The sequence below is a fragment of the Vagococcus vulneris genome (assembly GCF_003950515.1).
Classification (GTDB): Bacteria; Bacillota; Bacilli; order Lactobacillales; family Vagococcaceae; genus Vagococcus; species Vagococcus vulneris.
In genome coordinates this window covers 1-57671 of the sequence record NZ_NGJS01000004.1, presented here as the reverse complement: position 1 = coordinate 57671, position 57671 = coordinate 1, and the positions used below count along the sequence as shown (strand labels likewise).

Genomic DNA, 57671 nt, shown 5'->3' with positions numbered 1-57671 from the left:
ATGTAGTTCTCTAGTATTTCCTGCATCATCTTTTCGGTCATAATCATAGACACGGTACGTTGTATCACTACTTTGCTGTGTTTCTAAAATCATGATACCTTTACCGATAGCATGGATTGTTCCGCTTGGGACAAAATAGAAGTCACCACGTTTCACTGGTATCCGACGTAGTAAACCATCCCATTCTCCAGCCTCAATCATCTCTGCTAATTGTTCTTTTGTTTGTGCGTGATGACCATAAATAATTTCTGCTCCTGGTTCCGCATCAATAATGTACCAACACTCTGTTTTACCTAATTCACCTTCATGTGTTTTTCCATAATCATCATCCGGATGAACTTGAACAGATAAATCTTCTTCTGCATCAAGAATTTTGGTTAACAAAGGAAAAACTGGTTCACTCGGGAAACCGAAAAGCTGTTTTTGTTCGTTCCACAATGTATCAAGACGCTCGCCTTTGAATTCTCCATTTAATACAGTGCATACGCCATGAGGATGGGCGCTAATAGCCCAACACTCTCCAATTGGTCCACCGGGTATTTGATAATGAAATTCCGTTTCTAATTTTCTGCCGCCCCAAATCTTTTCTTGAAAAACAGGTTTTAAAAATAATGGTTCTTTCATACTGTCACCTCTTAGTTTTCTGATATATTAAGTATATCACGCTTTTATTCTTGCGTCTTTAATTTATTGTATAGACCAATCAATTCATCTCGACGTTTCAGATACTCATCACGATTATCTCGAGGGTGAACACGATTTGATAAAAATACAAAAGCTTCCTGCATAACGACATCAATAATTAGCCATGTTCCAGTATAGCCCGTATGATACAACATCCAGTGACCATCATTAGCTTGTAGTAAGTCCCATCCCAGCGACCTCTTACCAAATTTACCCAGTGTCCAATCGTCAAACAGTGCATCTACAGTTGCTTTTTGAAGTATTTGTGTACCATTTACAGCACATCCTTGCTGTAGCATCATCTGTGCGAATAAGGTAGTGTCATCAAGAGTACTAAATAATCCTGCACTACCGCAATGCTCCTTTAATACACTAGCTTTTGGATCGTGAACAACACCTTGAATCAAACCTCGTTTTTGTGAATATTCAGTTGGTGCCACATCTTTTAAATTATTAGGATGAAATGTACTACGTGTCATACCTAATGGCGATAAGACATTATCTTCAAAGACCTTTTGAACAGATTTTTGATAGAAATGTTCAATTATAAAGCCTATCAAAATAGTCCCAGTATCTGTATAAGTCACTTTCCTACCGATATCCATTCCTGGTTTTAATGATAAAAGTGCTGCTTTTAATTCTTGTTGATCTAGTTGATTGCGATTTAATATAAATGGATTAATACTTGACGTATGAGTTAACAAATGACGCAACGTAACGTATGTATCATGCCACTCTGGTAAATACGTCGTTATAGGTGTATCTAAAGCTACTTTTCCTTGTTCCCAGAGATGTAAAATAACGGTATTTGTACATATTACTTTAGTTAACGATGCCATGTCATATAAAATACCAGGCGAAATTTGTTCGATAACGGGAACCAATTGTTTTGCTCCAACATAATACTTTTCAATTTTATTGTTTTTTATAAAAGCATACGATGCTCCCGGAAAAACACCTAATTCGCAGTATAATTTTATTTTTGACTGCAATTCTGAATACATAATAACCTCCTTTTGTTTTTAAGGTAATAATATTTTTAGTATAAATCCAAAAATTGAAAAACGTCAAAAAATACTTGGCCAGAAAATCCACCAAGTATTTATATGAATTGGCTATTCTTGATATGCAGATGCAATCTTTTCTAGTACAACTTTCTTTGTTTCTTCATCTGCAAATGAATACATTATCGCATCCCGATTAATTTTACCCATTTCTTGACTAGTCAGCTTGAATGCCTCTGACAACAATAAGTATTCATCTGAGAGAGTCGTATTCGACACTGTACGATTATCCGTACTAATCATAAAAGGTACCGATTTTTCTAAAAAAAGACGTAAGGGGAACTCATTTATTGATTGAATTGCTTTTGTTTGAATGTTGCTGGTTGGACACATTTCCAAAAGGATACCTTCTTCGGCACAAATAGTCATTGCCTCCTCGCTATCTTTAATGGCGATACCATGCCCAATTCTTTTTGCACCCGATTTAACTGCATCAATCACGTTTTGATAACAGCCACATTCACCTGCATGAAGTGTCAGTTTTAATCCAGTGGCCGTTGTCACAAATGCAATACTTTCTGAAATCATCTCAGTTGAATATGCTGCTTCATCACCTGCAAAATCAAAACCGACGATTGTACTATTTTGATTATCAGAAAGATACTCAGCCAAACGCACATGCTCTGCATGTTCATGGTGTCTCATTCCAATAATCAATAGATTAGCAAAACAGCCATACTCTTTTTCTGCTTCTGCCACACCTGAGATAACTGCTTTGACTACCTCATCTATTTTCAAGCCGTTCTGCTGATGAAGCAGTGGGGCAACACGTATCTCGATATAAGCAACATTTTCTTCAGCAGCTTGTCTAATCACATCTTTCGCTGCTGCTTTAATATTTTCTGAAGATTGTAACAAAGGCAAAATCATATCAAAACAATCTAAGTAATCTTTCAAACTCTCGACAGAGGTTCCAGCACTGATTTTATCCGGATCAAAAGAAGTGATAGAATCTTTTTCAGCTAATTGAATCAATAATTCACGACTAACAGATCCATCCAAATGACAATGCAATTCTACTTTGGGCAACTCTCTGATTTGATTGATATTCATATCCGACTCCTCTTTCTTTTGAATAAAAGTAAATGTAACCGTTAATAATTTTAATTAGTATAACACTGCGCTGTCTAAGAAACAACTATAAAAAATAGACACACCTATTATTAAACAGATATGTCTATACTCGTGATTATTTTTGATCTGATTTTAAGCCGCTTTCTAAATCAATAGTTAATTCAATTGAGTCCAGATCTTTACTGATCATTAAAACACCATCGCCTAATGGTAAAATAGTTACGGTCAAATCGGGATGCTGCAAAACTGTATCATATAATAAATTGAGTTTTCGATGAATGGTTCGCTGTCCACGAGGTATGTCTTCACGCTTATGCATAACTGTCCCAGCTTGAAAAACATCGTCAATCATGAGAACTCCATCTTTTCTAAGCAAACGAAGACATTCTGGTAAAAATTCAATATATTTTGACTTCGCACTGTCCATAAAGATAAAGTCATACGGTCCTGTCAATGTTGGCAAAATATCTTTCGCATCACCTTCTAATAAGGTAACCCGATCAGCAACACCTAGTTCAGAAAAATTATGTTTGGCTTTTTTTATCATCACATCAAAACGATCAATTGTGTCCACTGTACCGCCATCTTCCATAGCTAAAGCCATCAGACTTCCAGAGAAGCCAACAGCTGTCCCTATTTCTAAAATTTGTTTTGCTTTTATCTGTTTAATAAAAAAACTTAAAAAAGATGCTGTCTCATTCGGAATAATCGGTACACCGGCTGTAGTTGCTTCCTCTTGTAATTTACCAAGTTTGCCTTTCATTCCGGGTTGTCGATGTCTTATTAAATTTAAAACATCTTCCTGAATAACAGGTCGATGCATCATTTCATTTCTCATTATTTTCTTTCTTCCTTTCTCATTCTCCTAGTCGATTATACAAATTTTTGATTTGTTATTCAAACTTTTTAAATAAAAAATTGGTATATTCGTAAAACATGTTGTATTATTTATATTGTACATAAATAAATGAAAGAGGTATAGTTGTAATATGAAAAAGGATAAGTATTACGAATTACTGCGCAAACAATATCCTACTACGAGTGATATTGTAAGCGAAATCATTAATTTGAAAGCGATTTTAAACTTACCAAAAGGAACAGAACACTTTGTTAGCGACATTCATGGAGAGTATCATGCCTTTCAGCATATTTTGCGCAATGGTTCAGGAAATATAAAAACCAAAATTCATGATATTTTTAAAAATGACTTAACCAAACAAGAACAAGCTGAACTGGCAACACTTGTCTACTATCCAATTGAATCTCTTGAAAAATCAACACATACAGATGAGTGGTATAAAGTTAAACTTGATCAATTAGTCAAGTTAACTCATTTTTCTGCCTCAAAATACACACGTTCAAAGCTTCGTAAAGCTATTCCTGAAAGATTTTCTTATATTATCCAAGAACTTTTGTACCAAAGTGAAAGTTCAAAAGATAAAGAAGACTACTACAACCAAGTCATTCAAACAATTATTGACTTGGGACAAGCTGATGCTATTATCTGTGATCTTAGTTTTGCTATTCAAAAATTAGTGGTAGATCATTTGCATGTAGTCGGCGATATTTATGATCGTGGGCCTGCTCCTGATAAAATTATTGAAAAATTAATTAAACATCATTCAGTGGATATTCAATGGGGAAATCACGACATTATTTGGATGGGTGCTGCTGCCGGATCACCCATTTGTATGATGAATACTATTCGTATTTCAGCACGCTATAATAACCTTAATATCATTGAAGATATCTATGGAATTAATTTACGTCCTCTTTTAACGTATGCTGAAAAATATTACGATGATAACTCAGCTTTTAGACCTAAGTTAAGCGAAGAAGATGAATGTAGTTGTGAAGAGTTATTAGAAACAACAAAAATTCATCAAGCAGCAGCTATTCTTCAATTTAAACTCGAAGAACGTTTAGTAGAACGACGTCCTGAATTTAAGATGGAACATCGTAAATTATTAAGTGCAACGAATTTTGATACTGAAGAAGTTCAGATCAAAGGACAGCTATATCCTCTGGAAAACACTTGTTTCACTACAGTTAATCCAGATAACCCACAAGAACTAACAGATGAAGAAATGGATGTCATCAATCGATTGTTGACAAATTTCATCAATTCAGAAAAATTAAAACGGCACATTGATTTTCTCTATGAGAAGGGTCGCATGTATTTAGTCTATAATGAAAACTTACTCATTCATGGTTGTGTTCCCTTAAACGAAGATGGGTCCTTCATGTCTTTTCCGCTTAATGGTAAACATTATTATGGAAAAGAGTTACTTGATTTATTTGAAATATCTCTTAGAAATGCTTATAAGCAGCCTGAAGTTATCAATGATTTTGACACTGACTTGATTTGGTATTTATGGTCGGGCGAATGTTCGTCACTTTTTGGAAAAAAAGAAATGACCACATTTGAGCGCTATTTTATTGCTGATAAAGCAACCCATGAAGAACCAAAAAACTCATATTACGTTTTACGTGAACGACCTGAAATTATTCATAACATCCTTCAAGAATTTGGCTTGTCTAGTCACGACAGTCATTTAATCAATGGTCACACGCCGGTCAAAGAAGTAAAGGGAGAAAACCCAATTAAAGCTGATGGAAAAATGCTGGTCATTGACGGCGGATTCTCCAAACCCTATCAAAAAACGACGGGATTAGCAGGTTATACACTGCTTTATAATTCATATGGTATGCAATTAGTTGCTCATAAGTCTTTTTCATCGATAGATGATATTTTAACAAATCATGATGATATTATTTCTTTACGTCGAGTTGTTGATAAACCACTCTCAAGAAAGAAAGTAAAAGATACAACAGTCGGCAGACAATTACAAGAAGAGATGCGGGACTTAGAACAACTATTAATCTATGTAAAACAATAAAAAGGCTTATCCTTAAAAGATAAGCCTTTTTTTAACTGATGTTTTTATTTCTTCGATTGTTGCCATTTTGTGCTGCCAGCATTTCGTTGACAAATCAACTGGATATTTCTGAGGATTCAAATTCCGTTTATATTCTTCCCAAAGAGATTCTTGATTTTTTGTTGCACGTGTTTTTATCTCTTCAATACTTGGTGAGTTATAAACACGATTTCCTTTAAGATAAATATCTTGCAAAATTGGACGCGCATCAAAATCAGTTACTGTTTTATTAATAAATGTATGTACCGGATGAAACATATACAGCTCTTTTTCGCTTCTAGGATCTTCTTCCCAAAGAGTCACGTAATCACCTTCAGATTTACCGTCTTTTTTTCCGGTAATTCGCCAGACTTGTTTTTTTCCCGGTGTCGATACTTTTTCAGCGTTACTGGATAATTTAATTGTATCCACCATATTTCCATTGTCATCTTCGATAGAAACTAATTTATAGACAGCTCCTAATGCTGGTTGGTCATACGCTGTTATCAATTTAGTTCCTACACCCCATACATCGATTTTAGCACGCTGCATTTTTAAATTTAAAATTGTTGATTCGTCTAAGTCATTCGATGCAAAAATTTTTGCATCAGTATACCCTGCTTCATCCAATTGTTTACGCACTTTTTTCGAAATATAAGCCATGTCACCACTATCAATACGAACACCAACAAAATTAATTCTATCACCCATCTCATTGGCTACACGAATAGCATTTGGAACACCAGACTTTAATGTATCATATGTATCAACTAGAAAGACACAGTTCTTATGTGTTTTTGCGTATGCCATGAAACCTTCGTAATCATCTCGATAAGCTTGTATAAGACTATGTGCATGAGTTCCAGAAACTGGAATCCCAAATAATTTGCCTGCACGAACGTTGCTCGTCGCATCAAATCCACCAATGTAGGCGGCACGAGTACCCCAGATAGCAGCATCCATTTCTTGTGCACGCCTCGTTCCGAATTCCATCAAAGCATCGTCTTCACAAACCGCTCGTATTCTAGCCGCTTTGGTTGCAATTAATGTCTGGTAATTGATAATATTCAAAAGTGCCGTCTCTACCAATTGACATTGTACCAAAGGACCCTCAACTTGTAGGATAGGCTCATCAGCAAAAACCATTTCTCCTTCTAATGCGGAACGGACTGTACAAGAAAACTTAAAATTTTTTAAATAAGTTAAAAAATTTTCAGGATAATCCGTAGCTTCTCTAAGATAATCTATATCGCTATCAGTAAATATTAGATTATCTAAATAGTCAATAACTCTTTCTAGACCTGCGTATATTACATATCCGTGTTTAAAAGGCATTTTACGAAAATAACACTCAAATACTGAATTTGTTTGATCTTGTCCAAGTTCCCAGTATGTTTTCATCATATTTAATTGGTAAAAATCTGTATGTAAAGCTAGACTATCATCTTTATACGTTTTAGTCATAATTTCTCCAACCTTCATTTTTCTTATAGTTACTATTTTACGTGTCTTTTACAATATTCTCAACTTTTTCATCATAGTTTTTTAGATTTGTTTGTTTTTTTAATATGATTCTAAGGAGAGTTGACCAAGTCTTATCATTTTTGTTAGATCTGTTAATCAGCACAATGATAACAGTGGTTGAATTTAAACTTAGCACTGTATCAAAATCAGATGATTTTAATACAATAATCATTAGTACACTGTTTCACGTAATAGAAGCCACGTTTTAACCAATAAATTCATTGCTACTTTTGTACTCTCTTTATTTTTCACTAATAATTTACTCTTTTTTACAAATTATGCCGCAATTATATCTGATGTCATATTAGATAATCTAGGTTAGAAATCGGAAGTCAGCTAAGAGGTAAACTTGTTTCAGTCACTACTTTTAGACGTGTGTTTCAAGACGTGTCTAGCGCTATCAGTTTAGTAAAACTATTGACTCTATTTTTAAAAGTTCTCTAATTACAAATTATAGTTATCTACTATTAGCTATCAATGAATCAAGTATTTCCTATCATTATTTATGTGATTATTTTTATCTGGTTATTCAACATCTCTTATTAGTAATTATCTAGGTGCTACGTATCAAGCATTATATGTACTATCTTAATTTTTTTATATCACTACTATCATTTCATTTTTTTACTTAATAGAAATAAGACCGATTCTGTCTGAATCGGCCTTATTCTTAATGACTAGTATTTTTAAATTTAGTTGAATTGGTTAATCAGTGCATCAAATAACAATGCGCTAGAAGCTGCACCAGGATCAATATGTCCAATCGCACGCTCACCAAGGTAAGATGCACGACCTTTTTTGGCTACCATGTCTTTAGTACTACTTTTTGCATCTTCAACAACTTGTTTAGTTAAGGTATCAGTCATTAATGCACTCGCAACTGGTAACCAAACATCAACCATTGTCTTATCACCTAACTCCGCTTTCCCACGCGCTTGAATCCCCTTTAAACCTTCAGTAATAATCTCACCTAATTGCTTAGAAGATGTAATAACTTCAACATCTTTAGTCGCTTTAGTCATAGACATAAAAGCAGATCCATACAACGGTCCAGATGCACCACCAACTTTTGAAATTAACGCCATTGATATAACTCTAAACGTATCAGTGATTGTTTCAGGCTTTTTCTTTTCTATATCTTCCTGATAGGCTTTCATTCCCCTTGCCATATTATTTCCATGATCACCATCACCAATAGGAGTATCTAAGTCACTCAAATAAGCTTTATTTTCATCTATTTTTTCTGTAAACTCATTCAACCAATTTTGAATATCTTTTGCTTCTAAATTCATTAAAAATTCTCCTTACCATGAAATAGTTTTAACTTCACTATTAAGAGCATCTAGCCAATTGCTATCTGTTAAATTAATTATTGTCAATGATAACCCTTCCATATCAAGTGATGTCATATAATTACCAACTTTATAAAATTCAACAGTTATTCCTTGGTCTGACATAATTTTTTGAACATCATTCATGTAAACAAATTGTTCCATCAACGGTGTACCACCCATGCCATTAACTAAGATACCTATTCTTTCCGGACGACTATGATAATTAGCTAATAATTTTTCAACCATATGTTGTGCAAGCACTGCCGAAGGTTGAATTTTTTCTCTATGATATCCTGGTTCACCATGAATACCGACTCCATACTCAATTTCATCTTCTGGAAGATCAAATCCTGGTTTTCCAACTTCTGGTACTGTTGCAGCTCTCAATGCAATACCAATTGTTTTTATTTGCTTAACTAAATTTTCACCAATTTCTTTTAATTCATTCAGTGATTTCCCCTGAGCTGCATAATAACCCAAAATTTTATGCACCAATATTGTTCCTGCAACACCACGTCTACCTGCTGTATATGTACTGTCTTCAACTGCAACATCATCATCAACAACCACAATTTCTACTTTTATATCATCCATATCAGCCATGTCTTTTGCCATTTCAAAATTTAAGATATCACCTGTATAATTTTTGACTATTAGGAGAACTCCTTCTCCTTCATCTGCCGCGTTAATCCCCGTTAGAATTTGATCTGGTGTTGGCGATGTGAAAACATCTCCTAAAACTGCAGCACTCAACATACCATTGCCAACAAAACCTGCATGTGCTGGCTCATGGCCACTACCACCACCAGAAACCAAACCCACTTGTTTATTAATTTGATTTTTAGCGATAACTCTTGAATCATCCACACGATGAATCAATGATGCATAGCTTTTTACCATACCTTCTAGCATTTCTTCAATAATTTGACTAGGATCATTCAATATTTTTTTCATTATTAAGACCATCCTTTTTTACCGGATATTTTGGCTTCGCTAATTATTTTATCAATATCGTCTGTAACACTTGCGGTAATTGCTGCAGCAAATGCACCTTCCACTAGTGGAGCATCCACAAGATAATAACGTGCCTGCTGTGATTCTTCAATCATATCTTTTGCCATTTCAGCACTCATAACTGCACTACCCAAATCAGCAAAAACTAAGAATGCATCAGACTCAGAAGAAGAGTTAATTGCGTCAATTAGCTGCATTGGATCTGAACCAAGCTCACCCGTTGATGTACCACCTAGTGACAAGACTTCGACCTGTTCTGATTGATTCATTTGATCTATCATTTCTTTTAGTCCATCTGTAATAAGTTTACTATGTGACAATAAAACTATTTTTTTATGCATACAGTTCTCTCCTAATTTAAACTATTTTATCTTATTCCGCTCCTTGTAATCAGCACCAATTTTATCAGCTACAATAATTGCATTTGCCACTTCTTCCTCTACGATTGGGAATGGCATAGAATGAATTGATTCTTCAGCAATACATGCAATTTTAGAAACAGCAAGTGCCTCTTCATAAGAAATAGAATCCACTCCTAAATCTGACAATGTCATCGGTAGACCTACTGATGCACAAAATGCTAACACAGCTTCCAACTCACAAGTATCTGCGTCTTCCAATACTAGTTGAGCAATAGTCGCAAAAGCCACTTTCTCCCCATGTAACGCGCCATGAGCGCCTTCTAACACTGTCATTCCATTATGGATGGCATGTGCAGCAGCTAAACCACCACTTTCAAAACCAAGACCTGATAATAGGATATTTGTTTCGATGATTTTATTAAATGCTTCAGTTACTAAGTTAGCATCACATGCAATTTTTGCTTGTAATCCGTCTTCTTGTAAGTATTTCCAACATAAATGTGCCATTTCTAATGCAGCATAAGTACCACTTGCATTTGGTGTTAATCCTTCACGTGATCCCATCGGTAAACTAGCATTAACACGTGAATATGAGTTATGTGTTGCACGTGCCTCAAAATAAGTTGACATCGCATCACCCATACCAGCAACTAAGAATCGTGTTGGTGCCTTTGCAACAACTTTAGTATCAACTAGGACAACACTGGGACTTTGTTTAAAATAAGCGTAATCATCAAATGAACCATCCGCATGATACAATACTGCAGAATGTGATGTCGGAGCATCTTGTGCTGCAATCGTAGGTACAACAATTAAATTTTCACCTTCAGCAACCACTTTAGAAGCATCAATTGCTTTCCCACCACCTAAACCAATAACACAATCTGTTTGCTCTTTTTTAGCAATATCTTGCAATCGTTTTGTTTCTTCTCTTGTCACTTCACCACTGAAACCGCCTTCTATAAATTTCACATCAAATTTCTTAGCAGTTTCATTCAATTGAGGGCGAACTCGTTCGACATCTGACGGATTACCAATCAATAATGCAGATTTTCCAAAAGTAGTAATAAAATATCCTAAATTCAACAGTTCATCTTCGCCTTGTACATATTTTGTTGGTAAAATCAATGCTTTTCTCATGTTATCTCTTCCTTTCTTCTTTACATATCCATAATAAAACGTTTTCACAAAGAAATCATTAGCTTTTTCGACTACTTTCTATTAAAATTAAATTGACTTATTATGTTATATATCACTTTGTTGATTATTGTAAAAAAATAAAAAAGCTAGCAGGAGGTCTATTTATGAGAATGACTTATGAATTAGAAAGTGTTTTAGACATTGAAAAATGGGAGAAAGTACAAGAATCGATTGCACTTGCAACTAAACTTGCGATTATTTTAGTAGATTACAGAGGGCGACCTGTTACTAGTCACAGTAAAGTTCAACCATTTTGTCATTTAGCTAGAAGTACACCAAAACTAGCTGAACTTTGTGAAAAGTGTGATGCACGAGGTGGTTTGGAAGCTGTCAGAACTGGTGAACCATTTATTTATCGGTGTCATTTTGATATTATAGACCTTGCTGTTCCAATCATGCTTGACGGTAACTATGTTGGTGCAATAATGGCTGGTGAAATCAAATTAGTAGATGGTCATGACAAACTAGAACAAATACTAAATTTACCAGATAATCCGCTAATTGAAGAATTTAAAAAAAAGCATAGTACAGCATATAATAACTATCCTCAACTTACTCTAGAAGAATTAAAGAAAAATGCACGCATGATAGAAATGATTAGTGAATACGTGATTTCTGAAGCTATCAAAAAAGATTATTTAGTTAAATCTTACAAACATAGTTTACAGTTAATAAATAGTAATAAAATTGACAATACACATTATGAAAAAATACCTACCGATTCTTTATCTTCTATCAGGAAAGATATCGATGCTACAATTATTGATCAAAAGATAAATTCTACTGATGATGGATTTACTGCAAAGAACCAACAGCTACAACCAGCAATTGATTTTATCTATACTAATAAGTCGGATATTGTCTCTTTAAAAGATTTAGCAAAATTAACAAATTTGAGTTCAAGCCACCTTAGTCGTTTACTTAAAGAGGAGTTTGGAGAATCATTTCAATCAGTATATATACGTCTTAAGATAAATTGGGCAAAAGATTTACTTGACAATAGTTCATTATCCATAGGTACTATAAGTGAACGTTTAGGATATACTGATGTTAGTTACTTTGTTCGATTATTTAAACGACAAACCGGTTTTACCCCTTTAAAATACCGTCAATTACAACAAAAAAAGGACTAACTGAGAAACAGTTAGTCCTAAATTTTTTAAAAGAATTATTTTAATGTGATAGAAGCGCCAACTTCTTCTAATGAAGCTTTTAGTGCTTCTGCTTCTTCTTTAGAGATACCTTCTTTTAATGGTGCAGGAGCGCCATCAACTAATGCTTTAGCTTCTTTCAATCCTAAACCAGTAGCTTCACGTACAGCTTTAATAACTTTAACTTTGCTTTCTCCAGCTGCAGTTAATTCTACAGTAAATTCAGTTTGTTCAGCAGCACCTGCATCAGCAGCTCCACCAGCAACAGCTACAGGAGCAGCTGCAGAAACGCCAAATTCTTCTTCAATAGCTTTAACTAAGTCATTTAATTCTAAAATAGTTGATTCTTTTAAATCAGCAATAATTTGTTCAATGTTTAATGCCATTATGTTTTCCTCCGTTAATAATCATCATGATTATTGTTTATTTTATTTGTTTTAGGCAGCGATTAAGCTACGTCTTCTTCTTTTGCTTCTGCAACAGCGTTGACAGCATAAGCCACGTTGCGTACAGGCGCTTGTAATACAGATAGTAACATAGAAAGTAAACCTTCGCGGTTTGGTAGTTTTGCCAAAGCAACGATTTCTTCAACTGAAGAAATATTTCCTTCGATCACGCCACCTTTAATTTCTAATGCTTCTGCATCTTTAGCAAAATCGTTTATGATTTTTGCTGGTGCAACTACATCATCATTACTGATAGCTACGGCAGTTGGTCCAACGAAAGTATCGTTTAGTCCAGCTAAACCAGCTTCTTCAGCAGCACGACGTAAGATACCATTTTTGATAACTTTCATCTCAACGTTTGAGTCACGTAATTGTTTACGTAAGCTTGTTACTTCTTCAACTGTTAAACCACGGTAGTCAACCACCACGATTGATGCAGCTTCTTTTAACTTAGCGGCAACAACTTCAACTTCTTGAGCTTTTTTTGCGATTGATGCTTCACTCATTATATTTTCACCTCCTGAATTAATAGATGGTGGAATTTTTTACGAAAAAAAACTCCATGCCACCGTTGACATAGAGGGACTATTGATAAATTCAATATGGTCCTCGGTAGGAAATTAAGACTTTCGTCACCTACTGTCTTCGGCTAGTTATTAAGTTTAACCTAGGTAACTATACCATAGCTAGTTACCTAAGTCAAATTATTTTTTTAATTCTTAGAAAGAAAATTTATCTACTTTGATACCAGGTCCAAAAGTAGTTGTAACAGTTAAGCTTGTGATATATTGACCTTTTGTTGCAGCAGGTTTAGCTTTAGAAATAACATCGTTAATTGTGTTAAAGTTTTCAACTAATTTAGCATCATCAAAAGATACTTTTCCGATTGGCACATGGATAATACCTTGTTTGTCAACACGGTAAGTTACTTTACCAGCTTTAACTTCTTCAACAGCTTTAGTAACGTCCATTGTTACAGTGCCAGTTTTAGGGTTAGGCATTAAACCTTTTGGACCTAAGACACGTCCTAATTGACCAACTTGAGCCATCATGTCTGGAGTCGCAACAACTACATCAAATCCAAACCATCCGCCTTTAATTTTGTCAACCATGTCAGCATCGCCAACGAAATCTGCTCCAGCAGCTTCAGCTTCTTTAGCTTTTTCGCCCTTAGCAAAAACTAAAACTGTTTGAGTTTTACCAGTACCGTTTGGTAATACAACAGCACCACGAATTTGTTGGTCAGCTTTCTTAGGATCTACATTTAAGTTATAAGCAACTTCAACAGTTGCGTCAAATTTTGCAAAATTTGTTTCTTTAGCTAAAGCTACTGCTTCTGCTACCGGGTATTCTTTTGTTACATCTACTTTTTTTAATGCGTCTTGCATTTTTTTACTCTTTTTAGCCATTTTTGTGTTTCCTCCTTGATTGTGGTTATAGCGGCTTAACCTCCCACGCATTTATACCTTTCAATATAAATCGACTGAGAAGCTACTTCTAGGTTTGATTGAGAATATTATTCTACAACGATACCCATGCTTCGTGCAGTACCTTCTACCATGCGCATTGCTGCTTCAACGTCAGCTGCGTTTAGGTCTTGCATCTTAGATTCAGCAATTTCTTTTACTTGATCTTTAGTTACAGTTGCAACTTTTTTAGAGTTTGGCTCACCAGAACCTTTTTCGATTTTAGCTGCTTTCTTTAATAATACAGCTGCTGGTGGAGTTTTTGTAATAAATGTAAATGAACGGTCTTCATATACAGAGATTACAACTGGAATAATTAAACCAGCTTGATCTGCAGTACGAGCATTGAATTCTTTAGTGAATCCCATAATGTTGATACCCGCTTGACCTAATGCTGGACCTACTGGTGGAGCTGGAGTTGCTTTTCCTGCAGGAATTTGTAATTTAACTAATTTTTCTACTTTCTTTGCCACGAGACATACCTCCTTGAGTCCGTGATGTGGTTTAATGGAGATGAAAATTTCTCCTCCCACGCTTCTTTTTATAAAAAAGAAGCACGTGTCTTCACACGTACTTCATTATTATACATAAATACTTTATAAAAGACAATACTTTTATTAATTTGTTTTTACTTCAGCAATGACTGCTTGTTCGATGGTCAATTTACCGTTACTTGTCACCTGGATATTTTGACCGTCTCTCTTTTGATAAAAAGTAAAGGTCATCGTATCACGTTGATTAATAAAAATTTCAATGGAAGATTGGTCACGAATAAACTCTAATTCTAACTGGCCGTTTATCAACGGCGCATTCATTGAACGCTCAACTAGATGTTTTTTTTCAACACCTTTAAGTGGATACCCCAGATTACCACGATTAACTGTTAAAATCTCACTCTCTAAGTCATAGCTTAAGAATAAATCTTCCTGTTCAATCTCAAACAATCTCAAATTAAATGCGGTCGCTTCGACAGGGGTAATAACTAATCTTGCATAACTCTGTGAACCCATCAGAGGTTCGCTAACCCAGCTGTTTTCATCCGTTACTGCTACTTGATATTGTTCAAACTGCATATCTAATGCTTCGTACAGTCCTTTAACCGGTCTTTGACACAAACGGTTATCAGTTACTGATAATTCTCTGACAAAAGTCATCGAACCTGACCAACCATGACCTAATTCATGCGTCGGAATATTGCGTTTCCACATTTGCATCCAAGCAATCATAAGGCGCTGTCCTTGATCATTTTCACACGTTTGCGGCGCATAAAAATCAAGTCCTCCATCGATTTCATGATAATTTTCGACGGTCAGCTTACCATTAACCCAATCCATCTCGCCGATAAAGGCAACTGTTGAACTCATATTATGGTAGCTGTGCCCTTCTGCATCCATCTCAATCGGTGACATGATAAGTACATCTTTACCGTCCAATTCAAATAGATCAGGACACTCCCACATAATTCCTTGATGCTGTTGCCCTTCTAACAAGACTGAATAAAATGACCAATTAATCAAATCCTTCGATTGAAACATCAAAATCCGGCCTAAATAATTTTCAGTTTTTGTTGCAACAACAGTGTAATAAAACCCGTCATGTTCGAATACCTTTGGATCGCGAAAGTCTGCAATGTCACCATGTGTTTGCAGCTGTCGCTCATCAATTATAGGGTTGTCCGCTAATTTATTAAAGTGGATGCCGTCTTCAGAAACTGCCAAACACTGTACTTCACGTCGTCTATCATCACGGTCACAATGACCCGTATACATCAAGTATAATTTGTCATCTTTAACAATCGCGCTGCCAGAAAAGCAACCGTCTAATTCGTAGTCAAATTCTGGTGCTAAAGCAACCGGAAGTTCTACCCAGTTGACTAGGTCTTTTGACTTAACATGTCCCCAATGCATTGGACCCCATTCACTGGCATAAGGATAAAATTGATAAAACAAATGGTATTCACCACGGAAAAACACAAAACCATTAGGATCATTTAACCAACCAATCGGCGGCATAACGTGAAAAGCATGACGGTAGGTATCAACCACTTGCTTCCGTTCATCTTTAATATATTGATTTGCTTTTTCTAATATATTCATTAAGTCCTCTCCTTTATCAATATTATTCAGCCCTTAATAAAATTCCTACATTTTAATAATAACATACTGTATTTTTATTTTCTTTTTTAATAATCGCTATTTACACAAATATGACAACTTGCGCTTTAAATCGCTTCATGATAGAGTGCCTATAATGATTAATTTACTTATGGGGGCATAAATATGATTCGAAATGCAGAAAAAAAAGATGCAAAAGAAGTAATTCCTTTAATTATGATTGTTTTACGAGATATGGAACTCAACATATTTCAAAAATTGTCTGAAGAAGAAATTATCAGCCTTTTAGAAATAGCCTATGTTGAATTTCCAAATTATCGTTATGGTTATAATCGTGCAATTGTTAAAGAAATTGATAGTCAAATTGCCGGGATTGCCTTCGGATATCCTGATGAAATAGAAGATACCATCGACGATGACTTTATTCAATTATTAATCAGTCAAGGGCTATCTGAAGATTATCGTTTCTTTAACGAAAAGGAATGCTTTGCTGACGAATGGTACTTAGATACTTTGGTAACCTCACCGCATTTTAGAAAACAAGGAGTAGCTGCCGAGCTGCTTTCAGCATTGCCCAAAGTTGCTGTCAACAGCGGTCGAAAAATTATTGGTCTAAATTGTGACACAGTAAATGATAAAGCTAAAAGTGTTTATTTGAAACAGGGTTTCAAAAAAGTCGGTGAAATGATTCTAGCCGACCATCATTACAACCATTTACAATTAAATATAGACTAAAAAACCCACTCTGTTCGATATAACAGAGTGGCTTTTTTTAAAAATTTAATAGTTATACAATTTATAAAAATGTTAATAGAAGATAATTCTATATTACATAGGTAAATTTATTACATCAAAATACACTAATAGTAAAGCAATTGTCGGAAAAATATTATTTAAAAAATGAAACAACATTGAATCAACAATTTTTCCTCGTCGTTGAAAAACATAGTACATCAGTAAACCTAAAATAAAATACATAAAGAATGAAATAATATTTTCACTTAGATGGACCGATGCAAATGCAAGAGATGTCAACAGCCATAACAGCCAGTTGGGCACCACTGAGCCAAACATGGCTTTAGGCAGCCCTCTAAACATTATTTCTTCAAAAAGTGGAGCACCAATTGCAATTGATATACTCAAAAGAATAACAATTGTTGAGGAACTATCTTTTCCAAATAAACTTTGAATTGCTGTATCATTGGCTGTGGTACTTACACCATATATTTTTTCCATCAGAATCGTTCCAAATGTTACAAAAATTCGACCAATTAAAAAAGTACCGATGATAATACCGACAGTTTTAAAATCAATTGACCAAGATGTATCATTTGATAGTTTTCGGTACAACCAAATAAAAAGCCAAGCACAGAGAATAAATACTATAAGAAATACAATACTTACTATCATATTGCCAAACGATGAAGTTTTTTTAAATTGCGCCATCATCGAGGGAATCATAACTATTGTCATCGGTATCTGAGAGACAATAAACAAACCGATCAAAATCAGTATATTTAAAATCACTTTCCAAAACTTCATAATATCTTCCTTCCTCTTTATAGTGTTTTAATAAAAGTTTCTAAAATTCCAGTAGAAATATGGTTAGGATTTTCAACATCTATAATTGTTGTACTGTCTGCCTCATCGTCTAGTGTATAAGTACCTAATGCATCAAAACAATTAATTGTCTGATTAAATCCTTGCTTTATCATTCCGATTGTCTCATACAAGCGATAGTCCATAAAAATAATATAACACGTATACAGATCAGCATTTTTACGCATAGCAACAGCGATAGGCGTATCCCTATTGTTCTCAGAAATCCATTTCGAGATAAAATAATCTACTGCATTCAATAAGTCCATCGGCTGCGCACTAGTTAAAGAAACTGAAGAATGATTCCAGTTTAATAGTCTGCCTTTAACTGTAGGAAAAATTATTATATCAAATAAATTTATGTTTTTTGCAGATTCGATGGGAAATAATTGATTAGCACCTTCTAAATAACTATGCTCAAGCGCTGTGTGTGCATTATCAATAAAACCAATCATGTAAGATGAAAACACGTCAACAAGTTGAATAGCTCGGCTTAACAGCTGTCGTCGATTTAAATGTTCATGTTTTTCTGGTATAAATATACCTTGCTGACGCTGAAAACTAATCGGATTAAATCTGAAAAACCAGCTGTCTCCTAATAAATTCATTCTGATTAAACGCATATTTCTGTCAAAAACCTGTTGTTCTCTATTAATATAGCCTTCATTCGCTGAACATACTGGACAATATCTATGACCTTCCACAAATGGTACATCTGTAATTGATGACATCGCAATTTTTTTTACATTCAATGGGTAGGGAACAGTCAAATTTTCTGTACGAGTTGTTTTAGGTACTCTCACCTGTTGATTTTGCAAACAAATATTGTAAAAATAATCAAGCGCTACTTGCGGATCATCATTGAAATGTTGTGAAAACATCGCATTTATAACTGCTGGTGGCGGTGTTAAAAAATCTAAGAGCTTTGTCTTATAGTTCTCCAATGATTCAGATGACGTCATCGCACCATTTGAACAGGCAACCTTTACCAATTCTTCAATTAAAACACTTGCTTCACTAGGAATATTTTTTACAAGGGTTTCCCGATTAAACGCCGTTTCATGCAAGAGATCTGCTAATTGATTTTGCAAATATACTCGATCCATTTCCATCCAACCGCCTGATTGAATAGCTAACGTTGCAAAATCATTAATTAATTGGCTTTTATCCATATTACTTTACCACCTTTACTTCTTAATATCCTGTTGGATGAGATTGATGCCAAGCCCAGGCCGTCTTGAATATATCATTTAAATTTGTATACTGCGGGTCCCACTTCAAAATACGTTGTGCTTTTTCTGAAGTTGCCACTAGAACGGCAGGATCACCAGCACGTCTCGGCCCAATTTTTGATGGTATTTCTTTTTCCGTCAAGTATCTCGCTTCTTCGACCATTTCTTTCACTGAAAAGCCTTGACTGCTGCCCAAATTGAAAATATTGCTATCGCTACCAGCTTCTAGATAATCTAACGCTAGAACATGTGCCTGACACAAATCAACAACATGAACATAATCTCTCACACAAGAGCCGTCTGCAGTTGGATAATCATCACCAAAAATTGTAATCTCTTTTCTTTGTCCAAGTGCAGTCTGCAGTATAATGGGTACTAAGTGAGTCTCAGGTTGGTGGTCCTCACCAATTGAACCGTTAATACTTGCACCGGCCACATTAAAATAGCGCAGTGCAACATATTTGATTCCATATGCCTCATCACACCAGTGCATCATTTTTTCCATCATCAACTTACTTTCACCATAAGGATTTTTAGGGTTTGTTGGTGTTGCCTCATCAATTGGGACGCGTTCTGGTTCTCCATATGTGGCAGCAGTAGAAGAAAAGACAATATGATTAATGTCTTGTTCTTTCATTACTTCTAAAACAATTTGCGTCCCGTGGACATTGTTATTAAAATATTCCAGTGGTTTCTCAACAGATTCACCGACTAAGGAACTAGCCGCAAAATGAACAATACCTGTGACAGTTTCTTTTTTTAATACTTCAGTTAAAAATGCTTTATCACGGATATCACCTTTATAGAAACGTGCATCAGGATGAATAGCTTCCTTGTGTCCTGTTAAAAGATTGTCGATAACTATAATATCCCTACCTGATTTAATTAATTCTTGAACAGCATGTGACCCAATGTATCCCGCACCGCCTAAGACTGCAATTGTCATTATTTATCCTCCTATGTATAAACACATTTAAACTTACAATTTATTATTTTACACTATCTGTTCTTATTTCTCTATGAGAAACAAAAAAAGACATCTAGGAAATTCCTAGATGTCTTTAACAAGTTAAAATTAAGCTTTAACGATGTTTGTTGCTTGAGGTCCACGTTGACCTTCTTCAACATCAAAAGTCACTGTTTGACCTTCTTCTAAAGTTTTAAAACCTTCACCTTGGATAGCTGAGAAGTGTGCGAATACGTCTGATCCGTCTTCTTGAGTGATAAATCCAAAACCTTTGTCTGCGTTAAACCATTTTACTGTACCTTGTGCCATGTTGCTTCCTCCTATATGCATACCTTGTATGCGTGTATTGTTGCAATATATGTGATGCATAAAAAAGGAAACTATAAATCTTATATAATTATTCCTAATTTGTATCAAAAATACTACATAAATAAACTTAACACATAAACAAATTTTAAGCAACTCTTTTTATGAAATTTGTTAAATATATTTTTTCTTTTATGTCCTAAGCGTCAATTTTACTTGCCGCGGCTTGATCGACAATCAGTGTGACATCCGGATGAAGTTGTAAAACACTTGATGGAATATCTTCTGAAATTGGACCAGTAATCGTTTGTTTAACCGCCTCTGCTTTTTTTTCACCGAATGCTAATAAAATAATTTTTTTTGCATGCATAATTGATTTTATTCCCATCGATATAGCATGTGTCGGCACATCTGATATATTCTCAAAATTACGGCTATTAGCCTTTATCGTAGATTCTGTAAGTGCTACTTCACGTGTTTCACTACCAAAAGAAGATCCCGGTTCATTAAAACCAATATGTGCATTTTCACCGATACCTAGAATTTGAATATCCACAGGGTTTTCGTCTATTATTTTGTTATAACGGATACATTCAGCCTCTATATTTTCTGCAACACCGTTTGGGATATAATTAATTTTAAATGGTTTAGCTTTAAATAGGTGTTCCTCCATAAAAAAATGATAACTTTGAGAATTATTTGCCGGCAAACCAACGTATTCATCTAAATTTATAGACTGTAGATTACGGAAATCAAGATTACTTGTAACCATCTCTTTATACAATGTTTTAGGCGTACTGCCTGTTGCTAGTCCTAATGTTTTAATCTCGTGGTTTCCCATAGCATTTTTTATTAAATCAAAGGCTTTCTTTCCGCCTTCAACTTGATCTTTAACTGTAATAATTTTCATTTGCTGATAACCTCCTACACTTTTTTGGTATAGTCCAATTATACTGTAAGTAGCCTTTTTTTACAATCGAAACAAATAAAAAAAAGTCCATATACACTTGCCTATTTATCTTAAAAAAATTAACTTTAATAAATTTTAGTATGTCTTTATTATTTATACATTGTAATTTTCAAATTATCTATTTAAGTTTGTTTTTTTAATAACCTTTTTACTTTGCCATAATTTATCTTTAGTAACATATCTCATGAATTAAAATAACATAAAAAAGGATAACACAAACGGTTATCCTTTCCAACTATTCAACTGTCACACTTTTTGCTAAATTTCTTGGTTTATCAACATCTAAGCCACGTTGCAAGCTTGCATAATATGCAATCAACTGCAATGGTACTACGCTGATTAATGGTGTTAATAAGCTATGAATTTTAGGCAATACTACATCATCACCTTTTGCATCCAAACCTTCCATAGAAATAACAATCGTTTCAGCGCCGCGACTCTCAACTTCTTTTACATTACCCCGTGTATGACTAGCTGTATTTTCACCAGTAATAAGTGCTAAAACAGGCGTTCCTTTCTCAATCAAAGCAATGGTTCCGTGTTTTAACTCACCAGCCGCAAATCCTTCAGCTTGGATGTAAGAAATTTCTTTAAGCTTCAATGCTCCTTCTAGTGACACTGCATAGTCTAAACCACGTCCGATATAAAAGGCGTTGCGTGTATCATGTAAATAGTTTTTTGCTAATGAAGCGAATTTTTCTTTTTCATCTACTAATGTATCCATAATGCTTGCCACAATACCTATTTCATGTATCACATCTAATTCAATCGCTGCTTTTTGTTTTCTAACTAATCCGACAGCCTTTGCCAAAAATAGCATTACTGCGATTTGAGACGTATATGCCTTAGTTGAAGCAACTGCAATCTCAGGTCCAGCATATAATAATAATGTATCACTCGCTTCACGAGATAATGTAGAACCTTTTACATTTGTTATTGTTAATGACGGTAGATTTAACTCATTTACTTTAACTAATACTTGACGGCTATCTGCTGTCTCACCGCTTTGACTTAAGAAAATAAAATAAGGCTTTTGTGAGAGTATTGGCATATCATAGCCGATTTCGCTAGCTAAGTGTACCTCTACTGGAATATTTGTTAATTTTTCTAACATGTCTTTTCCGACTAAACCTGCATGCCAACTTGTTCCGCATGCTACTACATAAATACGATCGCTGCCAGCAACACGCTCAACTAAATCTTCATCAATATTGATTGTATTATTCTCTTTCGCATAATGTCGGATTAATGTACGCATTACAGAAGGTTGTTCATCAATTTCTTTTAACATATAAAAAGGATATAAGCCTTTTTCGGTATCATTCGCATCAATCTCAGCAACATAGTAATCACGTGTAATTTCTTCGCCTTCTGCACTATAAATAGTCACAGAATCACTTGTTAAGATAATGCGTTCTCCGTCCATGATTTCCATATATTTATCTGTTTCATTAATCATTGCCATTGCATCACTGCCGACTAAATTATATCCATCCGCTAAACCAACTAATAAAGGACTTTTATTTTTAGCTAAAAATAATTTATTACGATCTTCTAAGTCAATTAATGCAAAAGCATATGATCCTTTAACAACTTTAAGCATACTATTAAATGCTTCAAAACCAGATTGGCCTTGTCGTGCAAAATAATCAATAACTTCCACAATTACTTCACTATCTGTATCGCCATCTAATGCAATATCTGATACATAGTCTTCTTTTAATTGTTCAAAATTTTCGATAACACCATTATGAACCAAACCGAATCGGCCACTTTTAGAAACATGTGGGTGTGCATTTTCAACACTTGGTACACCATGTGTTGCCCAGCGTGTATGACCAATCCCAGTACCATTACTTGGTTTGTCAGCAACTAGTGCCTCTAACTCTGCCACACGTCCTGGGGTTTTCATAACATAGCCATCTTCTTCATTTGCGACCATGATACCTGCTGAGTCATAACCGCGATATTCTAATTTATGTAAGCCGTTTATTAAAATTTCTTTTGCTCGATTACTTCCAATAACTCCAACAATTCCACACATTTTATATTTTCCAACTTTCTATTTATCATTAAGTTGTTTCTATTCTGCTTGGAAAAACTCTGTTATAGCGTTACCGCCAATTTTTAATTTTTCTTTTAAGGGCGCAGTCCCTAGAACCATCCGCCGAATATTCGATAAGTTCTATCCTCGTCACCTGCGATATCTGCAGGTCTGGCGCTATCCATAATTATTGGTATATCTACCCTCCTAATCAACTGTTTATAATAGAAACAAGAATATCTTACTATTTAGCTTTTACCTTGTCAACCATTCAAGCATTTTAATTTTAAAAAATAGAAATTGGTATAGTCAAATAAAAAAAGAAGCTGCATTTCTGCAGACTTCTCTTATTTTTAGTCGATTCCTATTTCTTCAACAACAACAGCCGCTATTTTATCAACATAATAATTAACTTTTTCTACTGTAGGTGCTTCAGCCATCACGCGTAATAACGGTTCTGTTCCAGAAGGGCGAACTAAAATACGTCCATCTCCATTCATCTCTTCCTCGGCTTTCTCAATAACATCCTTTATAGCCGGTACATCCATCGCACCGTACTTATCCGATACTTTTATATTAACTAATTTCTGTGGATATTCCTCAATTTCACTAGCTAATTCAGACAGTTCTTTTCCAGTTTCTTTCATCACGTGCATTAGCTGAATACCTGATAATAAACCGTCTCCAGTTGTATTAAAATCTAGAAAAATAATATGACCTGATTGCTCACCACCCAAATTGTATCCCATTTTTTTCATTTCTTCAACGACATAACGGTCACCAACCTGTGTTGCGATTGTTTTCATGCCAGCATTTTCTACCGCCTTATGAAAACCTAGATTACTCATTACTGTTGCAACAACAGTCTTATCATTCAAGCGATTTTTTTCGGCCAAATATTTACCGCAAATATAAAGAATTTTATCTCCGTCGACAATATTTCCCTTTTCATCAATCGCAATCACTCTGTCGCCATCACCATCAAAAGCTAAACCTAAATTTACACCTTTTTCAACGACTAATTCTGCCAATTTTTCAGGATGTGTCGAGCCAACACCATCGTTAATATTTAATCCATCAGGTTTCACACCCATAGTGAAAAAGTCTGTTTCTAAATCTGCAAATAAAAGATTAACTATTGGCGTTGTTGCACCATTTGCAGCATCTAGACAAACAGATAATCCAGATAAGTCTCCATCAATTGTTCCTTTTAAAAACTCAATATACTTTTGAACTCCTTCAGGATACTCATCTACGGTACCTAGTCCTTTAGCTGAAGGTCTAGGCAATGTATCTGTTTCAGCATCTAAAAGTGCTTCAATTTCAGCTTCTTCTGCATCCTCCAATTTATATCCATCCGGTCCAAAAAACTTGATACCATTGTCTTGAGCTGGATTATGAGAAGCAGAAATCATGACACCTGCCGCCGCCTTCTGCGTACGTGTTAAATATGCAACGGCCGGTGTTGAAATAACACCTAATTGTAAAACTTCAATACCAACCGACATCAAACCCGCAATCAAGGCCTGCTCCAACATTTGGCCTGATATACGTGTGTCTCTACCGACCAATACTTGAGGCTGTTCCTTTGTTCCCTGATTATGTTGGCATAAGACATACCCACCGCAGCGACCAACTTTAAATGCTAATTCTGGTGTTAATTCCTGATTGGCAACACCTCTAACTCCATCCGTTCCAAAATATTTCCCCATAGTTTAATTTCTCCTAATCTATTTTATCGTTATTTATCTTTACTTGATGAATCTTCCTTCTTTTCGCTAGATGAATGTTCCGGTTTGTCTGAATCTTGTTTGTTGGGAATGACTGTTACAAAGACAGTTTCTGGATTAACTTTAATGTCTTTAGGAACAACCACAACATACGAACTTCTTAAAGTATCTCGGATATTACTCGTATCTATTTTTAAATCAATGCCACTTATTTCATCTAGAACTGCCCTAGGCCCCTCAATTTCAACTTCACTATTTTTAATAGAAAATGTATAATCTTTAATGCCTTGAGGAATTGTTCCTGTTTGAACTGGGTTAACTTTCACCTTTTTTTTCGGTGCTGTCACAGTGACACTGACTTTTACAGTTTCCGGCTTAATTTGCACATCTAACGTTTCACCTTTTTTATTTATAGCATACAATTTAACTGACTCCGTAAAATCACTTGACACATCTTGTTTATCGCTGACTCCTGCAATAACACGATCAATTTGATTAATCGCATTATTTCCGGCGGATATTTCAACAATGGGTGGTTCAGCTTTTGCTTCTTGTTTTTCATAACCTTGCGCAAAGATATTACCGTCAATTGCTGGTTCCACTTGAAATGTATTTTGTTTTCGTTTTTCAATTGTCACGTGTACTTTTTCAGGACTCACTTTTGCTTTTATTGATGCTGGTTTGCTAACTACTTCAAGTGGAACCTCATAAGTACCCTCTTTATAATTCGTTAAATCCATGACAACTGAAAAACTTCGTGTTTCCGAATTTGATTCTTTATCCAGTAAGATTTTATTAGCACTCGATAATTTTACACTAACTGTCTTATCATAGCCAGAGATAAAATATTTATCTTGATTATATGTTACATTAACAGGCACATTAATAGCTGTAGCCTCTAGATCATTGAGGCCTGTTGTCTGCTCAGTACCTCCATTTGGTGTGTTAGCATTAAAATAAAGCAAAAGGGCAAAAAATAAAGCGAGCAATTTTAATAACCACGGCATCCGTTCGTTACTATCCATTATTTTTTCCCTCCTTTTGTTTGTGTCAAACTTTCAATAAATTGATAAAAACCATTTCGTTTTGACTTATCATCCTCATTTTTAACCAGTTCTTCACGTAAGATTCTCAAGTATTCTTCACGTTCTAAATGTGGTTTAAAATGATTGCGATACGTTAAACTGACATCACCAGTTTCTTCTGATACAACAATTGTCATAGCATCCGTTACTTCACTCAACCCGATAGCAGCACGATGTCTTGTACCAAATTCTTTAGGTATGCGCATACTTTCAGACAAAGGTAAATATGAACAAGCAGAAGCTACTTTTTCACCTTGAATAATAACGGCTCCATCATGTAGCGGTGTATTTGGGATAAAAATATTAATTAATAATTGGTTGGAAATATCGGAATCTAATGAAATACCGGTTTCAATATACTCATTCAAACTGGTTTCTTGTTCAATACTGATTAATGCGCCAATTTTACGTTTAGACATATACTGAATAGCCTCATCTAAGTCATCAATTAATTTACTTTTATAATCAACTTCTCTAAGCGGAGATCGCAACAATCCGCCGCGACCCAAGTGTTCCAACCCTCGGCGTACTTCAGGTTGAAAAATAACAATAGCCGCAATGGCTCCATAAGTTATTACTTGGCTCATCAACCACGATACCGTATTTAAACCAATCCAATCACTAACAATACGAATAATGATGATAATAGCAATACCTTTAAATACTTGAATTGCTTTTGTACCATTCAGTAGGCGAAGTAGCTTATAAATAAAATACCATACGACTAAAATATCCAATAAATGAATAACTGTTTTAACAGAAAGCAGATTGTCGATGATACTTGACCAGCTCATCGATTTTATTGTTTCGAATAGTTGAAACATCTAATCCTCCTCTCTTACAATTTAGTTTGCACAAACAACATCATAAAAAAGACAAAGTCCTACCCCTATTAAGGATAACAGAAACTTTGTCTAAACATTTAATTTTTAGCTCTTTTAATATATGATCCATCCGTTGTATTAATTTCTAATTTTTCACCAACTTCAATAAAGTCTGGAACGTTTACAACAAGTCCTGTTTCCAATGTTGCAGGTTTTCCTGATCCTGTAACTGTAGCCCCTTTAATAGATGGTTGTGTTTCAGATACCTCTAAAACGACTGATGTCGGCAAGCTGACACCAACAACTTCTGTTTCATAAAATTGGATAGTAACTTCCATGTTATCTAATAAGTAATTTAATTCCTCTTTGATGACATCAACAGGAATTTCATATTGTTCATATGTTTCTAAATCCATAAATGTTGCAATACCATCTTGACTATACAGGTACTGAACAGATTTGCTGTCAATATGAGCTTTTTTTACTTTTTCTTCAGGACGCATTGTTGTATCTGTAGTAGAACCTGAACGAACATCTCTTAATTTTAGACGCATTACAGTATTCCCTTTACCTGGTTTATGATGGCTTGATTCTAAAACTTTAATTAGTTTACCATCTTTTTCAAACGTCATTCCTGCTCTTAAATCTCCAACTGATATCATAATTAAATCTTCCTTTCAATGAAATACGTTATAATTGTAACATAAAAGCAGCCTATTTAAGTAAATTTTTCAAAAAAATCATTGAAAAACATATCATTTATTTTAAAACGTAAAAAAAGCTGTCAAACACCAATTTGACAGCTTTTCAACTTAATTTTAATATTGTTCTAAATATTGTTCGCGTTCCCACTCCGATACTTGTTCACGGAATGCAGACCATTCCATACGTTTAGCTGCAACAAAATTTCGGTAAATGTGATCACCTAGTGCTTCTTGTACCACGACGTCTTCACGCAGAGCTTTAACCGCATTGTGTAATGTTGATGGTAAGTCTGTAATTTGAGCTTCTTGTCGTTCTTCCTCAGTCATCACATAAATATTACGATTTACTTCAGCTGGTGGTGTTGTATTTTTTTCAATACCATCTAGTCCAGATTTAAGTAGTGCTGCCATTGCAAGGTATGGATTAGCAGTCGGATCAACTGAGCGTAATTCCAATCGTGTTGACATGCCTCGCGAACTCGGAACACGAACTAAAGGTGAACGATTTTTACCGCTCCACGCCACATAAACAGGTGCTTCAAATCCTGGGACTAAACGTTTATATGAATTGACAATAGGATTGCAAATAGCAGTATAGCCTCGAGCATGCTCTAATAGACCGCCAAGGAACTGATAAGCTGTCACGCTCAAACCATCTTTGCCATTTTCATCGTAGAAAACATTACCATCTTTATTAAATAAAGACATATTAATATGCATTCCAGAACCCGCAATGCCATGTAATGGTTTCGGCATAAACGTTGCATGAAGTCCATGTTTTCTAGCAATCGTGCGGACAACTAACTCAAAGGTTTGGATATTATCACACGCTTCTATTGCATCTGCGTACTTAAAGTCAATTTCATGTTGTCCCGGACCACATTCATGATGTGAGGCTTCCACTTCAAAACCTAAGCTTTCTAACTCTAAAACAATATCACGACGACAATTTTCACCTAAATCAATTGGGGCATAATCAAAGTATCCCCCGTTATCATTCAATTGTTTTGTTGGCCGGCCGCTTTCATCCAGTTTAAAAAGGAAAAATTCAGGTTCAGGTCCAATATTAAATTCAGTAAATCCTAATTTTTTCATTTCTTTAATCACTCGTTTTAGATTTCCTCGAGGATCTCCTTCAAATGGTGTTCCATCTGGTTTATAAACATCGCAAATCAAACGAGCTACTTTGCCTTTTTCACTTTCCCAAGGCAGAACCATCCAAGTTGAAAAATCAGGATACAAATACATGTCACTTTCTTCGATACGAACAAATCCTTCAATTGATGATCCATCAAACATCATTTTATTATCTAATACCTTTTCTAATTGACTGACTGGAACCTCAACATTTTTAATCCGTCCCAAAATATCAGTGAACATCAATCGTAAAAATCTCACATTTTCTTTTGAAGCTGCTTCAATAATTTGTTCTTTTGTCGTAAATTTAACCATGTAATTATCCCATCTTTCTTATCTAATTTTTAAAACTGTTTTAATTGGCTCAATCCGCTCTCACGCATCAAATCATTGTATAAAGCAATTCGGATTTTTTCCTCAGACACTGCGTCCTGTTTTTTCTTAACAGCATCAAATTCTTCTCCAATTTCCTTTAATGTAAAACCAGCTTCCAACATATCCTTGACCTCCAGTAAGCTATCGATATCATTTAAAGAGAATAAGCGATTATTGCCTGCATTTCTTATTGGCGTTATTAATCCTTGCTGTTCATAATAACGAATCTGTCTTGCAGTCAAGTCTGTCAATGTCATAACAGAACCTATCGGAAATACAGACATATTGCGCCTAAATTCTTTATCAGCCATCTATACCACTTCCTTCGCATCAAAGCTTATACCGATAATACCAACCCCTAAAAAAAAAGTCAACAAACCATGTCAGATAATCTGACATAATAGTTAACTTTTTTTGTATTTATTTGTAAGATAGCCATTTAGAGCCTTTTTTAGCATATCCATCCACTATATAAATATGACTTTTTTCATCATATTTCCAGTTTATAACTAGTGTTTTTAAATTTAACTCACTCAAAAGATAAGCTTGGTTTTCGCTTAGTTCAATATGATATGGCACCAAGACCAATTTCATTTCTCTAATAATTGCATCTTTTAATAAATTAATATCCTGCTCTTTTCTTGCTGAAATCAAACAATTTGGAAATAGAGTCGGAACAAATACTTCTTTGCTGCATAGGTCAGATTTATTATAAACAGTTAAAACAGGAGTTTTGTCCATTTTTAAGTCATGCAGCAAGTGCATTACCGTTTGTTCTTGCTGCAATCGGTCTGAGGAACTGCTATCTACTACATGTAATAGTAAATCCATATCATGGCTTTCCTCTAAAGTTGATTGAAATGCCTCTATCAGCTGTGTCGGCAAATCTTGAATAAATCCGACCGTATCAGTCAATGTCATTTGCATGCCACTCGGTAATGTCCATTTTTTTGTCAGCGGATCAAGTGTCGCAAACAATTGGTCTTGCTCATAGGTATCAGCTTTTGTTACAGCATTCATAATTGTCGATTTACCCGCATTAGTATAGCCGATTAAACCGATTTGAAACACTTCCGATTCCTGACGCTTTTGTCTAATTCTTTCCCGATGTGCTGACAATTCTTTTAGCTCTTTCTTTATCTGACTCATTTTATTTCTAATATGGCGGCGGTCCGTTTCTAATTTGGTTTCACCTGGTCCACGTGTACCTATACCACCACCAAGACGTGACATAGAAATACCTTGCCCAGTTAGTCTAGGGAGAAGATAACTGAGTTGCGCCAATTCAACTTGCAGTTGACCTTCTTTAGACCTAGCACGTAATGCAAAAATATCTAAAATCAACTGCACTCGATCAATTACTTTTACTTGCACTGCTTCTTCAATAAAAGCGGTCTGCCTAGCTGTTAATTCATGATTAAAGATAACCATGTCAGCTTCTCGCGCCAAAATTAATTGAGTTAATTCTTCTAACTTTCCTTTACCGATTATTGTTTTTTTGTTCACTGTTGGTAACTTCTGGATTAATTCACCAACTACATCACCTTGTGCAGTTTCTGTCAAGCTTGCTAACTCTTTCATAGACTCAGTAAATACTTGATAATTATCCTGTGTCTCCACTCCTACTAATATTGCTTTCTCGATGATACCACACCTCTTATCTTTTTAATTAAACAACCATTTCTTTATATCATCTCTTATTACGATTTGTTGTTCAGGGTATTGAATAACATCAAACCATTCAACTGTCATTCGATTTCTAAACCAAGTCATTTGACGCTTGGCATATTGCCTTGAATGCTGCTTAACCTTTTCGACCGCAGACTCCAAAGACATTTCACCGGTAAAATAAGGATAGAACTCTTTATATCCAATTCCTTGTTTTGCTTGCACATCACCTAAATTGTAAACCATTTTCGCTTCGGCCAACAAGCCCATCTCCATCATCAAATCAACCCGTTTATTAATGCGTTCGTATAAAAGACTGCGTTCCGTCATCAAGCCGACAACTTTACAGTCGTATTGACTTTGGGTTAGATCCTTAAAATCAATCTCCTGTTGATTAAGAATACTGCTTCCTGTCGTTTCATAGACTTCTAGTGCACGTATCACACGTTTGATGTTGTTTGGATGAATTGCTAATGCGGCTGCTTTATCTATCTCGGCCAATTCTTTCCATAACTTAATTTTCCCCTGATTTACCAAAAATTTTTCCCATTTTTCTCTGACTGACATATCTAAATGCTGACTATCTTTTTTTCCTAATTGAAAATCAAATAATAATGACTGAATGTACATACCGGTTCCACCGCAAATAATTGGGACTTTTTTTTCAGAAGATAAATTTTGAATAATCTTTTCAGCTGATTGTTTAAAATCACTGACTGTATATGAAGCTTCAGGTTCGATAATGTCGATTAGATGATGTGGGATGCCAGATCTCTCTTCATAACCAGCCTTTGCGGTTCCTATATCCAATGTACGGTATACCTGCAATGAATCACCGCTGATTACCTCACCATTAAACTCTTTTGCCAATTGAATACTTAATGCAGTTTTTCCAACTGCTGTCGGTCCGACAATCACTAAAACCTTGTCTTTATTCATTTATTTTCCTCGTTTTCTCATTCTTAATTATTTTTTAGGGTAATCATGTTAAGCCTAACTCAAAACACATGACATCTAACCACTCCTTTTTTATATTTTACCATGTTACACAATAATAATGGATATCATTCCTCAATATGCTTAGTTTATGTTAAAATATTAGTGTAATTTATAGTTAAAGAGAGAGGGTGTCTGCTATGAAAAAATTCACATCGGGTTATTTAACAGGTACTGCAATCACACTTGCAGCTATTTCCGGACTTGCATACGGGCTTAAAAAAATAGTTATTGAACCAGTTGAAGAAAAAGAAGCAATGATTGATGACAATCGACGTAAAGCAAAACGTAAAAGCCGAGCAAGATAAATAAAAAGAGCCAACACTATGTTGGCTCTTTTTATTTTGTCTTCTTCTTACCTGTCCAATTTGTATATCCGCCTTTTAACACATAAATATCGGTGTATCCTTCTTTTTTTAACAAACGAGCCATATTAATAGAAAAAGCTTTTTTATTATCGTATAAATAAACTGGTGCGTCTTTTCTAATCGCTGTCAGATATTCTTTATGTGCACGAGCAATTGTAAAAGGAACACTACGGGCACCTAGAATGTGACCACGATTAAATTCCTCTTTCTCACGAACATCAATAATTTGTCCCTTACGCATATTTTTCTGTAATTCTTCTTGCGTGATGTATTTTGCAGATGTTTTTAATTTAATATAAAAATACAATTGATACAATCCAACACAAATTAAAATTGTAAAAAGAATAATGTTTAATGTATAAACAAACCCCATAGTTCTTAAAAACCTCTTTCATTTTTAATTATTTATTAAAACTTAATGCTAAAGAAGCAGCTCCGATGACACCAGCTTCATTTCCCAATTTGGCTAATTTAATCCCTGTTGTTTCAGCTACCTGCGGATAAGCAAACTGTGAAAAATAATTATCCACACGCTCAAGTAGAAAATCACCAGCTGCAGAAACCCCACCGCCAATAACAATACTACTTGGGTTTAAGATATTACCGAGATGACCACAGGCCAAACCTAGATAATAACATACTTTATCAACAACGGATAGAGCAAAATGATCATTTGCTTTTGCCAAATCAAAAACATCTTTACTCGATACCTCTTGACCGTCATCAATCATAAATTTTAATTCAGATTCTCCAGCGTACTCTTCAGACATTGTCCTTGCAAGGCGGACAACACCTGTAGCACTTGCAACTGTTTCAAGACAGCCCTTTCTCCCGCAAGTACATTGAAATCCATTAGTTGGTTCTACATTTATATGACCTATTTCACCAGCAGCGCCACTGACACCGTGGATCAAATTACCTGATGCAATAATACCTCCACCAACACCAGTTCCTAATGTCATAAAAGCTACATCTTCTGAAGATTCTCCAGCACCCTTCCACTGTTCACCTAAAGCGGCAACATTAGCGTCATTATCTAATGTAAAAGGTATTCCTAAAGCATCTTCAATAGGTGCTTTAATCTGCTGCAAATCATTCCAGTTCAAATTATAAGCACCTATAACAGTGCCCGCATCACGATCCACAGTACCAGGCGTCCCCATGCCAATACCGATAAATTCTTTAGCAGTCATGTTGTAAAGACCTAAACGGTGTCTAATCGAATTAATAATGTCTGGGACAATATGTGCCCCCTGATCATTAATGTTTGTTGGAATGCTCCAGCGTTGCTGAATTTCTCCATCTGTTGTTAATATTGCAAATTTTGCTGTCGTACCACCTAAATCGATTCCTATTAACTTTTTGTTCATCATTTTTCCTCCTGATACAAAGTTTCTTGATAGTGTTCTTCTTTCAAAACTAGCATCGCATTTATAAATGTTTTACGCTCAATGACATTTCCATCATGTAATCCTCTTAATTCAATCATCATTAATTCAATATCCCACAAGCGGTTACCAACGTAAACAAAAATGCCAAATTGTTTCAATAATTGCTGAACATCATATAACGTTTTCACTCAAACACTTCCTATATTATTATACAGATTACTTATAAAAAATCATAGTGAGTTAACGGGATAAATTATTTAGTTACCGTTACCATTTCGTATTTACAAAAACTATTTATATCTAAAACCATATATGAATGAAAAAAATAAAATAAAAGTAAAAATAATAACCGAAATAATTCGTAAATGGGGATTCATTTGAGATTGGTAACTTTTCGTTGATTTAGGTGTTCTTAAAATCAGCATTAACAATAATCCCCCAACAGCACCACCAATATGACCGTAAATATCAACACCAGAATCAAATAAATTCAACACTAAGTTCATAACAATCAGCAAAATCATATTTTGACTCATTTGACGAATGACTGGCTGCTTTGGAAACATCCTACCTAAAATGATAAATGCCGCAAACATTCCAAACAAAGATGTGCTGGCACCAGCTGAGATTGAAGAAATATCAGAGAAAGCAAAACTGATAAAATTACCCATTATACCACTTAATAGATATAATGTAAAAAATCGCCAGTGTCCAATTAAAGGTTCCAAAATACGTCCAGCTAAATATAGGGTTAATGAGTTTACAGCTAAATGCATTAATCCTATATGAATAAAAATAGGCGTAATAAATCGCCAATACTGATGTCTATAGATGACGTCTCCGGATGTCATCGCACCAAACTGTTGTAAAATACCAATATTTTCAGATCCCGAATATTCTCCTTGGCTTATGCCTTTGAGCTCCATTAACAAAAAAACGACCAGCTGAATACCTAAAAATAAATAAGTAATATATGGACCTCGCTTTACGCGATCCCATTTTGAAGATATGTCATACATATTATCAACCTTTCTCACCAACAAACAATTTATTCACTTGTTGATCGTGGTTTTCTGGCTGCCAACTATTATCTAATTGTGTTGAAAAAATTAAGCTACAAGTTTCATTTGGGAAACTTTCCAAATAACGATCATAAAAACCGCCACCATAACCAATACGAAAACCCGATTCATTAAATACAACACCAGGGACTATTAGGAGACTAATCTCTTCAGGATTTAGAATTCTTTTCTCGTTAGGTTCCATTGCGCCAAATGAAGAAGGTGTTAATGTATCATTCTGCTCATATTCATAAAAATGCATTACACCTTTTTGATATGTTTTTGGTAAGGCGATTCTTTTATTCTCTGAAAAAGCTTGATGAATAAGTTTCCAATAGTCGAATTCATGTGGAAATGGAATGACCGTCCCGATAACGTTTGATTTTTTCCAGATATCATCCATGAATAGTTTATTAAGCACCTGATACTCAAGCGTAGTCTTAAGTTCTTGATTATCAGCTAACTCTTTTAAGGATTTAATTTTTTTTGTACGAAGCACTTTCTTTACCATTTATCGTACCTCCTAACTTTATAACTTGATATTGATTATATCACATAGATCCATCTCTTCTTTATGAAAATGTAATTTTACAAAATAAAAAGACTCTATATAATATATAAAAAGTAATTATTATTTATTTTTTATCATTATTTTTGAATAAACAATTCGATTATCAGAGACAATGTTGCCATACAATGTCCCTAGTAACTCTTGTTCAGTTAGTCTGTCACCAGAATTAACTCTTAGCTTTTCGTTAAACGATTATAGTCACTATTTCAAGATTCTTTCGAATCATACCAATCTCTAATAATATCTTATTTACGGTAGTTATTAGTGTGATTTTTTCTGGTTATTTCGATTCCATAATTTTCCATACCCTATCACGTCTATTATATAAATTATACTATACACCCTAACACACATTGTCTTCCAGATAAACATTATCTGACGTTAAAAAATTCATACTGAATCAAAGATAGCTAAAAATCTTTTACACTTGGTTTTATATTCTACCAAAACCAAACTGTCAGTTAATTCATTTTAGTGGTATGATAATCAAGAGGTGATTCTAGTGACAAAAAAATTGAAGAAAATCGGAAGACCTATGTACAGAGAATGGTGGTTTATTGCAATTATTGTTGTTTTAGGTATAGTTTTACTAACAAATTTATGGGATACTTTTGGAAAAAACAAACGACAAAAAATTCAAGTAGTCAATGTGGTACAATCTGTGAAAGGTAACAACAGTAACAACAATAAAAATGCTAAGAACACTGGCGCTTCTGCTGCAACACCTCAACCAAGGGCAATTGTCAATAACAACAATCTATTAAAACAATACATCCTCAAAGAAACGACAATCACGCAGCCATTTCAAGTGATTGGCGACTTTTCAACAGCTGGAAATTATACTGCAACAATTATTATCGACAATGGAAAAAATGGAATTTCTTCTGGAAAATTATTAATTCTGCCTATCGTAAAAGTTCTCCATTATGCAGATTTAGATGATTTTAGAAGTATCTCAATTAATGTTACAGCGGACCTTCCTAATGAAATACACGGGGATATCATCCGGTCAACATTTACTGCGGCTTCATTAAATTCACCAAAAGCACTTGAACAAAGGAATGGTACAATTAAAACATATGCTGAAAAATGGTGGGAAATCAGTTAGTAAATATTTTTATAAAAATAAAGCAGATATAATAATTTACTATTAATTTTTATTAAGATATATGTTAGTCTTAACTGAATTATCAATAAAGGAGCGACATTATGTCAAAAAAAGAAAACACAACACGTTCTAACAAGAAAAAGCAATCTTTTATAAAAAAATGGTGGTTTTGGCTTATTATAATAATTATTGTCGGTGGGGGCACTTACTATTGGTTTTCAACCAAAGAAGTACCAAAAAATGATGCTCTATCGAAGCAATCATCTACAGATTCCTCAAATGTTATTAAAAATGAAATAAAGAAAAATAATCCAAAACCTCAAAAAGCAATGCTAGGTCTGATGAACGACTTTGCCGAGGAATCAAAAAATTCAGAACCTATTTCTATCTCTGGAGACGTTAAAGTCGGTAAAGATGATGCTGTTACTCCAGGAATCTATGATTTAGATATCTTAGGTGGCGAAGGAAATATTCTAGGTGATCGTAAGGATGGGAATCCCCTTTTAATTAACTGGGCTGGTGCGGCTAATGGCATCTCTCAACCATCAAAAATCAGAATTATTCTATTTGAAGGCGATGTTCTTCAATTTAGCGATATTAGTCAAGTAAAATTTACTGCTGTACCTAAGGATGTTTCACCTTCAAATGAGATTGGTGTTGGTGAATTTATTGTGGGTCGTGATATTGCACCGGGTAAGTACACATTAAGCACTAATATGCAAATGGACCCTGACTTTGATACTCTTGGCTGGGATATTCAAACACTTGATATTGAAAATTCAAAGATTGATAACCTACGACTTAGTCCAGCAAACAGTGATGTGTCTGTAGACTTAAAAGATGGTCAAATAATTTCAACAAGTTACTACAACTCAAATAATGGCGAAAATGCTAACGATGCACGTCTGATTTTTAATAACAGTAATTGATTTATAAGTTAAGCCGAGGCTATCTATGCATAGATAGCCTCGGCTTTTTAGTAGTGCTCATTTAAATTCAGCTAGTTTTAATTTAAACTAAAACAAAAAAGCTAGAAACCTTATCACAAAAGGCTTCTAGCTTTAATCACAGAATGATTATTTAGTTTCACGGTGTAAAGTAACTTTACGTTCACGTGGGCAATATTTTTTAGCTTCTAAACGATCAGGATTGTTACGTTTGTTTTTGCTAGTTAAATAGTTTCTTTCTTTACATTCTGTGCATTCTAAAGTAATATTTACGCGCATTATGATTTCCTCCAAAAAAATATTCAAGTATCAGCTTGACACTTGAATATCATATCATCTTTTAAATTAAATTTCTACCCTTTTGAGTAAAATTGTTAAGTAGTTTTACTTTACAATTTTTAAAAACCTAATTTTGTACATCATCAGAGCTTTTTTCTTTGCTCACAGGGTTATCTTTATTTGCAAAAAAGGCATTAATCACATCTCTTAAGATATCAGCATTAACTCCATAGTCATCATTTGTTAATGTCGGAATAACAATACTTACAGCAACTTCTGGATTATTAACCGGCGCATAACCGACCATAGTACTATTAACTGCATTAATAACTTCTTTCGGATTATTAGGGTTTTGAACAACTGTTTCTGCAGTCCCCGTTTTTGCAGCGATTGGATATGTTGTTGCACCATATAATTTAGTCGCAGTTCCCATAGGTCCTGTCACAACTCGCTTCATCCCTTCTTCGATAATATCGAATTCAGCCCCTTTATTTTCTATCTTACTCAAAATTTTCGGTTCTACTTTCTCTTTTAAATCACCTAATTCGCCATCTCCATCAGTTCCATAGACACCTTCAACAACATGCGGTGCAATTCTTGTTCCTTTGTTTGCAATAGTTGATACATATTGGTTTAATTGCATTGGCGTATAAGTATCATAGTTACCATAAGATAAATCGAGCAGACTACCCATAATACCAGGAATATAATTACCGTCTTTGTCTTTAAAATTCTTATTGACAATACCTTCAGTTTCATTTGGTAAATCCAAGCCGGTAGATACCCCTAATCCGAACTGTCCATACGTTTTACGTAATTTATCAAATACGTCTGTTCTCATTGGTAAACTGAAATAAGGTTCATACGTTACGCCCATCATGCCTAACGCAATTTTCATCATGTAAGTATTTGATGATACTTCCAACGCTTGTTCAGTCGTTAAGGCAATACTTCCATATGGATTAAATAATGATGATTTTTTTTGACCGCCATCGAGGAATATTGGTTCATCAACCATTTTTTGATTACCTTTAATTACGTCATTTTCATAGCCCGCCATAATAGTTGCGGCTTTAATTGATGATCCAGGAACAAATGATTTTGTGAAAGTACCAATTGTATCATCTGTTAGTTTTCCGGTTTTAACATCACGATCAATACCAACCATTGACAAAACATTACCAGTTTTTGGTTCAGTTACGACAACATAAATCCCTTCTGATAATGCGGCCTGACCAGATCCAATTAATTGGTTATAGTATCCTCTCGTAATTTCTTCGACTTTCTTTTGGAAATCTAAATCAATCGTTAGTTTTAGATTGTCGCCTTTTTCACTACTTTTAACTTCTTTTTTGGACATAATTTTTTGATTTTTATCAATAACAACTTCTGATTCACCTTTTTGTCCTCGTAAAGTATCTTCGTAAGAATTTTCAAGGTAACTTAGACCAACTCGATCGTTTCGTTCATAACCTTGTTTAAGATATTGATCTAACCGATCATTTGGCAAGCCTTGTTTTTCGGAAGAAACGACACCTAAAATAGAGCGGATTTGATCATTTTCTGGATAATCACGATCCCAATCAGTTCCAGTCCCAATACCTGGAACAGTTGATGCATTTTCCCCAACAACTGCAATCTCTTCCGGAGTTACATTGTCGTTTTTAATCACAACTGATTGTAAACTACCTGCACTATTGATACGCTTAAAGATAGTTGCTCGTTTTAGATCAGCTTCATCAAATTGAACTTCATCAGATTTGACAGCATCAACAATTTTAGGATACAACGCGCTGTCTGACAACTGTTCCCCATGTTTATTAAATTTATCAGAATGTTTAACACGTTTGGCTGCTTCTTCTAAATGTTTGGAATCAGATAACCAATAATCTTTTTTATCTCGTTCAGATAAATCATCGGGTTTAATATCAATCAAAGAAGTAATTTTATTACTTAAATTACGTATATCTCCAGCTGTTAATCCAGGACTCCGTGTAAAAATTATCGATTGCTTAGCTGTATTGCCAACCAATATTTTTCCTTTTGAGTCATAGATATAACCCCTTGGAGCACTTTCTTTAACCATACTTTTTTGGCCGGTTTCTACAATTTTTTGAAATTTATCTTTTTGCATCAGTTGTAAATCACCTAGACGCACAATTAAAATAAAAAACAAAATAAACACAATAAAAAATAAAATATCTAACCGCAATGGAATATGCCCTTTTTGATTGGCATTACTTTTTTTCCAATTTAGGAAAGACTGTTTTTCTCTTTTTCTTTTTTGCATTAACGAACTGATCCTTTCATCTATCGAGTAACACCCTTGTTAATAAAATCTATCTACTTTTTCTACATCTATTTATAAACAAAACACTCTATGAGTATCTCATGTATAGTAAAGTTTTTCAATTACAAAGATAGCAATTTTAAAGGATATTAAATAAAAAACCCTTTCTTTAATTACTCAGAAAAGGTTCGTCATTATTTAATTATAGCAATGGTGAAAACACACCAATGACTGCTCGAAGCAATCTTTTGGGTCCAGAAACATTTTTAGCTTCTTCTAAAGAAATCAACTGACTTTTACTTTCTGTCTCAAGATGGTCGGCTAAAAGCTCATCAACTGACACGGTACGGTACATCCAGACACCGCACTCAAAATGCAGAAATAAACTGCGATAATCTAAATTAACTGTCCCAACCGTTGCATATTCTTCATCAACAATAAACGTCTTAGAGTGAATGAATCCAGGCGTATACTCAAATATTTTAACCCCCGATTCAATCAATTGTGCATAATTAGATTGCGAAATTTCATGAACATACCACTTATCAGGAATATGTGGTGTGATAATTCTTACATCAATTCCGCTTTTTGCAGCAGTACACAACGCTACCATCAATGTATTATCTATAATTAAATATGGTGTTGTGATATAAACTGACTTCTGTGCCCGATTTATTAAATTAAGATAAACATTAATTCCAACAGTCTCATCATCAAACGGTGAATCCACATAAGGGATGTAATAACCCTTTGACTCTGGCAGCTCGTCTGGTTTAAAAATCGGTTGATATTGAAAAGGATCATCATGTGATGTTTTATCTACAAAACGCCAAAGCGATAAAAATAATAACGTGAAACTCCAGGCAACTTCTCCTTTAAGCATAATGCCGTTATCTTTCCAATGACCAAACCGCTCGACCCGATTAATGTACTCATCTGCTAAATTAATCCCACCCGTAAAGGCTGTTTTTCCATCAATAACAGTAATCTTTCGATGGTCGCGATTATTGAATATCGAAGAAAGAACCGGTGAGAATGGATTAAACACACAACATTTAATGCCTTTTTTTTCTAGTTCTTTGTAATAATCAGGTGGGAGAGTAAACAAACAACCAAAGTCATCGTACATAAAACGAACTTCCACTCCTTGTTTGACTTTTCGCTCTAAAACCTCTAACAAAGAATCCCACATATGGCCTTTTTCAACAATAAAGTATTCCATAAATATATATTTTTCAGCCTGTTCCAACTCCTCCATCATGGCTTCAAATACATCTTCTCCTAAAGGATAGTACGTACTCGTTGAATGATTAAAAAGTGTACTTTCCCCAAATTCCATTAAATAATTTACCTGAACTTGAGCGTTTTGGTCCTCAGTTATAGTCAATTGTTCACTTGTCCGACGCAATGTTCGCCGTTCATCAGATTGGATTTTCAACATGTCTAATTTATCTTTGCGACTGAAGCGAATACGTCCAAAAACCAAGTAAATAATAGTCCCAAAAACAGGCAAAATCATGATTGGAATCATCCAAGCAATCTTATAGGCTGGATTGCTCCGACTATTAACAATTTTAAGAATAACCCCCACTGAAATAGCAATATAAACAAAATAGAAATACACAAAATATTCGCTGAAACGATAAACAATTAGGAATAGTACAGCTAATTGAATTGCTATTAACAAACCAACAATAACCGCTCGGTTAGTCAATATTTTACGCAACTTTTCCATTTTAACACTCCCTGTTTTAAAAAATTATTTAATAAATTATCGTCTGCGAGATCTCCTAGTCTCTCCAGTTTGATATGTTTTTTGTTTTTCTGATCGTAATTTTCTTTTTTTCAAAAAGTACATTACGACAAACATAATTAGAAATAAAACGATAATAAAAATTGTCCCCAATAATCTTATGTTTTTTGATATCGATTTCAACGTCTGTTGTTTAGCGGGGGTCTTTAACTTGCCGCCATTATCTTCCGTCACGATAGGTACACTAATTAATTTAACTTTATCAGAAACAACCGGTAAGGGATCCTTCATTTGAATGCGAGTTTTATCAACAAGTTTAAAATCCAAGGGTTGACTTTTTTTTATTGTATCTTTTAAAGGGTCTTTTAATTCTACATCCACACCACTAATCTTATGTTTGCCTGCAGGTAATACCTCTTGATAACTAAAATTGTCAAATCCATATTTTAATAAAGCATTAGTAAAGGGGTGACGATAATACTCACCATCTTGATCGGCCCAATCCCCTACACCTAAAACTATCGCAATGATCCTAAAATCGCCACGCTTAGCAGTTGCATCAATATTGAATGCTCCAGTTTGCGATGAGCCCGTTTTTAGACCGTCAACGCCATCAAATGAGTACTGTAAACCTGGTAACGAATAATTGTAACTTTCAAATTCTTCTTCATTAGGTGTCCCTGTCATTACCTTGATTTTCGGTTCTTTGGTATACATCAGAATCTCCGGATAGCGCTCCAATAAATTGCGTGTAAATATCGCTAAATCACGTGCGGTTGTTTCATTATCCTTATCTTGCGCCAACTCAGAAGTTTGTGGATCATCTGAATACAGCCCCTTAAATGATGATATTTGAGCTCCTGTCGCATTATATATTTTCGTATTCATCATTCCAAAACTCTCACATAGTTCATTTAATTCTTTAAGATATTTAGCTGAATCCTGCTCTACCAATTCAGCTAGCATAATTGTTGCAACATTTGACGATGGTACCAGCATCATGGGAATTAATTCTTTTACTGAATAAGAAACACCTTGTTGTATTTTATTATTACTCAGCTCGTAAATATTGGCTATCTGCTCATAGCGCGGGGTAGCAGTTACCTTTGTTTCTAATGTAAATTTACCTTCTTTAATTACCTCAAAGACACGGTAAGCAGTCAATAATTTAGCAATACTCGCAGGATTATGAATAGTATCGGGATTCTTTTCCCATAAAATTTTACCTGTATTCGAATCAATTAAGATAGCAGTTTTCGGCTCATTTTTAACATCAGCAGTCAGACCTGCTGCTTTAACTAATTCCATCATTGTCGGCTGCTGCACTTCACTTGCAGACGCTTGTTCATTGATACTTATCATGCCGAACACAATACATAACACCAAAAAAAATTTTTTCATTTCAACCCTCTTTCTAATGATGAACAAAATAAGTCATATACATTAATTTTTCATACCTTATCATATCATATTTTTCTTATCTTATTTTAAAAAAAACATAGCCGAAAATCGACTATGCTTTTTTAAGTCTCTATTAAAAATCAACTGTATCTGAATCTCTAGCTTTGCCAGCAGTACCAGACAAGCCATCAATAACTTTCATGTCTTCTTTTGATAATGAAAAGTCGAATATATCAATATTTTCATGTATTCGTGATGGTGTAACAGATTTTGGCAATGGTAAGAATCCATGTTGCAATGACCATCTTAAAACAACTTGTGCTACTGATTTTTGATATTTTAAGGATAATTTTGTTAACTGATTAACATCAAATATTTTTCCCGTTCCCAAAGGACTGTATGCTTCTAATAAAATATTGTGTTCTTTTGAAAATTGAACTACTTCGGGCTGCAAGTCGCTTGGATTTAAGTAAATTTGATTTACTGCAGGCTTTATTTCAGCTGTTTTAAGCAATTCCGTTAGATGATGCGGTTTAAAATTAGATACGCCGATACTGCGTATTTTACCAGCACGAACAGCTTCTTCCATTGCACGCCAGCTCTCACGATTGGCTTCTTGCCAATTATCACGATACTCTAAAGGATTAGGCCAATGAATCAAGTATAAATCCAGATAATCTACACCTAGTTTTTCTAAAGATAAATCAATTGCAGCTTTTGCTTTATCATATGTATGATCAGAATTCCATAATTTTGTTGTTAGGTATATTTCTTTACGAGGAACATCGCTGGCTTTAATACCTGCGCCTACACTTTCTTCATTACCATAAACTGTCGCAGTATCAATATGTCGATACCCTGCTGACAATGCTTCTTTAACTGACTCTTCAGCCACGTCGCCGCTTGGTGTTTGCCATGTGCCAAATCCGATAACAGGTATATCATGACCGTCATTCATTTGATAAGTTGATGATTGTGTTAACATAGATAAATACCTCCTTTAATAATATAAAATCATTATTACTGATTCTTTAAAATATCGCAAAAAAATTGATTTTACCTAATTAAAAAACAAGTCGATTAGACTTAATGCCACAGTAAAAATAAAGGCTAACACAGTGAAAACAATCGTTCTTTTTTTATTCATATATAAATACCCTATATATTCACGAATAAATGCTGTTGGTAAATAGTATAATCTTGTTTTTGCACCAACAGCTCTTGCAACTAATCCCTGTTCGGCTGCCAATTTTCCAGCCCGAAGAACATGATAATTATTTGATGCCAAGACAATACATAATTCATTTACATTTTTTATATTATCATTCTTAGAAATAATTAATTTTGAATATTCAATATTCTGCTGCGTATTTTTAGATTTCTCCTCTAAATAAACAGTTTTAAGTAACTCATTTTTTTCTGTTAGATAATTCATCATAGCTTGTGCTTCAGAAATTTTTTCATTTTCACCTTGTCCGCCAGATAAAATAATTGTCGGATGATGATTAATTTGTGCAACTTGCTTATGATATAAAGACAAACCTGCCTGTATTCTTGATGCTAAAAGTGGCGTGACACGTTCACCATCAATTAAACCTGCACCTAAAATAATAATATAATCAACCGGTCTTCGAATAGGATAAACATTGTACAGTATTGAAGTTACAGAATACAAAAAGAACATGAAGATAACATAAGCATACATTATGGAAAAAAAAGAAGCAGTACTTTTTATTAACTGGCTTTCTGAATGGTACGCATACATATTTACATAAACTTGAAATGCAATCAATGACAGGGACACCGCCATCGGTAATAAATTTGCGATTGAAAATCCTTCACGCTTCAGCATCACTTTCTCATTCCAAAATAGCATTAACACTATAGAAAAAATACCAAAGAACGTAAAAATCATTATAATAACTAAAGCTGGTATTAACAATGCATAGGCGAATGTATGACTTCTTTTAAATATTTGAAACACAATCATTGCATAAACGCTTGTAATTAATAGTATAAAAAACAGTCCCGAAAACAGACTTGTCGGACGATAGTATATCCAGTAAGCAAATAAAAAGAAGGGAATTAGAATAAGAAAAATCATTTGGAGCATTAATATCACAGTAACCATCCGTTCCTTAACAAATTCTTAATGATTACTAAATTATACCATACTTAAACATTTTTCACTATCTTCCCATGACTCATTTCAATGACTCGATGACACGTACAATTTAAAAACTCGATATCATGCGTAATTACGATAACGATTAGACCAAGTTTTTGTAACCATTCGATTAAACTGCTAACTTCATACATATTTTTCAGATCTAGTCCACTGGTTGGTTCATCAAGAATTATGATCTGTTTACCTGAAAGGACCGCTGAACCAATCGCAACACGCTGCTTCTCACCGCCTGATAAAGTCTGAGGATGCCGATCCATTAAATTATGTAATTGCAACTTATCAACAACGTCCTCCAACATATCTAGTCTTCGTGCTTTTGCCGTCAATTCCTTATAGACTGATTCGAAAAACAATTGAAAATTAACATCCTGCATCACTAGGAAACTCTTCTTTAATAAATCCTTTTGAGACATTACTTGTTGATTGAATTTAACTTCGCCTGAATCTGGCTTCACCAAACCAGTTAATAATTGTGCTAACGTACTCTTCCCAGAACCATTCTGACCGATAATACCCGTCACCGCGCTACTATCAAAAAAGATATTATCTAATTTTAATGAAAATGTATTACTGCTTTTAGTTTTTTTAAGTTTTAAACTGTTAAGCGTGATTCGATTAGCAGTGTCTCTGCTAATATTTTGCCCATTATCTTTTAAGCAGACAGGAACATTGTTGAGACTGCGAAGACCTTTTTGGTGAACTTCTTTATCAGACAATTGAAGCAATTCTTCAGCAGTCCAGTCATTAATGATGCTACCTTCAGACAAATAGATAAACCGATCTGCTAAAGCGGTCAAATATGATAATCTGTGTTCGGCGACAATAATCGTTGCTCCTTGTTTCTTTAACCAATGTATATATTCAATAATTATTCTAATGGTTGACTCATCTAAATTGCTAGAGGGCTCATCAAGCAGATAAACCGATCGTTCCAACATACAGACTGAGGCAAACGCAACACGTTGCTTTTCACCGCCGGACAGTTGAAACATACTATCACCTAAATAATCAATTAAATGAAAGTCCTTCGATATTTTATCAATTTGATCTTTCATGTCAGACACTGCTACTCCATGATTTTCCAGGCTAAAGGCCAATTCTGCGTAAACATTGCTGGTAAAAAACTGCGTTTTGGGATTTTGAAAAACGACACCGATGTTTTTAACATACGCTTCGATATCTTTTGGAGGAACATCAATTTGATTAACTTGTACGTCACCGGAAATTTTACCGGGATACAGTTCTGGCATCAGCCCTGTTAGCATTTTAATAATCGATGACTTTCCAGATCCGCTTTCTCCGCAAAGTACCAGACACTCACCTGTACCAATATTTAAATTTAATTCATGCAGTACTTTTTCCTTGTCGTAACTGACAGATGCATTTATCAATTTTATCAAATCACCACTCCCACTATTAAAAATAATACTGTTCCTATAACTAATCCTGTATCTTGTAGTTGCCAACTAACTGGTTGAATACTAGTCTGACGATGACCACTACCTAGTCCGCGAATGATTGCTGCGGCTGAGACGTCCAAAGAAGTTTTCTCAATTGACATTAACAACGGGACAAAAATATACTCAAACGTCTGAATCGGATGACGAATCAATCCAAATCTTGTTAGACCAATTCCGCGAAATTTCATTGCTTGTCTTATCTGTTTCATATCTTCTAAAAATGTTGGAAAAAAACGACAGACAACAATAAAAGGAATAACAATAAAATTAGGCACATGACATTTTTTCAAAGCAGCAGACCATTGATTAATAGACGTATTGCTTGCAGCAAAAATGCTAGCCATTACAGGCGGTAGCAGTAACTGATACGCAATCAAAAGAAAAGATAAAAAGGCCGTAATCGGACCATTGATTGTTGTCACAACAAATTGATTTAAGACTAAAAGTATCACATACGTCATTAGTAATACAATTGCCTTTTTGAACTGATTATTTAAATAAAGCAACACACTTAAATAAATGACAAAACTGATTTCAACTTGCCAATCCACACGAAACATTAAAAGCAAACCAGCAACAATAATTGTCACTAATTTGCTTCTGGGATCGAAAGCAAGCATTACTTGCTTTTTCATATTAAACTCCTACATACTAACTTTTTTAAAGTGTTTTTTATAAATCTTCTGGGCTATCAACATTCCGATAATTCCGCAAATAATCGTGAGAACAGTTGATACAAAAAATGTGGTTGTCGATATAGATGCAAAAACACTCTCTATATATGTTTGATCTTTGCCACGTTTTATTAATGATTCGACATAAGCTTCTTTCATAAACCATAAGGGTAAGATAGGTCCTGTTAATCCAAAACTAAAAATAACATAGCTTGTATAAAGTTTTACCTTATCACCTAAACTTGTTTTATAAATAATTAAATCAGCAATCAACGGAAAGATAATACTTGGCAAAAATGCTAATGGAAAATAACCAAACATAAAGAAGAAAATTGCCATAACGGAACCAACTAGTGTGATTGAACCAAATTTTGGAATTTTATTTAGAACTAATAAAAAGACAATACCCGAAATTAGAGCTGATAAACTTGGTATTAAAATAGAATTAAACATTGGAACAGTAAATCGCAAAATCATTGTCGCTAAACTGACCATCAAAAAATAAACAGCGGCATAAATTCCCACCGAAATTAGATCATGAACTTTCAGATGTTTCATCAGTGTACTCCTCTCAAAATTAGTCTTGCGTCGAAAATTCAACACAGACTTGAAGAGTGTAACACATACATTGTAAAAGAACGATATTAAGGCTTCAAACTTTTTCTCCTATACAGTCTGCAACCATTGATATACCAAGCGTTCACCATTTTCAATCGGTAACACTATGTCACCGCAAAAAATAAATCCCGCACGCTTAATGACAGCCTGCATTGCTTTATTTTTTTCATGTGTATCAATACGGATATCAGAAAACCCTAATCTGAGTGCTTCTGATATCAAATAACCCATAAAAATATGACTCATACCTCGTTCACCAACTGTCGAATCAATAGCAAAGCGGTGAATAGTAGCATAATGATAATTATTGTTCAACCAACTACCATTCAACAGTCGATTATATGATTCTTCAACTTTTTTTTGCAGAATAGCAGTTCCGACAATTTTATTATTGACAATTAAAACATAATTATTGTTATTAATAACGTCTGCTGCCAATATATCTTTTGTGAGTTGGTTTTTCCCTTGCCACTGAGGGATACGGCGCTCCTTTAAAATATCTATCGCATTATCAATTATCTCCCTGACACGTGCTAAATCATCTATTGTACCTTTACGAATGTAAAATGTCATTTTTTCACTTCCCTCTTTAAACTTTCAAAAAATAAATTGAAAAGTATAATTACATAACGTACAAATTATTATGAACTTATTTTAACCGTATTCACTGACTGACTATGATTTTTCTTTGCTTCTGCAACACGTTGATTAATATCAACTGGTTGTCCGTTTTTTTTCAAATCGTAAAACTCTGCAGTTGCTGCAAATAGTAAATCGCTGGCGGAATTAACAGCTGTTTCTACTGAATCCTGAATAACACCAATCACAAAACCAATACCGACAACTTGCATAGCTACATCATTAGATATGTTGAATAAGCTACAAGCTAACGGAATTAATAATAAACTGCCACCTGCAATACCGGATGCTCCTGTTGCTGCAATTGCAGATAGCAAACAAAGTAGAAAAGCCAACACAAAAGGTATGGCCATGCCTAACGTATGTGCCGCAGCCAATGTCATGATTGTAATTGTCATTGCTGCGCCGCCACTATTTGCACTCGCTCCTAAAGGGATTGAGATTGAGTACGAATCTTTATCTAAACCTAGTCTGGCACATAACTCCATATTAATCGGTATATTAACAGCTGAACTTCTTGTAAAGAACGCTGGTATTCCGCTTTCTTTCATTGTATAAATTGTTAATGGGTAAGGATTTTGACGCAATAATAAAAACACCATTAGTGGGTAAACAACAAACGAAACAAACAGCATTGAGCCGACAACTAAAACTATAATTTTAAAATAATCCGTCATACCTGATAATCCAACAGTAGTGACAGAATTAAATACAAGACCAACGATACCTACAGGCGCAAATTTAATAATCACTTGTACAATGTCTGAAACGGCATCACCAATGTCTGAAATTACTCGTTTTGTTTCTTTGAAGGCCACACGCAGACCTAAGCCCATTAAACAAGACCAAAATAATATAGATAAATAATTACCATCAATAATTGCTTTAAACGGGTTCCCCACTGCGTCTAATAATATACCTGATAAAATATCCGTCATATTTTCTGGGACCTGCTGATTTTGAATTGCTTTTGGTAGTACTAGTTCAACTGGAAACAAATAACTTGCTGCAACAGCTACTAGTGCAGCCACGAATGTTGCACTTAAATAAAGCGAAATAACAGTTTTCATGTGCGTTTGTTGACCCTTTGTATGCCGAGACAACGATGCCAATATTAAAAAAAACACTAAAACTGGTGCGATACCTTTTAATGCACCGACAAATAAATCACCCAATAAAGCAATCAATGTCCATTTTGGCACAACCAGCCCCAAAATAATACCAATCACTATTCCAATTACTATTTGTTTAATTAACGATAAACTCCTCCATATTTTAACCATTTCCACAAACCTCTCTAACCATTTTCTAATTATTAACGATTATAACAGAATAAATTGATTAGGGAAATCTAATTATAGAAATAAAACGTTTTCTACATAAAATAATTATTAAATTTTAGCAATAATTGATATAAATAGTCGATATATTTTAAGTGACAAGTTATATTTTTAGTTTAAAGCTGTTAAGCGCAAACATTCCAGCTCGTTGATTCATAAATAGCTGATTGCGTTCGTAATAAACATCATAATCACTAACAATAAAGCCTATATCAGTTAATAGCTTTTGTAATTCTTTTTGTTTAAATCCTGGGTAAACCAAATCAGATTGAACTCTTCCATTATAAACAAAATCACAATGATTAACTTACCATCAGAGAGCAACGTCTGATACAAATATTTCCATACTTCTTTAACCTCAGAAATGTATTTTTTTACTTGTCTAATTATTACCTGATTGATATCTGTTCGCTCCGATGAATCGTATTTCACTGCCATTTTATCAAATTTTTCAGCATTTACTATACCATAATATCCTCCTGCTTCATGAATAGTATAAACTTAATCATAATACTAAAAAGCCTAAATGAAAGTGTGTTATCATTTAGGCTTTCGATTATTTTATTTATCTTTCGAACTAAATAAACCGCTGAAGAAATCTTTAATACTTTGCCAAATCCCGCCGGCACTTTCTTTAGCTTTGGCGACATTTTCATCTGATAGCAAGTTATCTTTAAATTCTTTACCATTTTTCATAATATCATCTTTAAATGTTGATAATTGTTTTGTCATCTCTTTATCATTGATTGCATCTGTACTTGAGAAATTAACCATGTTATTGATGACTTCGGTTTTCATTTCAGGATTAATAGCATTCTGCATACCATTTTTTTCAATTTGCTCATCAACGACTTTAGTAACTTCTTGTTTTTTCTCATCTTGGGACATTTTATCTAACTTATCATTAATTTTTTGAAGTTCGATTTGAATATCAGCTAACATAACCAATACATTTTCCGATGAATAATCTTTATTGTCCTTATTCTGGTCATCAATTTTGGATACAACCTGCATTTGTTGTTGAGCAACATCACGTTTTTCATCACGATTTTTTTGTATTGTTTGATCTGCAGCCGGATCGATTTCATCATAAATTTTATAAATTCCAGCCAATGCGCCGCTGCCATCCATAGTACGTACACTTGCTATTCTGATATATGCGTCATACACACCGCTTGTGATTGCTGCTGAACGGTACATTGCTTCCGTACGTGCAGTGATATTTTTGGGTGTAACGATATCTACATTAACGCCTGTACCTGACTTTGTTCGTGCTATAAAGGCACTTGAATAGGCCTTTGATTGACTTGTAAACTCTGGCACATCCGTTACATATTTAACAAGATCATTACCATCCACAGTATATGTATTATATTTACTTGTATCTACACTAGATAAATCAGGAACCTTGTTAATATCTTTCATTAATATGTCTATTGTTTGTTTTTTTTCAGATTCTGTCAACCCGTTACCTAACGCAATATTGGGTACATTCCAACCCTCATCTTTTGACTTTTCAGTTGCAGCCTGAACAGAAGTCCCAGCCAGTAAACCCGCAGTCACCATAGTCCCGGCAATTATCTTCATCCATAATTTCATTGATGTCTCTCCAATCATTTATATACATTATTCTTAATATTATCATCTAGATGTCTTAAATTTTCATCAACTAACATCACTTAAAGATAACACCAAATTAACTTAATACTAAATAAGTATAAACCATATATTTTAAGTTTCTATGAAATTTTCTTTAAAACTAATGAATAATTATTATGCCCGCTGATTTACTTGAGTTGCATAATTTTCCACTTGCTCCCAATCAGTAAATTCAATATCATAACGAGTGTCTGTGGGTCCTTTTGTTATCTTCATAATTAATTGTATCATTTTTCTATCAAAGAAATTATATGTCGTGTAATTTAGGGCCCCGGCAAATATTTTGATATTATTAGGCTGCCATTCGATTTTTTCTAAAAATTTTCTTACATACACATTATTATCAACAAAACATTTTTCTGGAGTCCGTGCAATCAAATTAACCCCAAAAAAATCGGCATTTTTTTCGATTAATATTTTCTGATTCTTTTGAACAAAATGATAAAGCTTCTGAGGGAATCTACCATACCGAATGGAAGAACCTACAATTATGAAATCATATTCTTCTAATGATACTACTTCATTGAATAGTTTCAATGAAACATCTCCATTTAATTGTTTCGACAATGTTTCAGCAATCTTTTTTGTTTGGCCATCTACTGTTGAATAGGCAATGAGAATTTTTGACATGCAGTTAAACTTCTTTCTATATATGAGATGATTTTATTATATACATAATAAAAATTGTCTGCCATATTTTTTTATTAATTAATTAACCAAACTAACATAAACAGCGTAATGAGTTAGTAACATCTGAGTAAATATCAACTATCATTATTTACTCAACAAATGTCATTTCAGCAGTTGACTTATTATTTTTTAACGTTTATCATATAAAAAATTCATTAAATTTTAATATTTCTACAATGAAGAGAAGAGTAGTTAATAAGAACAGTTCCAGAGAGCTCGGATGGTGAAAAAGAGCATTGTTTATATTAATGAAGATGAACTCCGAGTATTCTTAATGGTTCACGCCAGATAGACGTTAATGCCCGTTACTGCATCTAGTATTGTTAGATATTTTAGAGGTTCTATTCAAAATAGGAATAGAATAAATTTGGGTGGTACCACGTTAATTTAAACGTCCCTTTATTCAGAAAATCTTAATAAAGGGACGTTTTTTTATAAATCTTGAGGAGGAAATAATATGACTACTAAAAGACTATTTCATTTCGATCAAGTAGGAAGTCTATAACGACCACAACGACTGAACAGGCAGCCGAACGATTTTCATTAACAGAACCAGGAAATATCTACACCCGGATAACAAATCCGACAACGTCTATACTTGAAGAACGATTAAATTTGCTTGAAGGTGGAGTTGGTGCTTTAGCAACTGCATCCGGGTCAGCAGCTGTTACATACGCCATTCAAAATATTGCTAGCTCTGGTGACCATATCGTATCCGCATCATCTGTTTACGGCGGGACCTTCAATTTATTTGCTCATACTCTTCCGGAATTCGGTATCACTACGACTTTTGTTGATAGTAATGATCTTAATGCCCTTAAAGATGCTATTCAATCCAATACAAAAGCCATATTCCTTGAATCAATCGGTAATCCAGACTCCAATTTGATTGACTTAACAGCAATCTGCGACATTGCACATGCTGTAAATGTTCCTGTTATTGTCGATAATACTTTTGCTACTCCCTATTTATTTAAGCCGTTTGATTTTGGAGCTGATATCACTGTCTATTCAACTACTAAATTCATTGGGGGACATGGTGTATCAATTGGCGGCGCAATTATTGATAGTGGTAAATTTGATTGGACTAACGGTAAATTTCCTAAATTAACCGAACCTGATCTAAGTTATCACGGTTTATCTTGGATCAATGCTGCCGGAAAAGATGCGTATATTACCCGAGCACGAACAGTTCTACTACACGATACTGGTGCCGCCCCATCTCCGTTTAATTCCTGGACCATACTTCTTGGTCTTGAGACTTTATCTTTACGCTTAGAACGTCATGTTGAAAATGCTGAAAAAATTGCAGATTTTCTTTATAACCATCCTAAAGTTGCTTGGGTTAACTATCCTAAACTTCCAGGAAATCGTTATGCCTCATTAGCCGAAAAGTATTTTAAAAAAGGTGTTGGATCTGTTTTTACTTTTGGATTAAAAGATGGCGCTGAAGCTAGTAAAAAACTTTGTGCTGCCACAAATATTTTTTCAATTGTAGCAAATGTTGGTGATGCTAAATCCTTAATTATTCATCCCGCTTCGACCACTCATTCTCAGCTATCAGAGGAAGAATTGGACCGAACTGGTATCAAACCAGAAACAATACGGCTTTCTGTCGGAATTGAGACAATTGACGATTTAATCAATGATTTAGATCACGCATTAAGCACCATATAACAGGAGGATAATTATGCCTGTAAATATTAAATTTGGACTTCCAGTCATTGAGCTGTTAGAAAAAGAAAATATTTTTACATTAACAGAAGAACGAGCTAAGCAACAAGATATCGACCATTATCACTAGCTATTTTAAATTTAATGCCTAATAAGAAGTCTACCGAATTGCAGCTTTTACGTCTAGTTTCCCAAACACCGCTTCAAATTAACGTTGACTTTATCAGAACTACAAAGCACGAGCATAAAAACAGTAAAATTGACTACCTCGAAAGCTTTTACCAAACATTTGATGATATTAAAGCTAGAAATTATGATCTGCTGATTGTCACTGGTGCTCCTGTTGAAAAATTTGCTTTTGAAGAAGTTGATTACTGGCGAGAATTACAAGAAATTCTTAATTGGGCTGAACATCATGTTACTTCATCATTGTTTATTTGCTGGGGTGCACAAGCAGCCCTTTATCATTATTATAATATTCAAAAAACAACTTATTCTGAAAAACTTTTTGGTATTTATTCTCAACATAATTTAAGAGAAAATTGGCTTTTAAATGGTTTTGATGATGTTTTTATGACACCACAATCTCGTTATACAGGTATTGAAATCAACAGAGACCATAAAGATATTAATATATTAGCGGCAAACAATGATATCGGAGCTACTATACTATCATCCAAAGACGACCGCTTTATTTTTATCTTAGGACATTTTGAATATGATACGACTACCTTAATGTCAGAATATCTTCGTGATTTAGCAACTGGGATTCTGACGTCATTTCCAAAAAATTATATTGATAGTAATTCAACTAATAAAAACCCAGCTAATACTTGGCGAGCTCATGCACACATTCTCTTTCAAAATTGGATTAATCATGTCTATCAAGTAACACCCTATCAACTATCTGATATTGAAAAACTACTTTAAGAATAAGCAGCATGTTAACATCCATAAAAAAGGTATAAATCCAGAGTGTCTAACGGGATTTATACCTTTTTTTGCACGATGTGACAATCTTATAGAATGTGGCTATAGACTGATTAGGACCACTCCAAAAATAATACTAGCCACAGCTATTAATTTACTAGGTGTCAATTTCTCCTTAAAAATAAAATAAGATAGAATAATTGTCCAAATATAAGTTATCGATGTTAGCGGGTACGCGACATCATAAGGTAAAAATTTGTACAATTTAAGATTTGCAAATGAACTAAGTAAGTACAGGAAAAAACCTAACCAGATCCATTTGTTTTTTAAAATTGTCAAAACTGACACACTTTTTATTCGATTCATAGCAATTTTGAAAAAAGTACCGCCCATACTTCCAAGAAAAGTAGTTAAAAAGACCCATATTATAATTTTTGGTACATTACTCATACAGTTTTTTTCCCTCTTTTCCCTAAGATAAAAGCACCTAAAACAATAAAGAAAACACCTAAAATCTTAAAAAGTGATAATGATTCATTTAAGAATAAATAGCCTAAAATCATTGATAAACAAAAACCCAAACTCATCATTGGTTGTAAAATTGATATCTGTCCATATCGGAATGACAACATCATAAACACCAAACTAACACCTGATAGTGTCAGCCCCAAAATATAATCGACTGTCGATACACCACCATGTTTTTCAGCACTGATTTTCCATATTAATTGACCAAATGTACTACATACTGCAGCTGTTATTATTAAGATAATCGCTAATTTTAAATTGTAACGGTTTTTTTGATTTAATTTATCCATTTTTGTCTAACGTTTAGTAATAACGTTACTAGCCTCCCTATTATCTATTTATATAGCTATTTTTTTATATCTGCTATATTCTCTATCATAAAGTAAATAATTAAATAAAACAATCAATATTTGTCTTATTTGGCGACTTAAAAGTCAAAAAACAAAATTAATATTTTTTAGATATAATTAATTCAACCTATTTAAACTTAATATACTGTTAGTAGAACTAAGATACTACTTATAAGTATTCTCATTAATGAATAGTTTCAATGATTTTTTTCTACTTCACCTCTCTTTTATGGCAAAACTTCTTTAATCAATTCAAACACCAATGCTTGTACTGTATGTTTTACCTATCTTAAAATATGAAAATCCAATTTGTCGACAAATTACTAAAGGTAAACTATTTACAATTCTTTAAAAACAAATATCGGTAATAAAATACTGACGTTTCAGATATCCTAGTCTTATATAAAATTTGGCTTTGTAATTATCTAAATGTTTCAATAAATCTATACTTTATAGATGTAGTTCAATTTAAACAAATTCTATTTTAAGTGAACAAATTATTTTCAATTTATTTTTTAGCATTCCGACAAATTTACTATAGTACGAAGAAGCTGATTTATATGATGAACAACCTCAAATAGTCATCATGCTTCTAATTTTAATCTTAAAGAAAATAACATTATGTCACCTGATTTTTTACAGATACCCACCATATAAATACATATTTTATTCTATTCATGATATAATAAAAGAAAATAAACGATAGGACTTGATATTGATGAAAACAATTACAAAAGTTGGCATTGGATTTGGTGTAGCAGCAGTTGCTGGAGTTTACGCTGCCGTAACATTATCAGAAAAAATTGTTGAAAAATTAGAACATGAGACCACTCGTTATAAAACAAAAGAAATAGTTAATAATAAGCTTAATGGAAACAAAAAACTATTAGACATTGTTGATAATCTTTCAGATAGTGAACTAGATTATATCAGTAATATCTCTAAAGATATGAAAAATGCAAGAAAAAAATCAAGAGAATTGAAAGAAAAGATTAATGATAAAGTAACTAAAACTGCTAAATAATTATAAGCCTAATCTCTAACCAGATTAGGCTTATATTATTTTAAATTTTACTTCTATTCCAATTAATAAAATTTCTCATTCCATTCGAAAGAACGAATACAATAAAAACTAATACAAGCGCACTATTTTTTATTGGTTATTTTTAATAATTAACTATCATTACATGTAATTATCAAAGTCGTTAAATTTGGACTATTTATAACTTCTTATATTAAAGAACTTCCTAGTTATCTATTGAAATCCACTACATTTATATGATTTACCTAACTAAATAGCTAGGCCTTTTATTTAATTTTATTGTGCCAAAAGTCACTGCCCTACAAATTAAAATATACACTATTTTTTAACATTCCCCTGTTCCATTTGAATAATTTATTCTTGATGCAAAAACGACTGCATTAATAAATATTTTACGATTCATTAACACAGTTGTTTTATTGTAGTATACACTATTTATTTATGTAATAATTCATACCGATCAATTCTAAATCCTGGTAATTTGGATTTTTGATCTTTATTAACATAACTTACCAATCCTGAGTAATCACCCCAAATTCTAACTTCTGAACCCTTCATTATTTTACCCCAATTTAATTGGTTTTGATCGATAGTTAATCAAAACCTCCAGTGTGAACTGGAGGTTTGTTCTTCGGCTGAAAGCCTCTATTGCCGGCCTGAGCCTAAAAGGCTCACTGAAAAAGTCTCCCTTATGCACCACATTCACTCGCTGATCCTAAAAG

At 34.1% G+C, this 57671-nt stretch carries 58 protein-coding genes, 1 pseudogene and 2 other annotated features (1 of these 61 running past the window's edge); of the genes and pseudogenes, 9 read left to right on the top strand and 50 right to left on the bottom strand.

What is annotated here, in order from left to right:
• The 4 genes from manA to CBF37_RS04170 form a co-directional block, all read right to left on the bottom strand.
• A protein-coding gene (gene manA / locus CBF37_RS04185) for a mannose-6-phosphate isomerase, class I (RefSeq protein ID WP_125983471.1) crosses the window boundary here: on the bottom strand, nt 1-624 show its 5' portion. Its footprint begins 342 nt before the window's first position; 624 of the gene's 966 nt are visible here — the first part of the coding sequence; it begins with the start codon at nt 622-624; the stop codon falls past the left edge of the window.
• Nucleotides 625-668: 44 nt separating this feature from the next.
• The gene (locus tag CBF37_RS04180; RefSeq protein WP_125983470.1) at nt 669-1688 is read right to left on the bottom strand and encodes a serine hydrolase domain-containing protein; all 1020 of its coding nucleotides are present in this window, start codon (nt 1686-1688) and stop codon (nt 669-671) included.
• A gap of 111 nt (nt 1689-1799) precedes the next feature.
• A complete protein-coding gene (add, locus tag CBF37_RS04175; RefSeq protein ID WP_125983469.1) occupies nt 1800-2801 on the bottom strand; it encodes an adenosine deaminase in 1002 nt (333 codons plus the stop codon).
• A gap of 136 nt (nt 2802-2937) precedes the next feature.
• Nucleotides 2938-3660, bottom strand: a complete 723-nt coding sequence (locus CBF37_RS04170; RefSeq protein WP_125983468.1) for an O-methyltransferase — start codon at nt 3658-3660, stop codon at nt 2938-2940.
• A gap of 151 nt (nt 3661-3811) precedes the next feature.
• On the opposite strand from CBF37_RS04170, the gene CBF37_RS04165 reads away from it, so the two are divergent.
• Nucleotides 3812-5722, top strand: a complete 1911-nt coding sequence (locus CBF37_RS04165) for a fructose-1,6-bisphosphatase (protein ID WP_125983467.1) — start codon at nt 3812-3814, stop codon at nt 5720-5722.
• 12 nt (nt 5723-5734) lie between these two features.
• Here the strand turns inward: CBF37_RS04165 and CBF37_RS04160 are convergent, their stop codons facing one another.
• The 5 genes from CBF37_RS04160 to CBF37_RS04140 form a co-directional block, all read right to left on the bottom strand.
• Complete coding sequence (locus CBF37_RS04160) at nt 5735-7204, bottom strand: nicotinate phosphoribosyltransferase (RefSeq protein ID WP_125983466.1); 1470 nt, start codon at nt 7202-7204, stop codon at nt 5735-5737.
• Nucleotides 7205-7956: 752 nt separating this feature from the next.
• Nucleotides 7957-8556: a dihydroxyacetone kinase subunit DhaL gene (dhaL, locus tag CBF37_RS04155; RefSeq protein WP_125983465.1), complete on the bottom strand. Its 600-nt coding sequence runs from the start codon at nt 8554-8556 to the stop codon at nt 7957-7959.
• Nucleotides 8557-8568: 12 nt separating this feature from the next.
• Nucleotides 8569-9552: a dihydroxyacetone kinase subunit DhaK gene (gene dhaK / locus CBF37_RS04150; protein WP_125983464.1), complete on the bottom strand. Its 984-nt coding sequence runs from the start codon at nt 9550-9552 to the stop codon at nt 8569-8571.
• 2 nt (nt 9553-9554) lie between these two features.
• Nucleotides 9555-9953 (bottom strand): dihydroxyacetone kinase phosphoryl donor subunit DhaM, encoded by a 399-nt coding sequence (gene dhaM / locus CBF37_RS04145; protein WP_125983463.1) that lies wholly within the window; start codon nt 9951-9953, stop codon nt 9555-9557.
• Between the two features lie 21 nt (nt 9954-9974).
• Nucleotides 9975-11114, bottom strand: coding sequence for a glycerol dehydrogenase (locus CBF37_RS04140; protein WP_125983462.1), 1140 nt, complete (start codon nt 11112-11114; stop codon nt 9975-9977).
• Nucleotides 11115-11284: 170 nt separating this feature from the next.
• Here CBF37_RS04140 and CBF37_RS04135 point away from each other — a divergent pair, with 170 nt between their 5' ends.
• Complete coding sequence (locus CBF37_RS04135; RefSeq protein ID WP_125983556.1) at nt 11285-12307, top strand: PocR ligand-binding domain-containing protein; 1023 nt, start codon at nt 11285-11287, stop codon at nt 12305-12307.
• 35 nt (nt 12308-12342) lie between these two features.
• Here CBF37_RS04135 and rplL read toward each other — a convergent pair whose 3' ends face one another.
• The 5 genes from rplL to CBF37_RS04110 form a co-directional block, all read right to left on the bottom strand.
• Nucleotides 12343-12711, bottom strand: coding sequence for a 50S ribosomal protein L7/L12 (rplL, locus tag CBF37_RS04130; RefSeq protein WP_125983461.1), 369 nt, complete (start codon nt 12709-12711; stop codon nt 12343-12345).
• A 62-nt stretch (nt 12712-12773) separates the two neighbouring features.
• Nucleotides 12774-13277, bottom strand: a complete 504-nt coding sequence (rplJ, locus tag CBF37_RS04125) for a 50S ribosomal protein L10 (RefSeq protein WP_125983460.1) — start codon at nt 13275-13277, stop codon at nt 12774-12776.
• 37 nt (nt 13278-13314) lie between these two features.
• Nucleotides 13315-13438, bottom strand: a sequence feature (ribosomal protein L10 leader region).
• Nucleotides 13439-13490: 52 nt separating this feature from the next.
• Nucleotides 13491-14180 (bottom strand): 50S ribosomal protein L1, encoded by a 690-nt coding sequence (gene rplA, locus CBF37_RS04120; protein ID WP_125983459.1) that lies wholly within the window; start codon nt 14178-14180, stop codon nt 13491-13493.
• A gap of 107 nt (nt 14181-14287) precedes the next feature.
• Nucleotides 14288-14710 carry a 50S ribosomal protein L11 gene (rplK, locus tag CBF37_RS04115; protein WP_125983458.1) on the bottom strand — a complete coding sequence of 141 codons (423 nt, stop codon included), beginning with the start codon at nt 14708-14710 and terminating at the stop codon, nt 14288-14290.
• A gap of 144 nt (nt 14711-14854) precedes the next feature.
• Complete coding sequence (locus tag CBF37_RS04110; RefSeq protein ID WP_125983457.1) at nt 14855-16333, bottom strand: glycoside hydrolase family 32 protein; 1479 nt, start codon at nt 16331-16333, stop codon at nt 14855-14857.
• Nucleotides 16334-16516: 183 nt separating this feature from the next.
• Here CBF37_RS04110 and CBF37_RS04105 point away from each other — a divergent pair, with 183 nt between their 5' ends.
• A complete protein-coding gene (locus CBF37_RS04105) occupies nt 16517-17086 on the top strand; it encodes a GNAT family N-acetyltransferase (protein ID WP_125983456.1) in 570 nt (189 codons plus the stop codon).
• A 93-nt stretch (nt 17087-17179) separates the two neighbouring features.
• Here the strand turns inward: CBF37_RS04105 and CBF37_RS04100 are convergent, their stop codons facing one another.
• From CBF37_RS04100 to miaA, 14 genes are all read right to left on the bottom strand, one after another.
• On the bottom strand, nt 17180-17893 hold the full coding sequence (locus tag CBF37_RS04100) for a CPBP family intramembrane glutamic endopeptidase (protein WP_125983455.1): 714 nt from the start codon (nt 17891-17893) through the stop codon (nt 17180-17182).
• A gap of 17 nt (nt 17894-17910) precedes the next feature.
• A complete protein-coding gene (locus tag CBF37_RS04095) occupies nt 17911-19122 on the bottom strand; it encodes a hypothetical protein (RefSeq protein ID WP_125983454.1) in 1212 nt (403 codons plus the stop codon).
• Nucleotides 19123-19144: 22 nt separating this feature from the next.
• Entirely contained in the window at nt 19145-20128 is a 984-nt protein-coding gene (gene galE, locus CBF37_RS04090; protein WP_125983453.1) for a UDP-glucose 4-epimerase GalE, read from the bottom strand.
• A 129-nt stretch (nt 20129-20257) separates the two neighbouring features.
• Nucleotides 20258-20458, bottom strand: coding sequence for a cold-shock protein (locus CBF37_RS04085; RefSeq protein WP_125983452.1), 201 nt, complete (start codon nt 20456-20458; stop codon nt 20258-20260).
• A gap of 196 nt (nt 20459-20654) precedes the next feature.
• Complete coding sequence (nagB, locus tag CBF37_RS04080) at nt 20655-21365, bottom strand: glucosamine-6-phosphate deaminase (protein ID WP_125983451.1); 711 nt, start codon at nt 21363-21365, stop codon at nt 20655-20657.
• Between the two features lie 295 nt (nt 21366-21660).
• Nucleotides 21661-23469 (bottom strand): glutamine--fructose-6-phosphate transaminase (isomerizing), encoded by a 1809-nt coding sequence (gene glmS, locus CBF37_RS04075; protein WP_125983450.1) that lies wholly within the window; start codon nt 23467-23469, stop codon nt 21661-21663.
• A 353-nt stretch (nt 23470-23822) separates the two neighbouring features.
• A complete protein-coding gene (gene glmM, locus CBF37_RS04070; RefSeq protein WP_125983449.1) occupies nt 23823-25181 on the bottom strand; it encodes a phosphoglucosamine mutase in 1359 nt (452 codons plus the stop codon).
• 29 nt (nt 25182-25210) lie between these two features.
• Nucleotides 25211-26224, bottom strand: a complete 1014-nt coding sequence (locus tag CBF37_RS04065) for a CdaR family protein (protein WP_125983448.1) — start codon at nt 26222-26224, stop codon at nt 25211-25213.
• Complete coding sequence (cdaA, locus tag CBF37_RS04060; RefSeq protein ID WP_125983447.1) at nt 26224-27108, bottom strand: diadenylate cyclase CdaA; 885 nt, start codon at nt 27106-27108, stop codon at nt 26224-26226. Before cdaA ends, CBF37_RS04065 begins: the two co-directional genes overlap by 1 nt.
• A gap of 98 nt (nt 27109-27206) precedes the next feature.
• On the bottom strand, nt 27207-27770 hold the full coding sequence (gene efp, locus CBF37_RS04055) for an elongation factor P (RefSeq protein WP_125983446.1): 564 nt from the start codon (nt 27768-27770) through the stop codon (nt 27207-27209).
• 156 nt (nt 27771-27926) lie between these two features.
• Nucleotides 27927-29264: a type I glutamate--ammonia ligase gene (glnA, locus tag CBF37_RS04050; protein ID WP_125983445.1), complete on the bottom strand. Its 1338-nt coding sequence runs from the start codon at nt 29262-29264 to the stop codon at nt 27927-27929.
• 29 nt (nt 29265-29293) lie between these two features.
• Complete coding sequence (locus CBF37_RS04045; protein ID WP_125983444.1) at nt 29294-29635, bottom strand: MerR family transcriptional regulator; 342 nt, start codon at nt 29633-29635, stop codon at nt 29294-29296.
• Between the two features lie 109 nt (nt 29636-29744).
• Nucleotides 29745-30905 (bottom strand): GTPase HflX, encoded by a 1161-nt coding sequence (hflX, locus tag CBF37_RS04040; RefSeq protein WP_240626664.1) that lies wholly within the window; start codon nt 30903-30905, stop codon nt 29745-29747.
• A gap of 84 nt (nt 30906-30989) precedes the next feature.
• Nucleotides 30990-31931 carry a tRNA (adenosine(37)-N6)-dimethylallyltransferase MiaA gene (gene miaA / locus CBF37_RS04035; RefSeq protein WP_125983442.1) on the bottom strand — a complete coding sequence of 314 codons (942 nt, stop codon included), beginning with the start codon at nt 31929-31931 and terminating at the stop codon, nt 30990-30992.
• 197 nt (nt 31932-32128) lie between these two features.
• On the opposite strand from miaA, the gene CBF37_RS04030 reads away from it, so the two are divergent.
• Nucleotides 32129-32296 (top strand): DUF3042 family protein, encoded by a 168-nt coding sequence (locus CBF37_RS04030; RefSeq protein ID WP_125983441.1) that lies wholly within the window; start codon nt 32129-32131, stop codon nt 32294-32296.
• A 31-nt stretch (nt 32297-32327) separates the two neighbouring features.
• Here the strand turns inward: CBF37_RS04030 and CBF37_RS04025 are convergent, their stop codons facing one another.
• From CBF37_RS04025 to CBF37_RS04005, 5 genes are all read right to left on the bottom strand, one after another.
• Nucleotides 32328-32729: a rhodanese-like domain-containing protein gene (locus tag CBF37_RS04025; RefSeq protein WP_125983440.1), complete on the bottom strand. Its 402-nt coding sequence runs from the start codon at nt 32727-32729 to the stop codon at nt 32328-32330.
• A 28-nt stretch (nt 32730-32757) separates the two neighbouring features.
• On the bottom strand, nt 32758-33726 hold the full coding sequence (locus CBF37_RS04020; protein ID WP_125983439.1) for an ROK family glucokinase: 969 nt from the start codon (nt 33724-33726) through the stop codon (nt 32758-32760).
• Nucleotides 33726-33935 (bottom strand): YqgQ family protein, encoded by a 210-nt coding sequence (locus CBF37_RS04015; protein WP_125983438.1) that lies wholly within the window; start codon nt 33933-33935, stop codon nt 33726-33728. Before CBF37_RS04015 ends, CBF37_RS04020 begins: the two co-directional genes overlap by 1 nt.
• Nucleotides 33936-34037: 102 nt before the next feature.
• The gene (locus tag CBF37_RS04010) at nt 34038-34766 is read right to left on the bottom strand and encodes a rhomboid family intramembrane serine protease (protein WP_125983437.1); all 729 of its coding nucleotides are present in this window, start codon (nt 34764-34766) and stop codon (nt 34038-34040) included.
• A 4-nt stretch (nt 34767-34770) separates the two neighbouring features.
• The gene (locus CBF37_RS04005) at nt 34771-35319 is read right to left on the bottom strand and encodes a 5-formyltetrahydrofolate cyclo-ligase (protein ID WP_125983436.1); all 549 of its coding nucleotides are present in this window, start codon (nt 35317-35319) and stop codon (nt 34771-34773) included.
• A 562-nt stretch (nt 35320-35881) separates the two neighbouring features.
• Here CBF37_RS04005 and CBF37_RS04000 point away from each other — a divergent pair.
• The gene (locus tag CBF37_RS04000; protein WP_125983435.1) at nt 35882-36487 is read left to right on the top strand and encodes a hypothetical protein; all 606 of its coding nucleotides are present in this window, start codon (nt 35882-35884) and stop codon (nt 36485-36487) included.
• Nucleotides 36488-36588: 101 nt separating this feature from the next.
• A complete protein-coding gene (locus tag CBF37_RS03995) occupies nt 36589-37416 on the top strand; it encodes a hypothetical protein (RefSeq protein WP_240626662.1) in 828 nt (275 codons plus the stop codon).
• Between the two features lie 147 nt (nt 37417-37563).
• On the opposite strand, the gene rpmG is transcribed toward CBF37_RS03995, so the two are convergent.
• From rpmG to hemG, 14 genes are all read right to left on the bottom strand, one after another.
• Nucleotides 37564-37713 (bottom strand): 50S ribosomal protein L33, encoded by a 150-nt coding sequence (gene rpmG, locus CBF37_RS03990; RefSeq protein WP_125983434.1) that lies wholly within the window; start codon nt 37711-37713, stop codon nt 37564-37566.
• Nucleotides 37714-37840: 127 nt separating this feature from the next.
• Entirely contained in the window at nt 37841-40003 is a 2163-nt protein-coding gene (locus tag CBF37_RS03985) for a penicillin-binding transpeptidase domain-containing protein (protein ID WP_125983433.1), read from the bottom strand.
• A gap of 202 nt (nt 40004-40205) precedes the next feature.
• Nucleotides 40206-41738 (bottom strand): cardiolipin synthase, encoded by a 1533-nt coding sequence (gene cls / locus CBF37_RS03980; protein WP_125983432.1) that lies wholly within the window; start codon nt 41736-41738, stop codon nt 40206-40208.
• A 36-nt stretch (nt 41739-41774) separates the two neighbouring features.
• Nucleotides 41775-43157 (bottom strand): D-alanyl-D-alanine carboxypeptidase family protein, encoded by a 1383-nt coding sequence (locus CBF37_RS03975; protein WP_125983431.1) that lies wholly within the window; start codon nt 43155-43157, stop codon nt 41775-41777.
• Nucleotides 43158-43290: 133 nt separating this feature from the next.
• Nucleotides 43291-44142, bottom strand: a complete 852-nt coding sequence (locus tag CBF37_RS03970; protein WP_125983430.1) for an aldo/keto reductase — start codon at nt 44140-44142, stop codon at nt 43291-43293.
• Nucleotides 44143-44217: 75 nt separating this feature from the next.
• Nucleotides 44218-45288: a YdcF family protein gene (locus CBF37_RS03965; RefSeq protein ID WP_125983429.1), complete on the bottom strand. Its 1071-nt coding sequence runs from the start codon at nt 45286-45288 to the stop codon at nt 44218-44220.
• A 44-nt stretch (nt 45289-45332) separates the two neighbouring features.
• Nucleotides 45333-46745, bottom strand: coding sequence for an ABC transporter ATP-binding protein (locus CBF37_RS03960; protein ID WP_125983428.1), 1413 nt, complete (start codon nt 46743-46745; stop codon nt 45333-45335).
• The gene (locus CBF37_RS03955) at nt 46742-47440 is read right to left on the bottom strand and encodes an energy-coupling factor transporter transmembrane component T family protein (RefSeq protein ID WP_125983427.1); all 699 of its coding nucleotides are present in this window, start codon (nt 47438-47440) and stop codon (nt 46742-46744) included. The genes CBF37_RS03960 and CBF37_RS03955 overlap by 4 nt, the downstream gene beginning before the upstream one ends.
• 9 nt (nt 47441-47449) lie before the next feature.
• Complete coding sequence (locus CBF37_RS03950) at nt 47450-48037, bottom strand: MptD family putative ECF transporter S component (RefSeq protein WP_125983426.1); 588 nt, start codon at nt 48035-48037, stop codon at nt 47450-47452.
• Between the two features lie 108 nt (nt 48038-48145).
• Nucleotides 48146-48670, bottom strand: a complete 525-nt coding sequence (locus CBF37_RS03945) for a GNAT family N-acetyltransferase (protein ID WP_125983425.1) — start codon at nt 48668-48670, stop codon at nt 48146-48148.
• Nucleotides 48671-48738: 68 nt separating this feature from the next.
• Nucleotides 48739-50019: a serine/threonine transporter SstT gene (gene sstT / locus CBF37_RS03940; protein WP_125983424.1), complete on the bottom strand. Its 1281-nt coding sequence runs from the start codon at nt 50017-50019 to the stop codon at nt 48739-48741.
• 273 nt (nt 50020-50292) lie between these two features.
• Nucleotides 50293-50514: a hypothetical protein gene (locus tag CBF37_RS11605; RefSeq protein WP_165866630.1), complete on the bottom strand. Its 222-nt coding sequence runs from the start codon at nt 50512-50514 to the stop codon at nt 50293-50295.
• Between the two features lie 123 nt (nt 50515-50637).
• Nucleotides 50638-51675: a DUF1002 domain-containing protein gene (locus CBF37_RS03935; RefSeq protein ID WP_125983423.1), complete on the bottom strand. Its 1038-nt coding sequence runs from the start codon at nt 51673-51675 to the stop codon at nt 50638-50640.
• A 174-nt stretch (nt 51676-51849) separates the two neighbouring features.
• Nucleotides 51850-52365 carry a menaquinone-dependent protoporphyrinogen IX dehydrogenase gene (hemG, locus tag CBF37_RS03930; RefSeq protein WP_125983422.1) on the bottom strand — a complete coding sequence of 172 codons (516 nt, stop codon included), beginning with the start codon at nt 52363-52365 and terminating at the stop codon, nt 51850-51852.
• 227 nt (nt 52366-52592) lie between these two features.
• Nucleotides 52593-52827: a binding site (T-box leader), on the top strand.
• A 96-nt stretch (nt 52828-52923) separates the two neighbouring features.
• On the opposite strand from hemG, the pseudogene CBF37_RS03925 reads away from it, so the two are divergent.
• A pseudogene (locus CBF37_RS03925) lies at nt 52924-54102 on the top strand (O-acetylhomoserine aminocarboxypropyltransferase/cysteine synthase family protein); the annotation flags it as partial.
• Nucleotides 54103-54243: 141 nt separating this feature from the next.
• Complete coding sequence (locus CBF37_RS03920; RefSeq protein WP_338067341.1) at nt 54244-55029, top strand: homoserine O-acetyltransferase/O-succinyltransferase family protein; 786 nt, start codon at nt 54244-54246, stop codon at nt 55027-55029.
• A gap of 102 nt (nt 55030-55131) precedes the next feature.
• Here CBF37_RS03920 and CBF37_RS03915 read toward each other — a convergent pair whose 3' ends face one another.
• Entirely contained in the window at nt 55132-55479 is a 348-nt protein-coding gene (locus tag CBF37_RS03915; protein WP_125983420.1) for an EamA family transporter, read from the bottom strand.
• Nucleotides 55476-55847, bottom strand: a complete 372-nt coding sequence (locus CBF37_RS03910) for a DMT family transporter (protein WP_125983419.1) — start codon at nt 55845-55847, stop codon at nt 55476-55478. Before CBF37_RS03910 ends, CBF37_RS03915 begins: the two co-directional genes overlap by 4 nt.
• A 778-nt stretch (nt 55848-56625) precedes the next feature.
• Here CBF37_RS03910 and CBF37_RS03905 point away from each other — a divergent pair.
• Entirely contained in the window at nt 56626-56931 is a 306-nt protein-coding gene (locus CBF37_RS03905; protein ID WP_125983418.1) for a hypothetical protein, read from the top strand.
• 453 nt (nt 56932-57384) lie between these two features.
• On the opposite strand, the gene CBF37_RS11845 is transcribed toward CBF37_RS03905, so the two are convergent.
• On the bottom strand, nt 57385-57507 hold the full coding sequence (locus CBF37_RS11845; RefSeq protein ID WP_276309133.1) for a hypothetical protein: 123 nt from the start codon (nt 57505-57507) through the stop codon (nt 57385-57387).
• Between the last annotated feature and the right edge of the window lie 164 nt (nt 57508-57671).

What these genes read in the sequence shown, in the direction of transcription:
- CBF37_RS04180 (WP_125983470.1), bottom strand. Translation starts at nt 1,688, where the DNA reads ATGTATTCAGAATTGCAGTCAAAAATAAAATTATACTGCGAATTAGGT.
- add (WP_125983469.1), bottom strand. Translation starts at nt 2,801, where the DNA reads ATGAATATCAATCAAATCAGAGAGTTGCCCAAAGTAGAATTGCATTGT.
- CBF37_RS04170 (WP_125983468.1), bottom strand. Translation starts at nt 3,660, where the DNA reads ATGAGAAATGAAATGATGCATCGACCTGTTATTCAGGAAGATGTTTTA.
- CBF37_RS04165 (WP_125983467.1), top strand. Translation starts at nt 3,812, where the DNA reads ATGAAAAAGGATAAGTATTACGAATTACTGCGCAAACAATATCCTACT.
- CBF37_RS04160 (WP_125983466.1), bottom strand. Translation starts at nt 7,204, where the DNA reads ATGACTAAAACGTATAAAGATGATAGTCTAGCTTTACATACAGATTTT.
- dhaL (WP_125983465.1), bottom strand. Translation starts at nt 8,556, where the DNA reads ATGAATTTAGAAGCAAAAGATATTCAAAATTGGTTGAATGAGTTTACA.
- dhaK (WP_125983464.1), bottom strand. Translation starts at nt 9,552, where the DNA reads ATGAAAAAAATATTGAATGATCCTAGTCAAATTATTGAAGAAATGCTA.
- dhaM (WP_125983463.1), bottom strand. Translation starts at nt 9,953, where the DNA reads ATGCATAAAAAAATAGTTTTATTGTCACATAGTAAACTTATTACAGAT.
- CBF37_RS04140 (WP_125983462.1), bottom strand. Translation starts at nt 11,114, where the DNA reads ATGAGAAAAGCATTGATTTTACCAACAAAATATGTACAAGGCGAAGAT.
- CBF37_RS04135 (WP_125983556.1), top strand. Translation starts at nt 11,285, where the DNA reads ATGACTTATGAATTAGAAAGTGTTTTAGACATTGAAAAATGGGAGAAA.
- rplL (WP_125983461.1), bottom strand. Translation starts at nt 12,711, where the DNA reads ATGGCATTAAACATTGAACAAATTATTGCTGATTTAAAAGAATCAACT.
- rplJ (WP_125983460.1), bottom strand. Translation starts at nt 13,277, where the DNA reads ATGAGTGAAGCATCAATCGCAAAAAAAGCTCAAGAAGTTGAAGTTGTT.
- rplA (WP_125983459.1), bottom strand. Translation starts at nt 14,180, where the DNA reads ATGGCTAAAAAGAGTAAAAAAATGCAAGACGCATTAAAAAAAGTAGAT.
- CBF37_RS04110 (WP_125983457.1), bottom strand. Translation starts at nt 16,333, where the DNA reads ATGAATATATTAGAAAAAGCAAATCAATATATTAAAGATGAACGGAAG.
- CBF37_RS04105 (WP_125983456.1), top strand. Translation starts at nt 16,517, where the DNA reads ATGATTCGAAATGCAGAAAAAAAAGATGCAAAAGAAGTAATTCCTTTA.
- CBF37_RS04100 (WP_125983455.1), bottom strand. Translation starts at nt 17,893, where the DNA reads ATGAAGTTTTGGAAAGTGATTTTAAATATACTGATTTTGATCGGTTTG.
- CBF37_RS04095 (WP_125983454.1), bottom strand. Translation starts at nt 19,122, where the DNA reads ATGGATAAAAGCCAATTAATTAATGATTTTGCAACGTTAGCTATTCAA.
- galE (WP_125983453.1), bottom strand. Translation starts at nt 20,128, where the DNA reads ATGACAATTGCAGTCTTAGGCGGTGCGGGATACATTGGGTCACATGCT.
- CBF37_RS04085 (WP_125983452.1), bottom strand. Translation starts at nt 20,458, where the DNA reads ATGGCACAAGGTACAGTAAAATGGTTTAACGCAGACAAAGGTTTTGGA.
- nagB (WP_125983451.1), bottom strand. Translation starts at nt 21,365, where the DNA reads ATGAAAATTATTACAGTTAAAGATCAAGTTGAAGGCGGAAAGAAAGCC.
- glmS (WP_125983450.1), bottom strand. Translation starts at nt 23,469, where the DNA reads ATGTGTGGAATTGTTGGAGTTATTGGAAGTAATCGAGCAAAAGAAATT.
- glmM (WP_125983449.1), bottom strand. Translation starts at nt 25,181, where the DNA reads ATGGGGAAATATTTTGGAACGGATGGAGTTAGAGGTGTTGCCAATCAG.
- CBF37_RS04065 (WP_125983448.1), bottom strand. Translation starts at nt 26,224, where the DNA reads ATGGATAGTAACGAACGGATGCCGTGGTTATTAAAATTGCTCGCTTTA.
- cdaA (WP_125983447.1), bottom strand. Translation starts at nt 27,108, where the DNA reads ATGTTTCAACTATTCGAAACAATAAAATCGATGAGCTGGTCAAGTATC.
- efp (WP_125983446.1), bottom strand. Translation starts at nt 27,770, where the DNA reads ATGATATCAGTTGGAGATTTAAGAGCAGGAATGACGTTTGAAAAAGAT.
- glnA (WP_125983445.1), bottom strand. Translation starts at nt 29,264, where the DNA reads ATGGTTAAATTTACGACAAAAGAACAAATTATTGAAGCAGCTTCAAAA.
- CBF37_RS04045 (WP_125983444.1), bottom strand. Translation starts at nt 29,635, where the DNA reads ATGGCTGATAAAGAATTTAGGCGCAATATGTCTGTATTTCCGATAGGT.
- hflX (WP_240626664.1), bottom strand. Translation starts at nt 30,905, where the DNA reads ATGAAAGAGTTAGCAAGCTTGACAGAAACTGCACAAGGTGATGTAGTT.
- miaA (WP_125983442.1), bottom strand. Translation starts at nt 31,931, where the DNA reads ATGAATAAAGACAAGGTTTTAGTGATTGTCGGACCGACAGCAGTTGGA.
- CBF37_RS04030 (WP_125983441.1), top strand. Translation starts at nt 32,129, where the DNA reads ATGAAAAAATTCACATCGGGTTATTTAACAGGTACTGCAATCACACTT.
- CBF37_RS04025 (WP_125983440.1), bottom strand. Translation starts at nt 32,729, where the DNA reads ATGGGGTTTGTTTATACATTAAACATTATTCTTTTTACAATTTTAATT.
- CBF37_RS04020 (WP_125983439.1), bottom strand. Translation starts at nt 33,726, where the DNA reads ATGAACAAAAAGTTAATAGGAATCGATTTAGGTGGTACGACAGCAAAA.
- CBF37_RS04010 (WP_125983437.1), bottom strand. Translation starts at nt 34,766, where the DNA reads ATGTATGACATATCTTCAAAATGGGATCGCGTAAAGCGAGGTCCATAT.
- CBF37_RS04005 (WP_125983436.1), bottom strand. Translation starts at nt 35,319, where the DNA reads ATGGTAAAGAAAGTGCTTCGTACAAAAAAAATTAAATCCTTAAAAGAG.
- CBF37_RS03995 (WP_240626662.1), top strand. Translation starts at nt 36,589, where the DNA reads ATGTCAAAAAAAGAAAACACAACACGTTCTAACAAGAAAAAGCAATCT.
- rpmG (WP_125983434.1), bottom strand. Translation starts at nt 37,713, where the DNA reads ATGCGCGTAAATATTACTTTAGAATGCACAGAATGTAAAGAAAGAAAC.
- CBF37_RS03985 (WP_125983433.1), bottom strand. Translation starts at nt 40,003, where the DNA reads ATGCAAAAAAGAAAAAGAGAAAAACAGTCTTTCCTAAATTGGAAAAAA.
- cls (WP_125983432.1), bottom strand. Translation starts at nt 41,738, where the DNA reads ATGGAAAAGTTGCGTAAAATATTGACTAACCGAGCGGTTATTGTTGGT.
- CBF37_RS03975 (WP_125983431.1), bottom strand. Translation starts at nt 43,157, where the DNA reads ATGAAAAAATTTTTTTTGGTGTTATGTATTGTGTTCGGCATGATAAGT.
- CBF37_RS03970 (WP_125983430.1), bottom strand. Translation starts at nt 44,142, where the DNA reads ATGTTAACACAATCATCAACTTATCAAATGAATGACGGTCATGATATA.
- CBF37_RS03965 (WP_125983429.1), bottom strand. Translation starts at nt 45,288, where the DNA reads ATGGTTACTGTGATATTAATGCTCCAAATGATTTTTCTTATTCTAATT.
- CBF37_RS03955 (WP_125983427.1), bottom strand. Translation starts at nt 47,440, where the DNA reads ATGAAAAAGCAAGTAATGCTTGCTTTCGATCCCAGAAGCAAATTAGTG.
- CBF37_RS03950 (WP_125983426.1), bottom strand. Translation starts at nt 48,037, where the DNA reads ATGAAACATCTGAAAGTTCATGATCTAATTTCGGTGGGAATTTATGCC.
- CBF37_RS03945 (WP_125983425.1), bottom strand. Translation starts at nt 48,670, where the DNA reads ATGACATTTTACATTCGTAAAGGTACAATAGATGATTTAGCACGTGTC.
- sstT (WP_125983424.1), bottom strand. Translation starts at nt 50,019, where the DNA reads ATGGTTAAAATATGGAGGAGTTTATCGTTAATTAAACAAATAGTAATT.
- CBF37_RS11605 (WP_165866630.1), bottom strand. Translation starts at nt 50,514, where the DNA reads ATGGCAGTGAAATACGATTCATCGGAGCGAACAGATATCAATCAGGTA.
- CBF37_RS03935 (WP_125983423.1), bottom strand. Translation starts at nt 51,675, where the DNA reads ATGAAATTATGGATGAAGATAATTGCCGGGACTATGGTGACTGCGGGT.
- hemG (WP_125983422.1), bottom strand. Translation starts at nt 52,365, where the DNA reads ATGTCAAAAATTCTCATTGCCTATTCAACAGTAGATGGCCAAACAAAA.
- CBF37_RS03920 (WP_338067341.1), top strand. Translation starts at nt 54,244, where the DNA reads ATGCCTAATAAGAAGTCTACCGAATTGCAGCTTTTACGTCTAGTTTCC.
- CBF37_RS03915 (WP_125983420.1), bottom strand. Translation starts at nt 55,479, where the DNA reads ATGAGTAATGTACCAAAAATTATAATATGGGTCTTTTTAACTACTTTT.
- CBF37_RS03910 (WP_125983419.1), bottom strand. Translation starts at nt 55,847, where the DNA reads ATGGATAAATTAAATCAAAAAAACCGTTACAATTTAAAATTAGCGATT.
- CBF37_RS03905 (WP_125983418.1), top strand. Translation starts at nt 56,626, where the DNA reads ATGAAAACAATTACAAAAGTTGGCATTGGATTTGGTGTAGCAGCAGTT.
- CBF37_RS11845 (WP_276309133.1), bottom strand. Translation starts at nt 57,507, where the DNA reads ATGAAGGGTTCAGAAGTTAGAATTTGGGGTGATTACTCAGGATTGGTA.